Raw genomic sequence first — 47,363 nt, 5'->3', positions numbered from 1 at the left:
GTTTTGCTCCTCGTTTCCCCATAATATATCAATTATGTAGTTCTAATATATAATATCAACTGAATATAATTGGAGCACCATAAATTAAAAAGTAACTAAAATGCAACCGCAAGATTACCAGAGAACAAATAAATTACAAAATATTTTATATAGAAATAAATTATTGAGAAAATCAGTATATAAAAAAGATCATAAAGATCATAAAGATCTCGTGCCGAAGATAGAAAAAGATTACCTGAATTTATACAAAGAGATTACCAGAATTTATACAAAGCAAAAAAATAGGAAAACAGAATTCTCATAAAGTGATCAGTTGATGAGAATTCCTGCACAAGGTTTTTGTTCGCTATGCTTCAGTATGTAGACATTACCTAAAAACGATATATAATTAACGGGAATTAAATTTTAAACTCGGTGAGATATTGGTTGACGTTGAAATGTTTAATGAGAAAGATAATTTTAACAGCGTTACCAATTTTTTACTGGAATAAGTAATTTTGAAGGAATATTTAAAAATGGAAAACATGGAAAAGAAAAAACCTATCTGTACTTCATTATTGTCTTTAAATAGTATCTAGTTTTAGATAAATTAACTGTGAAACTAACTGTTTAAAGTAGTCAGATAAAACAAGGATTACGTTGTTGGAAGTGCTTTCGATGGCAATCGTTCTAAGGACTTCAGGGGTGGTTTCGGTCCATCTTCTTGCCTTATAGCGGGTCTTTTCTATTTTAACGGTAACTTTTCGATCCCTTTTAAAATGCTCAAGTTCGACTATGCGACCCATATTCGCTTCTCAGACAGGAAAGCAATCTGCTGCAAATGCTGTAATGGCTGAAATAATAAAAGAAATAAAAAATTGGGGATTTAATTGTATTTTTCCCCGGTTCGATTACCAAAAAGATTACTTTAATTTATTTAAAAGAAAAATTAACTGGAGAAAGGCATTTTTTTCCAGGTTTAGCTAAAAAGGTACAAGCCTGAAATCCGGTCAGTTTTTTAAAGTAGATAAACAAAACCTGCAGTGAATCCGAAAGTATTTATTCTTTAGCTGAAGTATAAAAGAAGAAATATTAAAGATAAACAAGTTTACTTGATTTTCATTCTCAGGAGAAAAATAACAACCAATTTATGCGAATTATAAAAGTAAGTTTTAAAAAATAAGTGTTCGAGCAGAAGGTGTGGTAAAAATGGAAAAGAAAAGCGTCTTGATCCTGGGAACTGCCTCCCATGTTGGGAAAAGTTCAGTCGTGACTGCCATATGCAGAATCCTGTCGAGGGAATACAGGGTTGCCCCCTTCAAGGCTCAAAACATGAGCCTGAATTCCTGGATAACAAAGGATGGAAAGGAAATTGGAATTGCCCAGGCAATCCAGGCAAAAGCCGCAGGCACCGAGCCCACTGCCGATATGAATCCTGTCCTTCTAAAACCCAAAGGAGACTGTGTTTCCCAGATAATCCTGCTGGGAGAACCTTACGCTGACAGGAGCGCAGGTCAGTACTACGAGTCCATTGCAGAAATGAATGAAGTCCTTGAAGGAGCTCTCGAAAGGCTTTGCAAGAAACACGATGTTATTGTTATGGAAGGAGCTGGAGGAGCTGCCGAAATTAACCTCTACGAAAGGGATATTGTAAATATCGGCACTGCAAGACTTACACAGGCTCCCATAATCCTTGTTGGAGACATCGAGAGAGGAGGCGTTTTTGCAAGTCTCTACGGTACAGTTGCACTTCTTCCAGAAGATGTACGGAAAAATGTAAAAGGATTTATTATAAACAAATTCAGAGGCGATCTGGAAATCCTGAAGCCAGGCCTGAAGCAGCTTGAAGAAAAAACCGGCATTCCAGTACTTGGAGTCCTTCCTTATTTCAAACTTAATATTCCCTCGGAGGACTCGGTCTCACTTGAGGATAAAGAAGCCGAAAGAAACGAAAAAGAAATTGAGATCGCAGTTATTCGCCTGCCAAGGATCTCAAACTTTACGGACTTCGAACCCCTGGAAGAATCTGCTAAAATCCGCTACGTAGAGCTTGACGAAGATCTTGGAAATCCGGATGCGATTATGATCCCAGGCACAAAAAATACGGTTAACGACCTGCTCGACCTTAAGGCAAGTGGCATGGCCGGGAAAATCCAGGCCTTCAAGGGAAAAGTCCCTATTTTCGGGATCTGTGGCGGTTACCAGATGCTCGGGAAGACAATTTATGATTCCGGAGTTGAAAATGGAGTCGAAGCCGAATTCGAAGGCCTGGGGCTTCTGGATATAGGGACAAAGTTTGGAGAATATAAAAAGAGAACAATCCAGGTCACTAAAAAAGTGAATGCTTATGGCCCCATATTGGCTCCAATAGACGGAGAGGAAATAAAAGGATATGAAATCCATATGGGCATAACCGACTCTTACCGTAACATCTTCGGGAATGACGGTGCAATCGATGAGGCTGGCCTAGTAATTGGTACTTACCTCCATGGGCTCTTTGATAATAAAAACATAAGAGATGCCCTCATGCGATACCTCTACGAGAAAAAAGGACTTACTTACACGCCTGAAAATGCCATGACCGAAAGCGATGCCTACGAAGAACTTGCAAATGTAGTTGAGCAGAACCTTGATATGGGAAAAGTCTACGAAATAATAGGAATCTGAAAACAGGTATCTGAAAACTGCAGGTACCAGAATATTCAGGTGCTGCCAGGCAGAGCACCTGATTAAACTTTTTAGAAAAGGCACTTGGCGTAAAAAAATATTGAGCGCAAAAAAAGGTATTGAGCGGTTTTCAGGAGAGCATTGAGAATAGTCGGAACTAAAAACTTGGAATATTTGGGGATAAAATACAGTATTCGCGGAGGGGATAAACGGCCTCCAGAAACCACTCAATAATAAATGGTTTACTGCTAGTTATTTATGTATTGTGAATTTGTTCTATTATAGTTTCGAATTTAAAGATTTATGTTAAACTTCCCTCACCTCTAAACAAGAAAGAATACCTGTGACCTATTTGTTTTCTTTTTTAGCTTTCAATTATTCTAACTGACTATGCTACAGACCATCGTGTAAGGAATTTCCCATTAGGGTTATATAACCACGAAAAAGGAAGTAAAGTGCGGGAAAAAATAGATCCGTCTTTCCTATGTTCACCACTTCTGACCGGCGCCAGCTCTGGCTTTAACCCGCTACAATCTCTGTAGCGACCAGAGACATCAGAGACTCGAACAGCCTTAACTCTAAAACTTAATCCGCTTGCCGGCGGAAAGCAATGTTTTACCTAAAATTGCCTCTTTGGCGCAACCGTTGATCCGCAACCGTTGCGCCGGTTGATCACGCCGATAGGGTTTTGGGGATAAGATCCTCAAATATTTCTCGGGTTTTCGGTCAAGCCTTTTTTCAAAAGGGTTGTGACCATTCCCGCCGCGTTACCAGAAAGTAAGCTCGGGTAAATTAACCCTCCTGATCAGTTAAAAATCGACGTCTCTAAACCATAAATCAGCTCTCTTGGCTCAGCTCAGTATCTTCATTATAATTCAGCCCTCTTGAGTGAGCAAAGCGAGCGAAAAAGACTTCGTGCTGTTGCGATTACATTGCAACTCCCAGAAAATCTCCGATTTTCTGTGATCCCGAAACGGAATTCGGGTTTCAGAACATAGTGACTTGCCTGCCAAGCCCTTTACTGACAGCCCTCTCATAAACCAAGTGCGCGCTTGCGACATCCTGAATAGCAAGGCCTGTTGAATCGAAGATCGTAATTTCTTCATCACTTGTCCTGCCGGGTTTCAGGCCGACAATTACTTCCCCGAGCTCGGCATGAATATCGTTTTCCGAAATGTAGTGTTTTGAGAGAGGAACGTTTACCTCTCCGGAATGAAGGGCCTGAACAACATCGTCCACAATTATCTTGGACCGGATTAAAAGTTCGGGATCAAGTTCTTCTTTTCCTACTGCATCAGCCCCTATTGCATTTATGTGAGTACCTTCCTTGATCCACTGGGCCTTTACGATAGGTTTTCTGGAAGGAGTGGTAGTAACAAGGATATCGCAGTCGCAGACTTTCTCAATGTTTTCTTCGTAACGGATTTCACAGGGGGTAATATCTTCCATTTTGCGGATAAATTGTTCAGAGCTCTCCTTTGTCCTGGAAGTGACCCTTACAAGTTCGGGTTCAAAAACTTCGCAGAGAGCTTCGAGCTGGGTCTTTGCCTGGTTTCCTGCCCCAACAAGGCCTATAACTTTTGAATCCTTTCTTGCAAGGTATTTTGCGGCAATCCCTCCTGCAGCTCCGGTCCGGACATCAGTAAGGTAGGTTCCATCCATAATTGCTACAGGAGCGCCTGTTTCCGGAGAAATAAGGACAATAAGCGCCATTACCGTAGGAAGCCCACGATCCGGGTTTCCAGGATGGACATTTACAATTTTCACGCCAGTAATATCCTCCTCTTCAAGATATGCAGGCATTGTCCGCAAGTCCCCGTTATACGCCGTATAGTAAAGGTAGGATTTGGGAGGCATCTGGACCCTGCCAAGCCCATGCTGCCTGAAAGCCCTTTCTACAACCTGCATATCAGAACTCATATCTATAACACTTGTTACTTCTTCCTGAGTCAGCCATAGTATTTCCATAATAAACCCTCCAGCCGGAACCCTGAGCTGGCCCACAGCTGAACACCAAGATAAAATTGAACAGAACCGAAATAAAAACCAAAGAGGCAAACCGACGGCCTGAGATCACATTATCATTTTTATTTCCGCAAATATGTATATATAACATATATCTTCACTCATTTAAAGAACTCCCTTCCCAAAAGGAGAAAACCATTGATGAGAGATACGCATGTAAGTTCAGCCGGTTTTTCCGGTCCCTGTCTGAAAGAGGAATTGTTCAAAGAAAAATTACTCAAACCTGCGCGGGATATACGGAGCATACTCCGATGGGGCTATCCGAAGTTTGCGACCATCCGCTTCGTGGCTGACCACTTCCAGCTCAGCCTGGAAGAACGGCACATTCTAACAAGGGTGATTATGCCCCCGGATAGGATAGTTTCCAGGATAAATAAAAAAGCGGCCTGCACAGGCATAAAAGATAGGGATATTCTCCTTGATGGGTACAATGTCCTGCTTAGTGTGGATAGCCTGCTAAAAAAAGAACCTATGTGGCTCTGTGATGACGGATATATAAGAGATACTCGCTATCATTTCAGCAAAGCAAAACAGGCCGAAGATATCGAGGAAGCCCTCAATGTAGTCCTCAAGTTTCTTTCCGAAACTGGTCCAAAATCAGTCGTTTTTCTCCTTGACGCCCAGATCAGCCGGAGCGGGGAGCTTGCAGGTTTCATCCGCCATAAAATGAAAGAATACGGAATTTCAGGCGAGGCAAGAACTTCAAAAATCGCGGATTTTGAGCTGAAAACGGAAGGAGGAAATTCGGAAAAGAAGATATTTTTGGCAACTTCCGATGGAATTGTTATAGATTCTGCCCATGAGGTACTCGATATCCCTGCCTGCCTGATGGAAAAAATGGGAATTGAACCGATCAGGCTATATTAATCGGTTATCAGGCATTCCGTTTAAAGAACTCGGCCTGCCTGTAAATTTCTTCGGCGGCTACATACTGCCCTTTTTCTTTTAGCAAATCCGCGTACCCTTTCAGGGTTCCAAAATGCCCGGGGTCAAGCTCAAGGGCTTTTTTATACTGGACTTCAGCTTCGTGCCTATGTCCAAACCTGGCGAGCAACCTGGCATACTCACAATGAGCTTCAACATCCTCAGGGTTCAGTTTAAGAGCACACCTGAAGTGAACCCTTGCCCCGTGAATAAACCCATGTTCTGCAAGCAACCTGGCATAGAAAAGGTGAGGGCGTGGATCATCAAGATCGGCTTTGAGGGCTACTATGTAATGCTTCTCAGCATCAAGGGGTTCTCCCTTTTCTTCAAGGAAGCGAGCATAGCGAAAATTGGACTCCACATGGTCCGGATCAAGTTCAAGAGCTCGAGTATAGTGGTAACTTGCTTCGGTCTTTTGCCCGCGTTTGGAAAGTAGAATTCCATACCCGCAGTGGGCGCTCACGCTCTTCCGATCAAGAATCAAAGCTCGGCTATATACTTCTTCGGCCTCATCAAGTTTTTTGAGCCTTAAAAGCAGGCAACCGTAATTGTAAAGCGTATCTACGTGGGAAGGATTGAATTCCAGGGCTTTTTCGTATTGAACCCGTGCAGCATTATTTTTTCCTTCCCTCACCAGAACTGTTCCATACCCACAAAGCGCTTCAACACTTTGGGGATTCTGCTCGATTACTTCTTTGAATTCCCGTACAGCAAGTTTATCAAGTCCCAGTAGAAAAGCTGTTTTTCCTGCATCCATAAGGGCATCTTCCCGAGCTTTTCCTGAGAATAATGAAGCACAGGCTCTGGAAATGACATATTTCTCCCTGTGCATCGAATATTTGTCAAAAATAGAAGAAAGTTTCAGCAGGATTTCCTGGGAAAGCGAATGCTCATCTGAGAAGGAAACGACAAACTCAATGACCTTATCGAAGTCACAGTTATCAGCTGCAACCTGTTCGATTACATGAAAAACTAGCTTGTCTATAGCATCAATCTCCATGTCTAAAAACCTCCTGAAATTCACCTATAAAGAGATTTTATTCGGCTGGATATAAATAGTTGGCTGTCTCACTGTATAAATAAAAGGAGGAAGACGGGCTTTAAAAATAAGATTTTATAAAACATTGAAAAAGTAATCAATACTCGAAATTCAGAAAATTGAGAAACCGAAAAGAGAGAATGAAAAAGATTACTCTTCCAGGAGTTTTTACATGATGGATTTTCTAATTCATTCAAATATTACGATGTCGTTTATTCAGGCTCTTTTTACATGTAAACTGTACCGCGTTTCTACATCATATGTACCCTGAAGTTCTTCTTCAGTCAGTATTCCTCTTTCAATCAGTTTGCTGAGATTCTTCCTGTCAACTGACTCGACTATATCCCAGAGATCTTTCTTCATAAGATAGGGTTTTAACCTGTTGATACGCCAGAGTTTCCATTCAACCTTGTGCCGCCTGATTTCCACATCCCCGACTCTCAACACATCGATCTCTTTTTCCGTCAGGGTACTGAGGATATGAGTTCTCAATTCCTCTCTGCGCTTTTCCAGAACTGAGATTGCAGAGACAATATCATCGTATTCAAGCACAACATCTGTAAGATCCATCTCTTCAGGATCCTGCTCGTTGATATCAAGTTCCATATATTTGCCTCCTGTCTATATGCTGGATAAAAATTTTTATAAATAGCTGTAATTTATGGATTTTTAATTGTCTGGACTTTTAGCTGTCTGAATTTTTACTGTTTGAGATTTTAGTTGTCTGAACCTTTTATTGCTTGAATTTTTAGTTGCCTAAACTTTTCATTGCCTGAACTTTTAGTTGCCTGAACATCTAATTGCTTAAACTATTAAGTTTATCATACTTGATTTTAGATTTTGATACTATTAAGCCTGCCTTCACGAACAAAAATAAAGACTCTGACGGCATACACGGTTGCTGGAAGGATTTCTCTTTGAGGTCTGGAAACGTTTATCGTATAAAAATTCCCTGTATACAAAGAATATTTTCGGATTAGTTTCCCTATAAAAGCCATATAGATAATTTGAGATTGGCTTCCTAAGAGGACCTTGAACAGAGGTGAGCCCGTGGTATCAGGAAAGGTCTCCAGGAAAATTGTCGCAAAAGAAGAACTGCTTCTTCTTCTCCCTAGAATAGAACGCGTTTTGGAGGCGGAACCTGCCGTGCTTCGAATTGACGCCGAGCCGATAATGGTTATCGGGGATATTCACGGGGACCTTCAGGCTCTTGAATTCGTAATTGAAAAAAGGCAAGAAATGAATTGTAAGAACATTCTTTTTCTTGGGGATTATGTGGATAGAGGGCCGCAGGGTACCGAAGTCCTAATAAGGCTTTTCCGGTTGAAGCTCGAAGATCCAGAACATATATTCCTGCTCAGGGGAAATCACGAAACTGTGGATATGAACCTTTACTACGGTTTTTTTGAGGAAATAAGCTGGGATCAGGAATTTCTCATGAGGGTCAGCCGGACATATGATAAAATGCCGATAGCAGCCGTACTTTCGGGGCATACATTCTGCGTACATGGCGGGATTAACGGAACCGGCAGCATTGAGGGCATAAGAAAGGAAGAAGCCCTTGCTTTTCCCTATCTCTGGAATGATCCTTCGAAACATCCAGGACTCACAGCTTCAACCAGAGGTTCGACTGTAAAAGAGTTCGGGCCAGACATTGTAGACGACTTTTTACAGACAAATAACCTGAAAAGAATTATAAGAGGCCATACAGCCCTTGAAAATGGATACAGGTGGTGGTTTGATGGAAAACTGCTCTCCCTTTTTTCCTGTCCCGATTATGTAGGACTCGGGAATGCGGCGGCTTTTGCATTATTTGAAAAAGAAGAGATTCAACTGTTCGTTTTCGGGAGCCAGCAAGAATAAGAAAAAATTTACTCCTGTTGAACCATTACTTCTCCTAAGAACTCTACTGTAGTATATTGCGAACATGCCGACCTATATAGAGAGGAATTATATAGAGGATTAATCAAAAGTAAAAAAGAAAATGCCGGGTTGGATGTTATTTTGATTAGAAAACAAGTTAGGGAAAGATTAGATAAAGTTCCGGACTTTTCTTTTAGTCCAGAATAATCCAGGTTTCGGTCATTTTGCTTCCTATATCCGGATCGAGCTGCATGGCCTTCGTATATTCCTTTTTGGCTTCGTTAAAGAGCCCCATCTTTCTCATAAGAAGGCCGTAACTGTAGTGAATGGGGGGGTAATAGGGATTCAGGACAAGAGCCTTCTCATACTGGTCCTGAGCTTCGGAAAAGCGCCCGATCTCCGAAAGAAGGTTTCCGTAACTATAATGTCCTTCGGCACTCTCGGGGTCCAAACTGAGCGCTTTCTTGTATTCCATTTCAGCTTCATACCTCCTTCCAAAGCGAGCAAGAAGATTTGCATAATTGGAATGGACTTTTGCATCGTTCTGATCAAGGGCAAGAGCTTCCATGTAGTGCACTTCGGCTTCTGAAACCCTGCCTTCTCTTGCAAGGAGATTTCCGTAGTTAAAAAGAGTCCGCCTGTGTCTCGGATTAAGAGAAAGAGCTTTTCTATACTCAACTTCGGCTTCTGAGCAACGCCCCAGGAAAGAAAGCAAAACTCCTAAGTTGTGGTGGAGGCTTGGGTCTTCAGGATCTAATTCTATTGCAAGCCTGTATTCCTTTTCAGCGTCCCTGAGCCTTCCCAGCTCATAGAGCAGGTTTGCGTACCCGCCTCTGGCAGGAACATAATCAGGATCTGCCGTAAGTGCCCTTGAATAGCACTCTTCGGCTTCCCTTACGTACCCGTACTCAGTTAGGAGGTAAGCGTATCCTGTATTCGCTTTTGCATGTTCTGGAGAGGCTTCAAGTATCGTTCTATATTCCTCCTGAGCCTCCTTGGTCCTTCCGAGCTCTAAAAGAAGTTCGGCATAGGTACACCTTACATCTCCATTCTCTGGATTTTCTTTTAGAACCTCCAGATATCTTGCCTCAGCTTCAAGGAAAAAGCCCAGAATATGCGCTGCAGTGCCCAGCGCAAAGCAGGCTTCTTCACGGAGCTTTCTGGAAGCGCATACGAAACAGGCTTTTGAGAAAACATACTCTTCCATAACCATTTTCTGCTGCTTGCAAGCATTAGAAAGGACAAGCAAGTCGTTGGGGGAAAATGATTTTTTTTCCGCAAGATCCAGGGCAAAATCAACTGCAGAACACAGATTCTTTTGATCGGATCCTATAGTTTCAATAACTTTATATACAAAGTCACCAATTGCATCAAAGTCCATATATCCGGCACCTCAGAAAAGTAAATACTTTTTTTAGGGGATAAGTGAAACTATCTGTGTAACATCCGGAGTATATTTTGCGTTTTATAGAATATATTAGTGTGCTAGTATTGCGCACAATCCTTGGTATAATATTATTTCATTCAATAGTACGTTATATCACGAGCATAATATTATAGCAATCATATAACAGACTATCCCTCTTTATCGCTAAATAAAACAGTTACCTGCTTAAAGCAACAGCATTTTCCTGACAAAGCGAACTTTGCAGGATAGGAATAGATTTGTTAAGGCAGGGAAAGCATGAAAAAATAAATTGGTATTTATAAAAGTATAATAATTATAGTTTGGAATGAAAAGAAAGTTCCAGCAGAAAAATTGAGATGGAATCGGAATAAATCGGCTTCAGAGGAGAATAATTACCGAATTAAGAAAATATAGTTCCAAGAAAATGAAATTATGAAAATTCGATCTTAATAAGGCAGATCAAAATTTAAAAGCATACTTTAACTATTACTAACGTGTATTAAACTGTTAATAAGTATTTATCAGTACTAATAAAGATATAGAGATCTAAAATTCTGAAAATGATCAGCATGTTTTTAAAAATCTTCTTGATTTTCCTCATCATCCCAGTTATTGAGCTTTATCTGCTCATCAAGATCGGGGGAATGATCGGAGCCTTAAACACCGTACTTATTATCCTGATAACCGCAAGTCTGGGCGCTTACCTTGCAAAATCTCAGGGTTTCCGCGTGCTTCGCGAGATTCAGGATGCAACAAGCAGGGGATACATGCCCGGAAATGAACTCCTACATGGGTTCTTTGTGTTAGTTGGAAGCTTTGCCCTTTTAACCCCTGGATTCCTATCCGATGTAATAGGGCTCTCCATGCTCATACCGCAGATAAGGAAGATCTATGTGGAAATGGCAAAAGGGGTTATAAGAAAAAAAATACAGAACGGTCAGTGGCAGATGAGAATGTACACGAATTTCTGATTACTCGGAAAAAGCCCATTAAAAACATCGGTTAAGGTGTAATATTTGTAGTGTAACATTTTGCCCCGAAACCAAAATTTCTACTTAATATTTGCATCCTAAACCGGAATTTTGCCTGTTTGAAATCCGCCATTTAAGTTATAAGTCCGAAGGCATAAAGCAGCAGGGGAACTAGAAAAACTGTAATCAAGCCTGCAATCCCTATTGCAAGTCCACTCATTGCCCCTTCGGTTTCTCCAAGTTCTATTGCCCTTGTTGTTCCAAGCGCATGAGATGCGGTGCCGATTGCGACGCCGACAGCAACTTTATCTTTTATCCGGAAGCAGCGGCAGATAAACGGACCCAAAATAGCACCTATAATTCCGGTAAATACGATTGCAGCTACTGTTATTGCAGGCAGGCCGCCTATCTGTTTTGAAATTTCAATACCGATGGGAGTGGTTACGGATTTGGGAGCAAGAGATTTGCTTATGGCCCCATCAAGTCCTAAAAGACTGGAAAGGGCAAGAATACTTGAAATTCCGGCTACGCAGCCTGCAATTATCCCTACAAGGATAGGAAGAGCATTACTTTTCAATAGCCGGATCTTTTTATAAAGAGGTACTGCGAGAACCACAGTTGCAGGCCCAAGGAAGAAAGAAATATAATCTCCTCCAAGATTGTAAGTCTCATAATTGATTCCAAAGTAGAGGAGGAAAACCATTACAAGTACAGAAGCGACAAGTAGGGGGTTAAGAATCGAAAGCTGGGTCTTCTTATACAATAGCGTGCCTATCTGGAAAGCTATTAAAGAGAGTAAGATCCCAAATATGGGCATATTGACAAACCCATTCAAAAAATCGGTCTGCAACTTCAGCTCACCTCTTTTGTTCTGTTCTCGTAGGCATGTACTCTTTTTGTATTTGTTCCAGACCCACTTTTATTACCTTCATTTTCTATGCAGTGGGCTTCCTTTGACGACTTTTTCCCTAAGAACCTTTGAACAAGTTCTACAGTAAGCCCTGTCACAGCCAATATTATAAAGGTAGAAATAAGGGAAACTGCAAGAATAGCAGTCAATTTTCCTTCAAGCAGAGTAAAACAGGTTATAAGGCTAGCGCCTGCGGGAAGAAAGAAAAAAGCCATGTTTCCTAGCAAAAAATCACTTATTTTGTCTATCATATTGAGTTTAATTACACCTGTATACAGGCTAAAGAAAAGAATGAGCATTCCCAGGACATTGCCCGGGATTGGCAGCCCTAAAGCTTTCTGTATTAGTTCGCCCAAGAAATAAATGCTCAGGATAATTGAGAATTGTTTTAGCAAAGTTGTTTTTCCCTCCCTGATTGAAATTGGACTACAAAATTTTTATATATATAATTTTTGGTTCATAAAATAATCTCATGTTTCCTAGCTTTGGCGAAAATGAGTTCACCTATCATTCAAAAAGTGGAAGAAGTCTGGTGAAAGCAGGAATGCTCACCAGTCCGTTGACTGCAGTTATTTTACTCACAACTACTACTGGTTTGACCTGTTCTTAATCGCGTTATTGAAAACTGAGGCTTCGTGGGAAGGAATGAAGTTGTTTTAAAAGTATCGTGATGAAAAAATCCAGAAACCGGAATATGCAATAAATTCATATTACGCAAACTCCTATTTTCATAGGGGGTTCTGATGGGAGAAAAGCGCTTTGTCTATATGGACCATGCAGCCACCACTTTTACAAAACCTGAAGTTGTTGAAGCTATGCTGCCTTTTTTGAAAGAACATTTTGGAAACCCTTCTTCTTTGTATTCAATAGGGAGAGAAGGTAAGGAGGCAGTAGAAACCGCCCGTGAGCAGCTTGCAAAGGCTCTGGGAGCTAATCCTGAGGAGATATATTTCACCTCAGGAGGAACCGAGTCCGATAACTGGGCTATCAAGGGAACGGCTTTTGCCAGGAGAAAAAAAGGAAAACACATCATTACCACGCCAATTGAACATCACGCCGTGCTCTATCCCTGTAAGTACCTGGAGACTCAGGGTTTTGATGTGACTTACCTGCCTGTAGACAGTTATGGGCTTGTAGACCCTGCAGAGGTTGAGAGTGCAATTAGAGATAATACTATCCTGATCTCAGTAATGTATGCGAATAATGAAATTGGGACAATAGAGCCAATTCATGAGATAGGTGGAATCGCAAAAGAATATGAGATTCCCTTCCATACCGACGCTGTTCAGGTAATTGGTAAAATCCTCCTTGAGATGGAAAAGAAAGAAAGAAATGTTGACATGCTTTCCCTTTCCTCTCATAAGTTCTATGGACCCAAAGGAATAGGAGCGCTCTATCTGCGGGAAGGGACAGAAATAGACAATTACATGCACGGAGGCGGCCAGGAACGCAAAAAGCGAGCAGGAACCGAGAATGTTGCAGGTATTGTAGGATTGGGAAAGGCAATAGAACTTGCAACAGGAAATCTTGAGAAGCATAATGAGAAAATGAAGAGAATGAGGGATCGTTTCCTTGCAGGAGTCATGAAAATTCCTGACTGCAGGCTTAACGGACACCCTGAAAAACGCCTTCCAGACAATCTGAATTTCAGTTTTGAGTACATTGAAGGCGAATCCCTGCTTCTCATGCTTGACGAGATGGGAATCTGCAGTTCCACAGGGAGTGCCTGTTCCTCAGGTTCTCTTGATCCCTCACATGTGCTCAGGGCAATAGGGCTGCCTCCGGAAATAGCTCAGGGTTCCCTTCGCCTGACCCTCGGGGATGATAATTCCGAAGAAGATATTGATTATGTACTTGAGGTCTTGCCTGAGACCGTCGAAAAGCTCAGGGTTATGTCTCCTTTCTATAAACCTGAAAATGCATGTAAGAAATAAACCGAAAGCGTAGATGAATATGAGAATAGGGGGAGTTTTGTGTATAATAAAAAAGTCATGGATCACTTCATGAATCCTAGAAATGTAGGGGAAATTGAAGACGCTGACGGTGTTGGAGAAGCAGGAAACCCCCATGGGGACCACATGAAGATATTCCTGAAAATCCGGGACGATCGAGTTACAGATGCGAAATTCAAGACTTTCGGTTGTGCGGCAGCAATAGCATCCAGCAGCATGGCAACTGAACTGATAAAAGGCAAAACCCTAAAAGAAGCCTGGGAGCTTACAAACGAGGCAGTCGCTGAGGCTCTCGAAGGCCTGCCTCCAGGCAAGCTAGAATGTTCGGTTCTTTCTAGGGAAGCAATCCACAGCGCAATAAATGAATACCGGAGAAAACAGGGGCTTGAGGCTCTTCCTGAGCAGACCTAATTGAGAGAAAATGAAAAACAAGACCTGATTGAGAGGAAATGAAAAATATCTAACCTACAGGTTGAAAAACCAGCCACCTTATCAGGGTCCGCACAATGAGCCATAAATCGATATAACTTCTAAAAACTAAAAAGTCTTCAAGATCTGTTGCATTCTAGATCTTATATATTTTAGGTCTCAGATATTTCAGATCTAATGTATTAAGCCTAAGATGTTTCAGATCTAATGTATTAAGCCTAAGATGTTTCAGATCTAATGTAATCCATATCGTAAACTTGATCTTATATTCTCCCGATGATGATCTATGAAAAAAATAGGGATTGTCATCACTGACCCGGAAGACTGGACAGCCAGGGCACTTACGGACGCAGCGAGAAAAAAAGATTTTTCTCCTTTTGTTCTGGATCTCAGGGCTGCAGAGGTCAGCATGAATTCGGCAACTAGGGAATCGGAAGTTGAGAAATCAACCGTAGTCTTCAAAGTGGGAGATACAAAACTCTCTGACCTTGACGCAATAATTGTAAGGGATGCGGGCGCAGGAGCTTTCGAAGGCGTATCTTTCAGGTTTGATATCCTACGTGAACTGGAAGACGAAGGGATCCCTGTTGTCAATTCCCCTGAAGCTATCCGGAATGCCGCGAATAAATACCATGCATCCTATCTTCTGGCAAAAGCTGGACTGCCTGTACCCAGAACCGTAGCCGTACAGGATATGGAAGCAGCCCTGAAGGTAATATCAAGATTCGGAGATGCCGTCATTAAGCCTGTTTTTGGGTATAAAGGAAAGGATATTGCAAGAGTAAGGAACGGCGAAGTCCGGTTTTCGGATAGAAAAGTAGAGCCCTCATCTCTGGAGTCAATTCTCAATCAGCTGCTTGAAGAGAGAGGTATGCTGTATATCCAGGAGTTTATAGAGAATCCAGGAAGAGATATCAGAGCTTTTGTCGTTGGTGGTACTGCTATTGGAGCAATTTACCGCAAGGCAGCATCCGGCTCCTGGGTTAATAACCTGAGCCAGGGAGGAAATGCAGACCGGTGTGTGCTCACGGAAGAACAAAAAGAAATTGCTGAGAAGGCTGCCCTGGCAGTGAGTACGACTTTTGCAGGTGTTGATATTATAGAAGGGCTGACTGACGATCTTAGCAAAGAAATTGAAACTAACTCCAGCCAAACTGAGGGGAGCCCTAAAATTCTTGAAGTCAATGGAACACCATCAGGAAAAGGTATTTTTGATGCATGTGGGATAAATCCGGCAGAGTATATTATAGAATACATCGAAAATACTTTATGAAATAATTATAAATGATGTCGATCATAATATTAGCAATATATCTATTCAATTTCGTAGATTTCTAGAAATTGTTTGATTTAGTACTTCGGGCCCGGATCAGTCACAATGCGGAGGATCAAAGAATAAATATAAAAGCCAGGATATAAAGCCGATCCGGATACCCTCATCGAAAACATTTAAGAAACAGGCGGACCTTCAATAAGCCCGAGGCAAAAGATGAGTGAATATAAACAGTGTATAGTTACCCGGGAGGATTTGAAGCTTTCCAAAGGCAAGTTTGCAGTACAGGTAGCTCATGCTGCCATTTCTGCTTCCGAGTGGGCAAGTAAAAGTGATCTTGAAAAATGGAAGGAAGGCGGGCAGAAAAAAATTGTCCTTAAAGTTCCTACTCTTAAAGACCTTTATGAACTTAAGGAAAAAGCAAGAAGAGAAGGTCTGCCTACTGCTCTGATACAGGACGCAGGACTTACGGAAATTCCGCCGGGAACGGTTACAGTCCTCGGAATCGGACCGGCAAAGGAAGAGCTTATAGATAAAGTTACGCGGGACCTTAAACTTGTTTAAGTGCCAGGAACCTGAAAGCCAGGTTTGGGAAAACTGCACTAAAATCAAACCGAGCCGAGGCTATCGATACGATAGCTCCTCCGATCAGGGAAGAGGTTCCGCCTATGTTCGATTCAGGAGGAGATCATGAGGGATTCAGGGGTTTCAGGAGAAAGAAAGGCAGCCTCAATAATTACTATTTTATGTTTATGCCTCGTACTCGCCGCACTCACAGGGGTGCTGTCTTCGGATTCGGTTGAGAATTTCAGAGAAGAGGTAACAGATTATATCACTTCCGGACTGGATCCCGGAAGCCAAGAGAGTACTTTTACACCTCAACCGGCTTTATTTACTTTTCCGGCAATACCCACATACTCCCCCAGAGAAAGCGAACTCACTCCTATCCTGAGAACTCCGTTGCAGCCTGGTTTCTCCCTGAACAGCAACTACCAGACCTCAGATTTATTCCAGGGAGGAATGGGCTATGTTAGAATCAGCATCAAAAACGAAGGTCGAAACCCAATTTTTATAGATAGGTACGGGGTTTCGGTTAATGCCTCCACAAGCCAGATTTATTCCGAGGACTGCGGAGTCTTGCTCGATCCCGGCCAAGAAAAGAATCTCGGGGTAATTACAGTTAAGATCCCTGAAGAAGAAAAAGCCAGTTTCAGTATTGTCCTCTGGCTGCTTGCCTCGACCTCGGAAGGAAAATGGCACGACTACGGACCCTATTCCCTGAAAAGCTTTACTGTAAACCTAAAGCCAATGCCAGAAAAATCGAATCCAGCATACCGATACAATCCCTCACCTTACTTTGAAACCATAAACCAACTTGTGGAGCCAGCCGAACCTGATGTAAGGGGCAAGGCAGCCCAGGTGGCTCGCTCATATCCAGGAGCTTATAATATATATCAGGTCTGTGCCCTCTTTGACATGGTAAAAGAGAATGTCGAATACGTAAGTGATCCAAGGTGTAACGACATGTGGGAGTCAGCCAACGTTACCCTGAAAATAGGAGCCGGAGATTGTGAAGACCAGGCAATTCTCCTTTCATCCATGCTAGAGGCTGTAGGAGGCACAACTCGGGTCTACCTGACCAATACTCATGCCTTTGCAGCAGTTTATATAGGCAATGGAACCGATGCGACAAATGCTGCAGTCGAAGGGGTAAGGGCTTATTACGGAAACGTTGATGTGAATTATCTGACTGACGAATACGGTTCCTGGCTGATGCTTGACCCAACTTCAAGCCTTTATGCAGGTGGGCTTCCCGGAAAAACGGCCCAGGCAAGAGTTAAAGCTGCTGAAGGAAACGAAACATATAGAAGTTGGACCTTTGTAAACACGAGCGAAGTAAAAGCTATTGATATCAACCCCAGGTGGTCTTTATAATTTTCACAAAACATATAGTAGAGGAGTGTTTTTAACTCATGCAAGTGCCGGAAATTGAAAAACAGATCGGAATAAATCTTTACTCCACGGATACCAACGGCCTCGGAGGGCAGCTTCGGCAAGAAGTGGAGGATTTTATTGTGAGAGAGATTACAAACCGAGAGGAAGGAGAGGAAGGGAAATACCTTATTCTTGAGCTCGTAAAACGTGACTGGGACACACATCACCTGATCAGGACTCTCGCAAAAATCCTCCAGATAAGCCAGAAGCGAATCAGCGTCGCAGGCACAAAGGACAAGCGTGCACTTACCACTCAGAAAATCAGCATTTTCGATATTGACGCCGCGGAAATTGAGAAGATCCACTTAAAAGACGTAGAGCTGAAAGTCCTTGGTCGCTCCCGAAAATCTGTTGAACTCGGAGACCTGTGGGGAAACAATTTTAGAATTACCATCCGGAATATAACCCACTCGCGTGAGGAGACAGACAAACTGCTCGGAAAGACCACAAACGATATCCTGGCTCTGGGCGGCGTTCCTAATTTCTTCGGGATCCAGCGCTTTGGCTCGGTACGTCCTGTCACGCATCTGGTAGGAAAAGCCATTGTTGAGGGAGATTTCGAAAAAGCTGCCCTGCTCTATATTGCCGAACCCTTCCCTGATGAACCTGAAGAAACAAAGGAAGCCCGCCAATTCGTTAAAAAGACCCGCGATTTCAAAGAAGGCCTGAAAACCTACCCTCTTCACCTTGGGCATGAAAGAGCAATGATGAACCATCTTATAGCAAATCCCGACGATTTTGCAGGCGCTTTTCTTGTTCTCCCGAAAAACCTTTACAGGATGTTTGTGCATGGCTACCAGTCCTACATATATAATACAATCCTGTGCAGACGGATCGAAAAGGGCCTTTCCTTAAATGAGGCTGTCGAAGGCGATATTGTCTGTTTCAAAAATGAGCATGGTCTGCCAGATTCTTCAAAAACAGAAGAAGTAAAGGCCGAAACCGTAGCTGCCATGAACCGCCTGATTAAAAGAAACCGGGCCTTCATAACCGCTCCCCTTCCTGGCTATAGTACGGAGTTTGCTTCGGGTATTCCGGGAGAGATCGAACAGACGGTTCTCGAGGAACTCAAGGTCCCTCTGCAGGGTTTCAATATAGAAAAAGTTTCTGAGATGAGTTCGAAAGGCACTCGCAGGGAAGTTATTCTGCAGGTTGGACCGAAGTTTGAGGTTGGAGAGGATGAACTAAACGTGGGGAAATCGAAAGCCATGCTTGAGTTCATGCTGCCAAAGGGAAGTTATGCTACAACCGTGCTCAGGGAATACATGAAAGTAGATCCTTTGAAGATGAGTTAAGAGCCAGTAACCCAAAAAATCCGGGTTGCAGAATAATATTCTGCAGGAAAAACGGGCTGCTGAAGGCAGCTATCTACTCTTATTAGTCCGGGAAGCCGTCGGTTTCCCAAAAAATGTCCTCCACACTCGACGTGATCGAGAAGCTTTTGCCCCCCTTGATGCCTGAGTTCTTGAATTCCTTATGCAGGGAGTTCTGACAGTAGTGTTCGCAGGGAGCAGGGACTCATTTTAGTTGTTAGGAGTTAATGCAATCTCAGAAGCAGAGAAGTGACCTTCCTCACTTACAGTTTTTCCATTCTTGAGAAAACCGAACTCTTTCCAGAGCAAGCCCAGCACGACCAGGAACATCAGAAATTCCGCAGCCGGGGTTGCGAGCCAGACCCCATCAAGGTCAAGTAAGGAGGGTAAAATCCAGAGCAGTGGGGAAAAGAAAAGAAAAACTTTTCCGAGCTGTATGAAAAGAGCTGCCCTGCTCCGGTTTGTGGATTGGAAATACACAGAACTCAGCATAACAGTCCCCTGGGCAAGGGGGGTAAACATGAAAATCCCCATGCCGTTTAGGGTAATTGCCAAGAGTTCGGGACTGTCGTGGTTGAAGATACGGATAATCTGTTCCGGAAATATAGAAAGAAGTAGGAAACCAATCACTCCGGTTCCGAGGCAGGAGATGACAGCTATCTTCAAGACCCCTGCAACTCGGGAGTAATAGCGAGCCCCATAATTAAAACCGATGATTGGCTGGGTACCGAGTGCAATTCCTTCAAAGATAAAGGAGAAAACCGCGAAGACATAACCTATGATTCCGTAACCTGAAACCGCAAGTTCCGAGCCGTACTTGAGCAGCATGTAATTGTTCGCAAAAAGCAGGAAGAAGGTTGAAAACTGCAATGCAAAGGAGGGTAGACCTGTCTCTATGATCCTGAGAACAATTCTTGGTTTCAAAAAGAGAGACTTGGGTTTTAGCCTCAGCCCTGCCCATCTGCTGAAAAAATAGAGAGACAACAGGGTTCCAGAAAAGGCGAAAGCAGTTACCATGGATGTAGCAGCCCCTGTGACCCCCATTCCCATGCGCATGACAAAGAGATAGTCAAGACCGATGTTTATGAGACTACTCGTAGCCAGACATATCATGGCAAGTCTTGGTTTCCCATCGTTTCGAACCAGAGGGTCGAGAGCAAGGGCCAGGAGCACGAATACCGAACCTGCAAATATGATTTTGAGATAAGTGTTTGCCATGTGAAAGACCGGGCCGGAAGCTCCCAACAAGCGGAGATAAGAGCCAGAGAAAGCCAGCCCGAAGGCGGTAAGACCTATTCCCGCAAGCAGGAGCAGAGAGAAAGCATTATGTACGAGCCTGAGGGCTTCCTGCCTATCAGCTCTGCCAAGGGTCAGGGCCACAAGGCTTGAAGTCCCGACCCCGATCATCTGTGCTATTGCAAACATGGCTACAAGTGCAGGATACGCAAGAGTCGCCGCTGCAAGCCCCTCGCTGCCCACTGCATTCCCGACAAATAAACCGGTGATGATCCCCTGGACTCCAGCAGCAACCAACCCGATGGTTGCCGGGAAAGTAAACTTCAGGAAAAGCTTTCTGATACTTGCAGATCCCATATTCAATTTATCAGTCATGCTTTTTCCTCTTCAAGCTTGGAAGCAATTTTCTCAAAGATTCTTTTTAGAGCCTCAAATTCTTCTTCATCCAGAATTTCCCGAATCTTTTCAAAAAACTTCATATCTGCCCTATTTTCGATCTCAATGACCCTTTTTCCTTTATCAGTAAGCTCGAGCAGACAAACCCTTCCGTCCTTCTGGGAAGCTTTTGTTTTTAACAGACCTTTTTCCGCCATTTTAGAAACCATGTTACTGGTAGAGGGTTTACTGACCTCCATGGCCTTTGCTAATTCAGAAATTGTGGGATTGCCCAGGGAATTAATTTTCCTGAGGTAGAGAAAGATATTGGAAGTGATATCACTGTATTCCTCTGAGAATTGGTATTCTTTTAAATTTTTTTGATAATAGTGATCCATTTTTTCAAGAAGCTTGGAAATTTCCATTTTTGCTCTCCATAAATCAAATTTGTGAGATTTAGTTAGTCAAACTAACTAGTTAGTTAGCCTAACTAACATATAATGTTTTCTTCGACTAAAAAATATAATTGATAAATCCGCTCTGGTTTTCGAACTGCCTTCAAGTGAGGTCTACAAATCCTTTCAACATATAGGTCGGAAATGGAGAGATTGCAGCCTCAAAGAACATCGAAAGCCCGGTAGTCTGATTCAAGGTTGAAAAGTCTTGGATACAGGGCAAAATCCAGTTGTTTTTGGAAAACAACTGGATTTTTTAGTTTGACACAAGGAGAGATTGCTGCAAGAAATTCTGCTACAAAAAAGTCCCTGAAAATTCCGTATGTAATGAGTTCTGACGGCAGTTTTCACAAGAGGCATGGAAGGAGGCCCAGTTTAATCTTCGTTGGGAGTTAATATAATCTCAGGAGCAGGGAAAAGTGGCCTTACTTACAGTTTTTCCATTCTTGAGAAAACCAAACTCTTTCCAGAGCAAGCTCAGCACGACCAGAAACATCAGGAATTCCGCAGTCGAGGTTGCAAGCCAGACCCCATTAAGGCCAAGTAAAGGAAGTAAAATCCAGAGCAGAGGATGGAGGAAGAGAAAAACTTTATCGCAGATACATACACCTCCTCCATACCAGAAGATTTGAATCACATTCAAGTCAGTGCCTGTTTACAACACAAGCTGAAATCAATACTCCTAAAACAAATATAATCCTTAAACCTGGAGTACTCACGGGCATCCGTACATTTTCCCTCGATCCTTCAGTTTTGTTAGTCTCTTCAGCTTCTACTGGTTCTTCGATCTTTTCTATGTCTTCTGCTAGCTTCGGTAAGATTTCCTCATCTACAGGAAATTCTGTATAGCTGAATATGACAGGCACATCATTAACTCCGATCTCTTTTCCCGCCCGGTCAAATACATTATAAATATTATCAAGAGTAGAATTATTAACTTCCGATCCTTCCAGAATTCCTACTCCTATGCGATTTTCAATTCTCCAGCCGTAACTAATAACTGGCCCTCCTTTAGAATACATGTAAGGTTCCATGGAATCTTTCGCAAGATCGCATATTTTGTTGAGTTGATCGAACCATAATCGTCTCTGATCTTCTATATAAAATTCGCGTTCTTTTCCATAAGTTGCAATTAACGGATTTTCGTGTTGAGCTTCGATATTTTCAAGTCCCAGTTTTGCAAATGTCCGGACCATCTCATCTTTGTCATCCAGAGCATCTGTAAGCGGTCCAACTGCACGCTTGTCTCCAATTCTACCGAGAGCTTCAGCTGCACGCGCCCTAACTTTGGGGTCTTCATCATCAAGAGCCTGGATCAAAGGCTCTACAGCTGATTCACCCATCAGACTAAGGTTATAACCCAGATCTGCATCAAGTTCTGGTTCTTCTTTCAATGCCTGAATCATAGGCTGAATTGCCCTTTCATCTTTTATTCCAGCAAGGACTGCAATAGCCTTCACCTGAAGAAAAGAATCTTCGTTTTCATCTTGTAAGATCTTAATTAGGGGCTCTACAGCAGGTTTTCCTATTTCAACAAGAGCATTGGTTGCAGCACTTTCAACTTCCCACTCTTCATCCGTCAACAATTTGATGAGTGGGTCTATAGCTCTTTCATCTTTGATCTTACCAAGGGTAATAGCCGCATTTTCACGGATTTCCGGGTCTTTGGAGCTCAGTGCCTGGATTAAAGGTTTTACTGCGGGCTCTCCAGCTTCAACCAGCGCTTTTACGGAGTCTGCTTTGACATTTACATCCTGCGCATTGAAATTTTCAATTAAGATCTCGATATCCTGATCATCTGAAGCGGCGCTGGCTACATTAACACCAGAAAATATAGATAACTGGAAAATGACTAATGCAAAAAATATAAAAGGAATTTTGAACTTTTCAGTCCCCATTTGACCACTTAATCCATGTTAATCTTAGCGCTACCTGGTTGTACATTCATAGCAAGTAATTGATATTCAGCAATATATGCAGTAGTTATAAGCGCGATTGAAGCGTGATTGTCTTTGCTTTATTTATAACACAGTCAGTAGAATTTATGAAAACGTTTCTGAGTTAGCTTTAAATGATCTTTTGGTCTTTGAACATATAAATTTTTTAGAAATGAGTGGAAGATAAAATTAGTTTAATGGTGAAGGCGAACGAAATAAAAAATATAAGTAAGTAGGGAAAATCTGGCCTGCAACTAGAATCTATTCGAATTAGATAATACGATCATGGAATCGTCAGACTGGTCTTTTAAGGCAGGGGTATGCCTCTATTCAGCAAGTTTTTCGTAAAGGTTCGGAATGAATATCGAATTTGTAGTGAAAATAATTGGTATTCTCATGAGTATAATTGAGAGGACAGCAATTTTCACTCTTTATCGGGGCTTTTAATTGATGTAATTAATAATCCTATAGGTTAATGCCAAGTTTTGATGCTCCAGAAAATTTTTGTCATGAGCTATTGGTTGATGTTATTCCCAAAACCTTCTTAATGCTGCATCACGTCTTTTTGCAATTCAGTGAGGTTAACGGACGATCACTGAACTGGAAATATAAATATTCATTATACTCTTGAATCCCATTTTCCCCTGAAACCTCGTTTCAAATTATTAATCAGTAGAATTATAATATTTTTATTATGATACTAGAAGTTTTTTATTTGAAAAAGTATATTATAATGCGTTTTGTATGTTAAAATTTTAAGATAGTTACTCATGTCAAGGCTAGTTGAAAGTTTTTCAATTCCTTTTTAATATATACAACTTTAAATAGTATGAGTACATTATTAATTGTTGGAGATGAATAACCTTCTAATTATATACCTATACAGGTTTAATTGATCAATCTGTAAGGCCCTTCCCATCAATCTCATAAAACGGGGCTCTAGTAATCGGTTATAACATGTGATATTTGTTTTTAATGATCGGTTATTGGACTTAAAATGGAAACAATCCGCTACATCATGTAAAAACGTTTTTTATTGCCTTTAAAATTTTAAAACGAGATAGGTTACCTTATAAATATATTTACATTGTGCATATTTAGCAGTTGTTGTCAGTTTTAAAAGGTGATTATAAAAGCATTCTTTGAAGGTACAAACATAATTATCTTAATATTATTTTAACTGACGAACTTATCTATAAAAATGCAAGAAAGAAGGGGTTATCATGAAAGACTACGAAGTAAAAGTGCTGGATGAAAACGACCACATTTTTATTGAAACGTTAAGGAACCTTGGGATGTCCAGAAATGTCGCTACAACTATGGCATATCTTATGAATGTTGACGAGGCTTCATCCCGTGAAATAGAAATCAGTACAGGATTAAGACAACCTGAAGTAAGTCTTGCAATGAGGCTGATGCGCAACCAGTCCTGGGTTAGCGTTCGTTCGGAAAAGAAACCTGGTAAAGGGCGCCCAATAAAAATCTATGCTCTTGCAGCTCCGGTTGACGAGATCATCAGTTATTACGAAGATAAAATCTACAAAGAATCTCAGGCGACCATTTCAGCAATTAAGAAGCTGAAGGTTATGAGTAAAAAGGTGCCTCTTACTCCCTCAAAGTAAAGACCTTCAAACCGAATTTGCTCCATAATGGCTGACAATCCTTATCTGGATTCTACCATTATGGAAATAAAAATCTTCTCATCATTTTTCGTTCTTGCTCTTTACTCCACTGGATTGTCTTCTGCGCATTCAATTGGCGTTCGCACTGGGAATTAACCTCTTACCGGGAGTCTTTTATCTAATTTGTACATTTTTCCTACTCTTTTGACCGACTGAATTTATTTTTTACTTCGAACCCCTCTTTCTTCACGATTTTCCTTTAACTCCATTTTATCCCCTTTAATTCTACCTTAGATCGGTCAACTTGAGAAAATGAAGTGAACAAAATGGAAACCGTGCTTATAAAGCTTAATCAAGGTAAACTAATCCTTTTGAGCAAAGATTACTTCATTCCCTGAATCAGCCCTCTTGAGCGCAACCGTTGCGCCGGTTGATTACGCCGCTGCTAGGATTTTCAATCAAACCTTTTTTGAAAGGTTTTCGGTCAAGCCTTTTTTCAAAAGGGTTGTACTACAACCGTTTAGCCGGTTGATCATGCCTTCTACGTGACCAGAAAAGAAATCGAGCGAATCAGTTCCTGAACGAGTTGAAAATCAGTTACTCTAGCCCATAATTCAGCCCTCTTGAGCGAATAAAGTGAGCGAAAAGGGTACCGCCCTTCCGAGATAGAACTCGGTCAGCGAAAAGGGCATTATCTTCCTGAGAGGAACTCGGGCGATAAAAAGCTAGACAGAGACTTTAAAAAAGGTGGAAAAAAGAATTGTAATAAAGGAGAGGTGGCTGCCTTTTACTGGCAGATCAGCCCCCTGTGACAACTCGGAGGATTGTAAGTCTATCGGAACTGACTGCCCCGTCAAGGGGAACGGCATTCCCTCCATTTAATACAAGTACTGTTTCCTGATTTATATCCAAAGTATTAAGCAGGTCTTCGTAGGTAGCACTCTCAGCTATTTCTACGGTCTGCTCAGAAATCTTTCCAGCCTGGATTGTTATGTGTACTTTTTTACTCACTCTATTGCTCCACCGCCGCTTACCTGAATTTCGCCTACGATTTCCTTTATTAACTTCTGCTCCAGTTCATATTCTTTTCTGATGCCTTTCCTTTCTGCATTTCTCTTCTGGAACTTTCCTGTCATTTTAGATCTCCTCACGATTTTTCAGGTTTGCAACATAGTTGGTATAGATCTCTTTAAGCAGACTTGTCTCTCTGTCTTCTCGAGATGTATATCCAATATTATAATGATTTGATGTTTTAATTAATTTTTTGGTTGACAATATGATGGTTAACATATTTAGTTTTCAAACCTCACAGCTACTATCCGATTTAAATCAAAGCTTTAACCATCGGTTAACATTGAATCGGATGTTGTTCAAAAACTTGACAATACAAGACTTGAAACTGAAATATTAAGACTAAAATAAGGATTATTATTTAGAAGCTGAAGTTTTATTGGAGACCTTGTTAATACAATAACTTTTTCAAACTCAAAGCAAAGATTTTAATATAAGGTCGGTTCGGAAAATGTCGCTAATAAATGTAGGTAAAGAAAAGAAGTAGATAAAGAAAAGTGGGAAAAACTTACCTGATTACTAAACTTAATACGATTCGGAAATTGACCCGAAGAATTAAATATACACCAGCCGGGATTCGAACCCGGGTTCGAGCGTTGGCAACGCCCGGTGATGACCGCTACACTACTGATGTCCTATGATGGTGCCCAGACCCGGATTCGAACCGGGGACAACTGCCTCTTCAGGGCAGCGCTCTCCCACTGAGCTACCTGGGCAGGCAGATTAATTTAAAGTACACTTAGAGTGACAGCTGCTTTTCATTTTCGTTTTTCATTCTCCGAAAAAATCTCCGGAACATTTTTGAGTGGGCCCGCTGAGATTCGAACTCAGGACCTCCGCCATGTCAAGGCGACGTCATAACCGTCTAGACCACGAGCCCATGTTGTTTTTTGCATCAGGAAAAGTTTATCCTGAACATTATTTTTAAAAAAGTTATACACCAGCCGGGATTCGAACCCGGGTTCGAGCGTTGGCAACGCCCGGTGATGACCGCTACACTACTGATGTCCTATGATGGTGCCCAGACCCGGATTCGAACCGGGGACAACTGCCTCTTCAGGGCAGCGCTCTCCCACTGAGCTACCTGGGCAGGCAGATTAATTTAAAGTACACTTAGAGTGACAGCTGCTTTTCATTTTCGTTTTTCATTCTCCGAAAAAATCTCCGGAACATTTTTGAGTGGGCCCGCTGAGATTCGAACTCAGGACCTCCGCCATGTCAAGGCGACGTCATAACCGTCTAGACCACGAGCCCATGTTGCTTGTTGTTTCCGTTTTTCGCACCAAAGTGCAACTCCATAGTGAGCATCATCATTTATATAAGTTTTGGGTGGTCTGGACTTATCCTATTTAAATCAGCCCTGAAAAATGCAAAAATATTACACCGTGAGTATCCGATTTTACCTTCTGGGTTCTAATGAGAATCTTTTTTTAGAGATTATGTTTTCCAACCAGCATTGCAAAATCCCTTATTTTCAATTCTTCAAATTCAATCATTGGATTCATTTTTCGTGAAATATATTATTTCTTGATAAGTCAATAGATACCATATATTGGTCTCTGGAAAGCATAAAACCATTAAAGAGAAAAATAAAAAAGCAGTTCAACGTAAAAGCAGCTCAAGGTAAAAGGCAGTACAATAAAAACAGGCAAAGGGTAACGAAGCTATTTTTTCCAGATTTTAAGGAGAAACCTGAATGACTTCCAGCGAAGACGACCAGCTAAATCGTGAGAGCTTGAAAAGTAAAAGACCAGAATGCAAAAAGTCTTACACTGTAATTAGCATCCCGATGGAGCACTCAAACTCCTATTAAACAGTTTCAGCTGGTAGGGAATTCTTGTGGATGCAGGATGTCCGGGCAAAATCAAAAATATTCAAACTGCCCTCGAACAAAACAACCTTATGTTTCAGAATATAGTTCTGATCATTCTCACCCATACTCATTATGATCATACAGGCTGGCCTTGCCGAAATAAAAAAACGAAGCGGAGCAAAAGTTATGGTTCATGCATCAGAAAAAGGATGCCTGGAAAAGGGCATAACGCCCTTTCTAAGAGGTAACATGTGGTTCTCAAAAATAATTTGGAATTGGGAACTCCTTGATGGTTTCTAAATCAAAATATCAGCCTGTCAATCCTGATGTAGTGGGTAAGGAACGAATATGACCTTGGAAAATACATCCCGTATAAAAGCCATTTCCACACCTGGACAAAGTCATTTCCACACTTGGACATACGGCAGGCTCGATAAGCCTCGTGATCAAAAATGAGACTGCATTCGTATGAGACACTCTTTTCAGTGTCTGGAGTGTCTTCCTCCTTTTGCAATGACATTCCTGAACTTCTAAAAAGCTGGCAAAGGTTGATTGACGAAGGCTGCAGGACATACTTCCCAGGTCACGGCAAACCCATATCCTTCCAGAAATTAAAAGTCTCATACGAAAAAGGACTAAAAGAAATAAAGAAGAACTTTGAGTTTATTCCACTTATAAAACGGCCAGTTCCAAGCTTATTCTTTCCTCTAAAGTAACTGATTTTCAGGCAATCCTTACTCCTAAAATAGGATGAACTCAATATCCCAGTTGAGTGAAACATGAACGGAGCATTCGATGACACAGGGACGTCCCGGACAATCCCGGAAATCCAGGATAAGATTGATGCCGGAGAAGCAGTCGTTCTTACGGCTACGGAAGTTAGCGCGAGAATTCGGGCAGGGGAGGAGATTAATCTCGAAGACGTGGATGTTGTAACAACTGCAACGCGCGGCATTATGAGCGGAACCTACGCCGTACTTTCATTCAAAGTGTCAGAACCTGACTCGTTTGTTAAGGCGTCTGAAGTCCTGCTGAATGGCGTTCCGGCAGTTGTCGGTCCCTGCCCTAACGAAAGGCTTGGAATTTTGGACCTGATTGTACTCGGAACCGCTCACAGTAAGTTTAACCCCAATTACGGAGGTGGACACCTTTTCAGAGAGATGGTAGAAGGAAAAACCGTTAAAGTTGATGTGACTACTAGTGAAGGAAGCCATTTCTCGGTAGAAACGCGGCTATCTGAGATTCCCTATGCAAAACTCAATGCAACAAGACACGCCTTTAAGAATTATCGGGCGTTTGTAAATCCTGGAAAAGAGCCTATCAAAACGATCTTTCACGCCCTGCCGTTTGAAGGTGAGTTTAAGGAAATGACTTTTTGCGGTTGCGGCGAGTTAAATCCAATTGAAAACGATCCCAAGCTCGAGACTATAGGAATCGGGACAAGGGTACTTCTCAACGGAGCAGACGGCTTTGTTACTGGGTCTGGCACTCGAAGCGCTCCAGATAATCCTAATCTGACTGGCTTTGCAGACATGCATGATATGATCCCCGAATATATGGGAGGCTTCATAACCTCTGCTGGCCCTGAAATCATTAATACATGGGCGGTTCCGATCCCGATTCTTCACGAAGGAATGCTGGAAAATATCCTGAAACTGGATAAGAAAATCCCGCTCAAGCTGGTAGACCTTGCAGGGCGAATCCCACTCTGTGAAATCACCTACGGGGAAGTATGGGATAATGTGGACCTGAATGTTAAGTACGAGCCCGGAAAATGCCTAAATTGCAAGGATTGCCTTGTAATCGAAGCGTGTCCCATGGGCGCGGTAAGCCGAGGAGAAAACGGAACCGTACACAATCCGGAATTTTGCTTTAACTGCGGGCTCTGCATCTCAAGGTGCAGAGGAGAAGCATTCAGTGCAAACCTGGGTTCTGTCAGGTGTGCAACCGGGGGCTGCCTCAGGGATATTAAGGTAACCCTGCGCCAGTCCGATCGTGCAAGGGCAATTCTAGCGGCCGAGGAACTTAAAGAGAAAATTCTCACCGGAAGATTCAGGCTTAATGAGCCTGTGGAAAAAATAAGCTGGAGAGAATAAGACAACCTCCTTCTCTCCTTTGATACCCCTGTAACCTGTGGTTTTTACTTATTAAAAACTTAATTTTTAGTTCCTATTTTTGGAGATTTAACTTCTATTTTTTACTTTTTGGGGACGTAGCTTCTAATATCTTACATTTTGGAAACCTGTTTTCAGAATCTCTTTGCTTTAAAGCCCTTAAATATTTAGGCTTTTAAAGCCTCTATAAAGCGTTTTGTAACCTCTTCAGGGCTCAGAGGGATGTTGGGAGCTTTTGTGTTTCCAGGTTTTAGGATTACATGGATAAAGGAAAGCTCCTGCATTGCCCGAAATTTCCTGAAAGCTTCTATTAACCCCTCTGGACTGTTTACTTTGGCCGTATTCTGAATTCCACAGGCAGTTGCAAAAATTTCTAAGTCAATATAGCGGAGAGCACAGGTTTCCTGCGAGCCTGTGGAGCCGTAGGCACCATTGTCAAGGCCGATAATTATCAGGTTCTTCGGGGCCTCTTTGGCAATTTCGAGCAGTGTATTAGGATTCATAAGCAGGCTACCATCACCGTCAAAGGTCACAACCGTCTTCTCGGTTCGAAGAGCAAGGCCAAGCCCTATAGAAGAGACGAGCCCCATTGAACCGAACATATAGAAATTGAGCTCTCTATCCCTGCAAGCATAAAGTTCCTTACAGGGAACTCCCAGATTTGTTATCGTAATTTCGCCATCAAGTTGAGAAGTAATTGCGCAAATCGCATCATTCCTGAGCATTAATGGTTTGAGAGTTTCCTGTGTAATATTAAAACTGCACGTCCTTTCCATAAACTCCGGCTTTTTGGGCAATCCAGCAGCTTCCCAGGCACAGCAATCCGAATTTTCCCAAACTTTAGGGGAGATTAAGGCTATATGCGGCCTTAAGTTCTCAAAAGCGTCTTTTATCACGTTTTCAAGGAAAGGAAGCTTTCCAGCTTCATCAATTATTGTGTATTTCAGGCCTGCCCCTTCTAGGATTGACGGGAGATGAGTACCAAGCGGAACCTGGGCCTCTATGCCTTCACCGTAAACCCCTCGCCAGCTTGCCAGGATCGGTAAAGGGATCTTGCATATTACATTCAGGGACTCCAGAGCATTAATCATATTTCCAAGTCCTGTGCTCTGGATAAGCATCATGGGTTTTCCCCCTGCAAGGTAAACCCCGGCACAAATGCCCACACCATTTTCTTCTCTTGTTAACCGGATTTCAGGAAAATTCTCCGAAACCAGAGGAAGCAGGTTCTTGATTCTGTCGCAGGGCAGAGTTGCGGCAAGATCGATACCTGTCTTTTTCATAATTGCTACTACTTCTTCTTCCGGACTTACCATGCATATGCCTCTTTAGCTGCCTCTTTAGCTTTCTTTTTCTTTCATAGATTTCGGAATTTGGAGTTTTTAGGACTCAGATCTTCAGTTCTTCTAAAGGAATATCAGGATTTTTGGCAATAGCTACCGGTTCGATCTGGTAAAGTGTGTAGTCCTCTTTCAGGCGTTTATATCCTCCGCCCGCAAGGTTCAGGAGAATAGTTTCGTCCTTTCCAACATTTCCTGCTTCCACAGCTTTTAACAGGGAGGCTGTCGCAACTGCCGATGGGGGCAGGATATCAATTCCTTCTAGGGATTCGAGAAGGGCCTTAGCTTCAAGGGCTTCTTCTCTGGTAATCGCATACATTATTCCACCAGTATCGACAAGTGCATCATATAGCCCACCAGTAACTCCATATGGGGGAGCCCGATTGGTAAGCACAGTCGCATAAGTTTCCTCTATCTGTTTCTTTGCATACTTCATATCAAGTTCGGGAATAATTTCTCTTCTTTTTCCCTGCCAGGCGTTGTACATGGGAACAAATGGAAGGTTCTGGGCAAGCTGAAGTTTCGGGAGTTTTTGCCCAAATCGCCCATCTGCCCTGAGACGTATTGCAGCTTCCCATGCCGAAATTCCTCCTGTACCGCTTCCGACTGCCTGGAAATAATGATCAGGCATTTTCCCTATAGTTATTGCTGCATCCAGCATTACAGTGCCCATTCCATCTCTTCTTGCAACATTTCTCGCCCCGCCTTCGGGAACCATGCCAGGCAGCTTTGAAATCCTGCCTGCGAGATTGATGGCATCAGTATAGTCATTTCCTGGACTCATACTGATTAGATGAATTGATTTAGTGGGTTCTTCAGGCAGCCACAGATTTGAAACCCCGGAATCCGGCACCACAATATAAACATCGATTCCCGTCAAAGCTGACACGTGCGCAAAGGCCCGACCTGTATTTCCGGCAGAGGCAAGAACCAGAGCTTTTCCCCCGGTTTCTTTAAGGAACTGCATGGTCGGGTGGGCTTCGAGTTCTTTAAAACTGCAGGTTTTAGTGAAAGCCTTCCTTTCGGGCCAGTACCCACTGAATCCTATATAAAGGTTCGAAAGCCCGAGTTCTCTAGCAAAGGCTTCACTTTTGTAAGTTATAGGCCCTGCGTCCGTAGTAATTTCTTCCTGGACTGGGAGCCATGAGTGGAACCTTCCAATACCTGGCTGGTTTCTTAGTTCCAGCCTTTTTTCAAAGTAGTCCGCCCGCAAAAAGGAGTCATCATTCTCACATGTAAGCCTGTATTCCTGTCCGTATTCTCTTCCGCACTTTAGACATTTCAGTTTGAATCTTCCCATCGCAATCAAAGAAAATTAGGTTTCTTATTAAATATATATTCCTAATATGTGAATAAAATTATCTTTTTGTGATATGTTTTTAAATTAATTGCCAGATTGGGATACTTACATATATTAAAGAGAAGAGAACCGTTTTATCTGAATAACAAATGAGTAAAATAAAATAAGGCAGTTGGGAGAAGAAAAGGTTGGGGAAGCAGAAGAAAAAGGAATAAATGGGTAATTAAAGTTAAGAAGATAATTTTTATCACGTCTTTTCATTTAGTACATAAAAAACTGGAGGAGTGACTTTTACATTTTCGTAACTTTTTTTCGTGCCTTTAGGGGGATAAACAAAGGTGACGACGTCAGACTGCACCCCTAATTCATAGGGATCACACAGGTAGTTTCCGTCCTCTTCCCTAGAAACGTTTAGTATCTGAAGCGAAGCACTTGATCTTCCTATATTTTGAATCTGTACTTCATGAAATTCTGAAAAGATTTCCTTAATCTTGGGCTCCAGGTTTTTGCTGCCAAAAAGTGATATATATGCCTGAGCAAAGGGACTGAGATGGTAGTCTATATTGACGGTCGCATCAGTCTTATCAAACTGAATCACTATATTGTCAACGTGAATATATTTTCCTTCTTTGAACTGATCTGCACTGGTTCCGGGAACCACTCTAGCAGCTAGTAGGACGGCTGAGATGAGAAGGGCAATTGCAATTATCGGTTTTGTTTTCATAGTTCTTATTCAGTAATAATCTTCTTTTTTAATATCTCTTTCCTGCAAACATTTTTTTCGGTCAGGTTTGCTTTCCTTCAAAGCTAAAAACAGGTTTTTTTCTTACAATGATGACTGTTTTTAGACCTTTTGCAACACAATTAAATATCGCAAAAATAAAGGTATTCCACCTTTTAGATTATCTAAAACAGAATAAGGAGGCCATAAAATGAGTAAAGATATTCATTTCATCTGCCCCAAATGCGGAAACACTACCTACGAAACAGGCGAGATCCGCACTACAGGCGGCTTTCTCAGCAAACTCTTCGATGTCCAGAACAAGAGATTCACCCACGTCACTTGCAAGCGCTGCAAATACACCGAATTCTATCAGGCCGACAGCAGCATGCTGGGAAATATTTTCGATCTATTCACATCAAGATGAGCCAATACAGAAGTTATTTGGCGAAAATTAGTTTTTACTCCCTTTTTTCGTTTTTTTGATTGCTTATTAGCCAGTGCTGGAGAGTAGCGTCTTTATGGGAGCTTTTCACACTCGACGAAGGAGAGCGGCCTGTGCAAGATAATATACTGAAAAAAGAAATAATTTCAAACATTTTTCTGTTGTTTTAACGATTTAATGGGCAGTGTATCGAAAATTCTGTAAAATATGATTGCCTCTGTATTCTTTTTCTTCACCACAAAAAACAGGATGTAGAGTCAATAGTTAATTTATTTTCACTCATAGAGAATCTTGTCGATCAGGAATTTAAGGTATGCTTTACCGAACTCGAAGATTTCATAACATATAGGAATATATATTACGACCGATTACTGCCTCATTCAATACAAAAAAAGATATTAGACAATTACCTTAGACAATTACCTCGGACCAGAAACGCTGATTATAAAAGAGACAAATTATAAAAGAGACAAAATACTAAAAATCTCTGCATACGATGAGAACATATGATAGAAGACAATGTGAAAGAACTTTTAAAAAATATCCCCTCTGATGTAACACTTGTCGCCGCAGTAAAATATGCATCAAAAATACAAATCGATGAAGCCATAAAAGTAGGTATTACAGACATCGGCTTCAACCATTACCAGCAGATGAAAGAGTTAGCCCCATATATTCCACCTGAGATAAAAACCCACTTTATCGGCACACTTCAATTAAACAAGGCAAAAAAAGTAGTAAACCTAAATCCCTACTTGATAGAAAGTGTTGATTCATACGAACTTGCAGAAAAGATAAATGATGCAGCAAAAGAAAAAAAAGCAATCCAGAAAATCCTTATACAAGTGAAGACCGACGAAAAAAAACACACCGGATTAGAGCCAAATGACCTCTTGAAGTTTCTGGATCAAATATCAACCCTCAAATTCTTAAGTTTAGAAGGCCTGATGACAATCCCGCCAAAAAGCGAAGACCCCGAAGATTCAAGAAAATATTTCAAAGAATTGAAAGACTTAAAAGATAAATCAGAGAAGCATTTAAATAAACGTCTTCAATATCTCTCAATGGGAATGACAGACGATTATCAAATAGCAATAGAAGAAGGCGCAAGCATAGTCCGCATCGGTAGAAAGATTTTCAATGTATTATGACAAAGATAGCTAAAAATATATTAAATATGATGGATTACGGCAGTGTCACGAATTTGCTGTAAATTCGAAGTCAAATTTTTGTATACTCTGGTAAAAATTGAGCTTCTGATATGAAATATTTCTTTGAATTAAGGGAAAAAACGCGCAGACGGCGCGTGGACAAATTCGAGCTCAGAGGGCTGATTACAGTTATCGCGGATTTAGTTTTAGACCGTTTTCTTTCCCGTTTGAAACGGAGCTTTTTTAATAATTTGATGTTTATTGATATCTAAAAAGAGTATTTGGGAAAAGATAAATAATGTGAATAGAGAAATGAAGTAAGAATAAGATCGAGATTCGGGGGAAGGGTAGAATCGAGATTCCTGAAATTCGAAAACGAGAAAAAATATACCACCTGCTTGTGAGTATCTTTCTCACAGCTATCCTCTTTTATACATTCTATATCGGCCAGCTTTTCTGGGGCATAGTTATTGATGTTCTCATTCTGAGGCTTTATTTCCTCATGAAAAGGGAAAGAAATTACTTCAGGGAATGTTACCTGGATGAAAAAGAAGCCGGAACTCCGCAGGATCCCCAAATAAAGAGGAGAGTCCGACTTGTAAACATTATTATTACCCTCTTTGTGCTTGGGCTGGTTGTTTATTCATACTTTACTTTTCAGTTTATCCTAGGAGTCGTTGCAGGCCTGTTTATTTTGCTTTATGTTCACATGATGCTGTTTTTGGGAGATAACCTCTAGCTTAACAATCTATAACTTAAACAACCTATAACTCAAAGCCTTTCAAGCTTTTCAAGCCTTTCCAGGATAAAAGCAATTGATTCTTTCATATCCCTATTCTCAGGCTGCTGGGCGAGAAGATATTCCTGCATGGCAAGAGCTTTATCAAGGCTCAGCCTTGCAGTTTCGTAATTCTCTGGGCCCTTCTGGATGAGGCAGTTTCCGAGCTGGGCGAGCGCCACTGAGAGTGCGACTTGATAGTCCAAGTTTTCTGGTTTTTCTTCGAGGAGCTTTTCATAAAGCTCAATCGCTGGCCTGAGAACTTCGCATGCTTCCTCAAAAGAGTCCATCTCCGTAAGGAGAGCAGCATAGTTGTTCATGTTCTCGCCGGCAGCAGATCGGAAAACTGTATTTTCAGGCTCTTTTGCCAGGAGGTTTGCATAGGTCTCGCGAGCACGGACATAATATTCGGCAGCTCGCGGATTTTCACCTTTACTTTTGAGAAGATTTCCAGTATTGCTCAGGGTTGTGCCTATGTAATGCTGGTAATTGATATTTTCAGGATCGTTTTTAAGGAGTTCTGAACCTGCCTCGAGCGCCTTTTCGTAGGTTTCGAGGGCTTCATCGTATTTTGACTCAGTATAAAAGATGCCTCCGCGCATAAAAAGAATATAATATACAGTGTCAGTGGACTTTGCTTTCCTTGCTGAGTCTTCGGCTTTATCTAGGGTTTCAAGGGCTTTATTCAGCTTGCCTTTTCGAATCTGAGCTACAGCAGTGTGAATTTGCTTCAGAAGGATAAGATTGTTTACCTTGCTTCTGGACATAAGAGAAAAATGCCTCTTGTTTTATTAAATAGCTATCGACACCGGTTTATGGACAGCCAGCAAGATATAGCTTAAAGTTAACTCCTAATTACCTCTAAGTTACTTATTAACTGGCTTGAACTGGCCTGAACTGGTCTGGACCGGTCTGAATTGATCTGAGATTTTCTGTACTGACCTTGAACTGATCTGAACTAGCTCTTAAGCAGCTCTGGCCTGAATTAGCAACTAATGCTCAATGTATATATAGGGGAGATAGCATAAAAGAGTTGAAATTATCTAAAAATTAAATTGAGAATAAATTTGAGAAATTTTCTATTGTATTTTAGAGCCAAATATGTAAATCTAGTAAATAGTATAATGACAAAAAGTTTTGTATCATATATAACAAAATATTTCTAGAAATTATATATACACTGGCAGGTTAATTATATATACAGTAAGTTAATATAATTAGTAGAAGTATGGACGGGGTCACAGTAACTTGAGGAATTCGTTATTGTGGCATCCTCTTTTTGCCAATCATTTTATCACTAATGTATTATTTTTTCGAAAACGTCAAGTATATATATCGATCAGTAACGTCTATTCAATAACGTTCTAATATGTGAGCTAACCATGGTGTATAATAATAATCAGAACATAGACGAGTCTTCGGGGAAGATGGACGAACCCGCTCAAAATGTTGGCGAGCCCGTTCAGGATGTAGACAAGTCTGCGGCCGATCAGAAGAAGGAGGAGTCCGGTAAGGGTATGACTGGACCTGAATCCAATCAAATTAAGGCCGAGTCTGAGTCCAATCAAGATACGTATGAAGATGTTGACATCGGCTTTTCGTTTGAAAATACTTCTAATATAGATGTACCCAAACTTCTTATCGACCAGGTGCTGGGTCAGGAACATGCCGTAGAAGTCGTAAAAAAAGCGGCCGGCCAGAGACGGCATATCATGATGATAGGAACCCCAGGAACAGGGAAATCTCTGCTTGCAAAAGCAATGGCAGAACTTCTTCCAAAAGAAGAGCTCAAGGATATCCTTGTATATCCTAATATGGAAGACCTGAACAACCCTAAAATAAGGGAGGTTCCCGCCGGGAAGGGCAGAGAAATCGTCATGGCTCACAAAATGGAGGCTAGGAAAAAAGCCCAGGCCAGAAATATGCTCATGATGCTTTTTGTTGTGGGCATTATCATCTATTCTTATTTTGTTGGTCAATTACTCTGGGGCATTATCGCAGGCATTATGATTCTCATGTTAACCCGCCAGTTCTTGCCTAAAGAAGAAATGATGATTCCGAAATTGGCGGTTTCAAATTATGACAAAGAGCACGCACCCTATATCGATGCAACCGGAGCTCACGCAGGAGCTCTGCTTGGAGATGTAAGGCACGACCCATTCCAGTCCGGCGGGCTTGAAACTCCTGCTCACGACAGAGTAGAGGCTGGAGATATCCACAAGGCCCACAAAGGTGTGCTCTTTATTGATGAAATCAACACTCTCAGGCTGGAATCCCAGCAGAGTCTCCTGACTGCGCTCCAGGAAAAGGAATACCCGATTACCGGGCAGTCCGAGAGAAGTTCAGGGGCTCTTGTCAAGACTGAGCCTGTACCCTGCGATTTTATTATGGTGTCTGCAGGAAACCTCGACGCCGTGCAGAAGATGCATCCTGCGCTCAGGTCAAGAATAAAAGGTTACGGTTACGAAGTATACATGCAGGATTCCATGGAAGACACTCCTGAGAACCGGAAGAAAATGGTCCGTTTTGTTGCCCAGGAAGTCGTTAGGGATGGGCATATTCCTCACTTCGATGAAGGTGCAGTAGAAGAAGTGATCCGGGAAGCCAGAAGACGGGCAGGTAGGAAAGGACACCTTACCCTGAAGCTCCGTGACCTTGGTGGACTTGTACGCGTGGCAGGAGACATTGCTCATTCTGAAGGCGCTCAAGTAACAACCGCAGATCATGTGCTTGCGGCAAAGAAGATTGCAAGGTCTATCGAACAGCAGCTTGCAGACAGTTACCTAGATCATCGTAAGGAATACGAATCCTTCATCAAAAATGGTTCTGCTGTGGGCAGGGTCAATGGGCTTGCAGTCATGGGTGGAGATTCCGGAATTGTACTTCCCATAGTATCCGAAGTCACTCCGGCACTTTCCGGAGCCGAAGGGCGTATTATAGCAACAGGTAAGCTTAAGACGATTGCAAAGGAAGCAGTGTTAAATGTCTCTGCCGTTATTAAGAACATGACAGGTACGGACATATCCAGACATGACGTCCATATCCAGTTTGTAGGGACCTACGAAGGTGTTGAAGGAGATAGTGCATCGGTTTCCATTGCAACAGCCGTCATATCTGCCATTGAGAAGATTCCTGTGGATCAGACCGTGGCAATGACAGGTTCCCTTTCAGTCAGGGGAGATGTCCTGCCTGTAGGTGGAGTTACATATAAGATTGAGGCTGCAGCCCGGGCCGGCATTAAGAAAGTAATTATCCCGAAGGCAAACGAGGCAGATGTCCTTATCGAAAAGGCATACAAGGAAAAAATCCAGATTATCCCTGTCTCCTCTATTGCGGAGGTAATGGAACACAGCCTTGTAGGTCCGAAAAAGAACTCAATTATCGAAAAACTGCGAAATATTACAAGGCTCAGCTTCGATATTCCTGAGGTATCACCCGCTTCTGTACAAGCTAAAAATCTGTTTGGGTGCAGGAACTGATCATGACCATTATGCAGGATATTAAATTTTATGACTGCAGGGTAATTGAGGGCAGTTCCACCTCAATTATTCTGGATAACGGAAAGATCGAGGAAATATCCAGAAACTTTACACGGGGGGCTGGCGTAAGGGCTCTCTGTGGTGGTTCCTGGGGCTATACGTCTGTGGAAGGGGATATCGACCTCAAACAGGGTGTTGAGGCGGCCTCAAAACTTGCTTTTTCTATGAATGCCAGTACCCCCAAGGAAGACGTAGAACTTGCAGCCATAAATTCTCCGGAAGTGAAGAATCTCCCAGAAGTCAGAATAGACCCAAGGGATGTCTCTATTGAGGAAAAAGTCGATCTTTTAAAAAGCATAGAAAACAATGCAAAAGTAAAGGGCATCAACAGTACCAAGGTAATGTACTTGGAATCCGAATTTAAAGTCGAATACAGGAGTTCCGATGGTATTGAATGTGCTTATGAGCTTATGAATGTCGGTTTTGCGGTTTCGGCAGTTGCTTCGGAAAACGGAGTATATCAGGCAGGCAGGGAAAGCCGCTTTGGATACGGATATGAACTTTTTGAGAAAGAAAACGTGCTGGAGCTCGCCGGCAAAGCAGGGAATACCGCAGTCGAACTCCTCAGTGCGAAAACTCCTAAAGGCGGAGAAATGCCCGTGATTCTTGACCAGGAACTGGCTGGCGTCTTTGCCCATGAAGCCGTTGGGCACGCGTCTGAGGCTGATCTTGTCCTTGAGGGTGATTCTATCCTTGAAAACCGGATAGGAGAACAGATTGCATCTCCTCTTATTACAATCATCGATGACCCTACGCTGCACGAGTTCGGATACTATCCTTTTGATGCAGAGGGAGCAAAATCAAAAAGGACAGAAATAATCAAGAATGGAGTTTTTAATTCCTATCTCCATTCCCGTGAAACTGCAGCGAAACTTGGGGGAACTCCAGGGAACTGCAGGGCTCAGGGCTATTCAATGCCCGTTGTCAGAATGAGCAACACCTTCATAGATAACGGGGATGCCAGGTTTGAAGAAATGCTTGAAGAGATAAAAGACGGGATGTATCTCATAGGTTCAAGAGGAGGACAGGTAAATACCGGAGAAGGAATTTTCCAGTTTAATGCCGAAAAAGGATATCTGATAAGGAATGGAGAACTCACTGAACTCTTACGGGACGTTTCTCTCTCAGGCAAAACTCTTGAGATTCTCAACCACGTTGCCCTTGTGGGCAACGACCTGAAAATGACTGCAGGCAGATGCGGAAAAGCCGGGCAGCTTGTATCCGTATCAGATGGTTCTCCTCATCTGGCTATCTCAAAAGCCCTTGTGGGAGGTGCCTGAAGATGTACGAGCTTGCAAAAAAAGCCCTCAAACTTGCAGAAAAAGCAGGGGCTGAAGAAGCTGAAATCTATTACGCTACTAATCACTCAACAGGTGTGAATTTTAGAAAAGACTCCCTTGAGAATGCTAAAGACCGTTTTTCGGAAGGCGTAGGAATCCGGGCAATAGTAAACGGAGCCGTGGGCTTTGCCAGCACGAATTCAGCAGCACAAATTGAAAATGCTGTTGAGGTGGCGGTTGCCGAGGCCAGAGTCAGGGAAAGCGACCCTGATTGGGTAAGTCTACCTTCTAACGGGAAATATCCCTCGGTCTCGGGTATCTTCGATAAAAAAGTCGAGACTCTAGAACTAGAAGCCTGTATTGAGTATGCCCTGGCACTTATTGAAGGCACAAAAGAGATTCCAGGCACACTTCCGACATCTGGAGGTTTTACCCGGGCAAAGGGCAAGCAACTTATTCTGAATACCAATGGCATAGAAATTGAAGAGGAATCAACAGCTGTTTCCGGTTTTGTGGATGTCATTACAGTAAACGGGCAGACCTCTACGGCCTATGATTTTGGGATTTCCCGTTCTCTGGATATTGATTTCTTTGCTCTCGGAAAGAACGCAGCCGATCTTGCGCTGAAGTCCAACGACGGAATAAAGATCGAGCCTCAAAAGACTAATGTGATTTTCCATCCGTTTGCCTTTTCAGACATCATTGAGGAAGCGTTTGCCCCTTCGCTTGATGCGGATAATGTGCAGAAGGGAAGATCAGGCCTGATAAACAAAGTAGGGGAAGAACTTGCAGTGCCGGAACTCAGCATCTACGATGACGGGCTGATTGAAGCAGGAATCGAGACCTCGGCTTCGGATGACGAGGGGGTTCCTTCACAGCGCACCCCCGTAATTGAGAAAGGTGTGCTTGAAACTTACCTCTATGACAGTTATACCGCAGGAAAAGCAGGTTTAAAGAGTACAGGAAACAGCTCAAGGCCTTCTTATACAAGCCCCCCTTCAGTAGGACTCAGGAACGTTATCGTCGATTATCCTCAGACGGATGTTATTGCTGATACGCAATCCGGGATCTTCGTAAATACAGTAATTGGCGCCCATACGGCAAACTCAATTTCAGGAGACTTCTCCGTAGAAGCCAGAAATGCCTTCACAATTAAAGACGGAGCACTTGATAAACCTATAAAATCTCTCATGATTTCGGGCAATGCTTTTGATCTCTTAAAACAGATCACAGGGGCAGGCTTTGATGTCAGGAAAGTCGGAGGAATAATTACACCTTCTATTCGGGTTTCGAATATGAGTGTTATTGGTTAAAAGGGCTCTTAAAAGGGCCTTTCTTTTTAATAATTAACATTTTTACTGGTTAGTAATTTTGGTATTCCTTTATTACAATAGAATTTGGCATTCCCTTATTATAATACATAATAATTTTCAAGGATTAAGACTTCTGTTTTTAGGAAAAGGTTCATTTTAAAAAGTTACTGATCTTCATTTCGTGGTTTTGCCTTTTACTACCATCACCGGTATTTTTGAATGCCTTACTACCTTTTCAGCTATGCTCCCCAGAAGGAACCTGTCAAGCCCGGTTCTTCCAAGTGTGCCCATAACTATAAGATCCATGCCTTCCTGTTCTGCAAATTCCATAATTCTGTCTGCAGGGTGCCCATCAAGAATTACAGATTCTACTTTAACATCTGAGGCTCTTCCCGCATCTTCAACAAAAGTAACGGCTTTTTTCGCTTCAGCTTCGAGAATTTTTCTCAGTGACTCCTCCCACCCGAAATTTCTCGGAGTATAGCCCGCTGAGGCAATTACGTATACGGCATAGAGTCTTGCTCCAGTAAGCTTAGCAAGCTCAATTGCTGCCTCAACTGCCTTTTCTACCTGTCTCGAACCATCGGTTGCAATCATTATCTTTTCGTAATTTTTGCCTTCCAAATTTAAATCCCCCAATTTTAACACCGCAAGACTTATAGATTATATTTTTTGCATTACAATTTTGGTATTACAATTTTTACGTTACTATTTTTACATTATAATTCTTGCATTATAACTTTTATATGAGTTGATCCCAAAACTCAAAATTGCTTCTCTAACTCTCGTATTTGAAATAATCAATCGAGTTTCGGATTATGAAAAATAGTTCTGAAACTCTCACTGATTTTGAGACTAAAATTGGTTTTGGGATGAGCTCTATCACAATTTCACATTACATTGTACAATCTTACGTAGAGACTTTTTTATATCTCCGAAAACTTTCCCTTCTTCAGGCATTTTCTATATTTGTCCACAATTACCGGGAAATGCATGTTATCCCAATATCGATACATAACCGTATATAAATTACTTTTTCGCTAATTGTTAGTTTTTAAGTTTTATTATTACTGATTAAGATTACCTCAACCCTGATATACAACAGGTTAAATAATATTATTAAATATTATTTTATTGTTTTGATATAGTTTATTAGCCATATATGGACAAAAAGTCCGTGAAGTAGAATATATGCCCTGCAATTCTGGCACAAAAAAGTATTATCTTTTTGCGCACCAGAACACTTATATATTGCTTAATCGTCAGAGGGGGTTGGTGAACGGGTAAGCTCAAATCAAATATTATTGACAATAATTATATCCAACATATTTTAACCTCCTCCAAAAAACCCCGTTCACGAATGTATTTTTTATATCTTTCTTAAGTTAATACAAGTAATTTTTAGTTATTTGTTTATAATTTCTTTTCTGTCAGAATATCCTTTTCAATTTTTTTGAACACGCGTTTTTAAAGAAATTTCCTCCTGACAATTCTTTCATCACCATTTCCTGTACCGTTGCTCTTACACCGATAGCTTACATAATGCTGTGCTCTTACACCGAAAGCTCCTACTGATAGACCCTCCTGTATTATGGAGCGATACTTAATAGGGGACGTGAACATACTGCTAAGCATGAGCACAATCATTGCCTGGATGTTTTTAATTTCCCCCGAGTGAATCATCGGGCCAAGAAGCAAGATTCCCAGAGTCGGGCTAGCTACATAGCTTGTCAGCGGGACAATTGATCCTGTGGGGATTTTAAAAAATTCAGCAAGGGGGAGCACACTGAAAATTCCGAAAACTCCCTGTTCCGGAAGTAAAAAAATAATCGTGGTTGCAATAACGTAAACTCCTGCAATCTTTAAAAAAAGCCCTGAACTCTTTCCTGAAAGCCCGCTAACCGCAATTTTCAAGGAAACTTCTCCCTGGTTTGGGATTCAGGGACTCTGCAGGAATTGCCTTTAAGAAACAGTTTGCTTGCAATTGCAATTACCAAGGTTTTGAATACTGCAGTGACTACGAATACAATTGAATAAAATCTCCCTACCACGAGGCCAAGTGCAGGCAGGAATACTGGAATATAGTAAGTGAAAAGTTCCCAAAAAATAAGCAGGTGTAGCATTCATAATCACACAGAGTAAGACCTCCCGATTCTCCAGGCAATTTTCTTTTTTGCCTGGAAAAAATGCTGTTTGCAGTTACCGTAGACCCTATTGACGCCAGGAAAGCTGAAGCACAGGTTACCGGGCAGGTTGGTGTTAGGCAAAAATTGGGCTTATAGGCCGGAAAATCTCTGCATCAGGCTGAGTTCTACAAGTACGCTTGTTACCCACAAGCCCCACAAAATCATTGCAAGTACGGGAAGCGCAAAATCAAGTACTTTGATTAAAAAGCCTATCATTGGTAGTTATTTGTATAGAAAAGTAATCAATCTCTCCAGAAAAGATCTAGGACTCCGTCCCCGATAAATTTTAAGTTTATATATTTATCTGCCTTTTTTATGTTTATCTGCCCATTTAGACAGTTTCCCCCCTTACGACAAGTACAGGTTTTTTTGAATGTCTTACCACATTTTCAGCCACGCTTCCAAGCAGGAACCTCTCAATTCCAGTTCTTCCAAGTGTGCCCATGACGATAAGATCAATATCATTTTTTTCTGCAAAATCGACAATCTCATTCGCAGGACTCCCTTCCAGAATTACGGATTCGACCTCAACATGTGCAGCTTCTCCGGAGTTTTCTACATAAGCCGTTGCCTCTTTGCCTTCAGTCCTGAAGTATTCGAGAGCGGCCCTTTCCCATCCTACATCCATGGGATAGGAAGGTATCGAAAACCCTCCTGAGGCAATCACATACACAGCATACAGTTTTGCTCCACTTATTTTTGCAATCTCAACTGCTGTTTCGACTGCTCTTCTGGCAGGTTCCGAACCGTCGGTTGCAACCATTATCTTTATGAAAAAACTATTAATCATACCTACTCCCCAATTTTCTTTTTAATTCATATACACTAATATGACAATAATCCTTTATAAAGTATCATCCAGGAAGGAAGCGATGGCGTATATAGGCTAATTGCTTGAAATTGGATGCGCCATCACGATTCTGCTGATCCTGCGAATTCCAAAGAAAGTTAAGTCTGATTTTTCCTTAAATTTCATTCTCCTCAGTAAAGATGAGGGCATGTGTCGGGCAGGCTTCGACACAGGCAGGCACACCCCTACCCTCACAGAGATCACATTTTATCCCGGCCTCAGCTTGCCTGTTGATTATCCCACGGTTGTGATTCATAGAACTGGTCCAGCAGCCCATAACAAGAATTAATTGATATAGAGAACTGAAACGAGAACATACCGTAGAACAGGTCCAGCAGTCTACGCAACGGTCCTGGTCATAACTTACAATGCTTGCGTTTTTATCCTGGTAGAGAGCTTTTGTAGGGCAAACCGAAACACAGGGTGCATCCTTACAATGACGACAGGTGATGGGAAGAGAAACCCCAAGGTCAGGGACCTGCTCCAGATAGATGCGTTTTTTCGGAGCTGGTTTTTCTCCTATAGCCGAAAAGAGGTTTTTGCTCTCGGAATGTGCAACGGCACATGCAATTTCACAGGAGCGACAGCCCATGCAGCGTTCGGACCGAATCATTACGTCTTTCATAATAAATCATCTCTCAGAGTCCAGGCCCAGTGCCTTTCTTTTTGCGTCAATGTGCTCAAGCATCAGGTCTGCGGCTTTAAGGGGATCAGGCTCAACCGCAAAACTTGCTCCAACCACGCTGTTCAAGCCTCCTGTAAGAAGGGACGTGACAGCCTGACTTCCAAGAACAGCCGGAACAGTCCCGAGCACGGTAAATACGCCGGACGAAACCACATAAGCCCCGATACTAACCGCCTTTTCGCTCATCCATTCAGGCGCTGCTCCTGCTGCTGGAAGATCACTTATGTCCACACCCAAACGATTTGCAAGCGCGGATGAAAGCACAAGGATACGGCTGATATCAACACAGGAGCCCATGTGCAGGACTGGGGGTATTCCAAGAGCTTTACAGACGGCTTTCAGCCCATCGCCCGCAAGTTCGGAAGCTTCCGGCAAAAGTAGCCCTGCTTCTGCACAGGCAATTGCATTGCAGCCAGTTGTGACCACAAGCACATTGTTTTTGATCAGTTCTTTAACGAGGTTGACATGCCCGTAGTTGTGAGTTACTTTCACGTTATTGCAGCCAACAACAGCCCCAATTCCCCGAACTGCCCCGCCTTTTATCGCCTCAATAAGAGGATCAGGGCTTCCTCCAAGGGCATTGAGGATAGCCTCGGCACTGAAGCCAACCATGCATTCCTGCTTCTCTTCAGGTATGGTAACTTTTTCCGGAACCCTGTTTGGGAAATTTTCGACGGCGGTCCTTACGATTTCTTTTGCGGTTTCATAAGCCCTGTCTTCATGGAATTCCATTCTTAAGGTATTGGGAAAATCGGCCTTTGGGGATGTAGATATGAACTTTGTGTGATAGCAGCCTGTAAGCTCTCCAAGCGAGGGCATCACACACTGGACATCCACAACCATAGCCTCCACAGCGCCTGTAATCACTGCCAGTTCCTGCTGAAGGAAGGTCCCTGCTATGGGAGTTCCATGCCGCATCAGGGTCTCATTGCCAGTACAGCAGATCCCGGCAACGTTGATGCCTGCTGCGCCCTTTTCCTTTGCAAGTTTAAGAAGCTCGGGATCTTCTGCAGCTTCCACAATCATTTCTGAGAGAATAGGTTCGTGCCCGTGGACGATTACATTTACTTTATCTCTGGATAGCACACCCAGATTAACGGTACTTCTTCTAGGCTGGGGGGTCCCAAAGAGTATATCCTGGACATCGGTGGCGATCATTGAACCTCCCCAACCGTCCGAAAGCCCTGTGCGCAGTCCTTGCAGCAGGATATGAACCGCATTATTGTCCACACCCATATGGGTCCTGTGCATGCATTCCACGATTTCCCGGTCAATTCCCCTGGGCTCTATTCCAAGCTCGGCCCAGAGTTTGAGCCTTGATTCAGGAACTCTTCTGGTACATAGGAGGTGTCCGTCTTGTTTCCCAAATTCTTGAAGTAGTGTGTCGGCGAGTCTGGCTGCGACTTCCTCTAGGCTTTTCCCCTCGGAGGAAATCCCATATTCCGAAGCAAGAGACAACAGTTTCGCTTCATCTTTTATTCTGTAGCTTCCAGCTCCTCCTTCACTCATTTTCTTAAAGGTCAACACAGCATCTCTTGCATGATCGGAATGAGCTGCTGCACCTGCGGCAATCGTTCTCAGGAGATTCCTTGCAACTATAACATCTGCGGTAGCGCCGCAAATTCCCTTTTCAGCTCCTTCTCCGAAAGGATCTATCCTGCATGGACCCATGTTACAATTCCGGCAGCAAACTCCTAGCTGCCCGAAACTGCATTGAGGCAGTTGTTTCTCATACCTGTCCCAAGCGGTTTCAATGCCTTCTTCTTCGGCTTTATGGAGCATTTTCTGGCTTGCAAGGTCGATGCTTTTCTCATATATTTCCGGTTTCATCTCATATCCCACAATTTTTCAATTTCTTCCGGAATCATCTGATTCGGTTCAAGCTCCCTGATTTAAAGAATGAATCCCGAAATCCGTGATCCTAAAGTAATTTTACCTAACTGATTTTTTAGTTCTTGATTTATAGCTCTGCCTGATCTTAAGACTGGTGAATCTGGAAAAACTGTTAAGAATTATCAATTTTTATTGTTTTAAATACTTTATTAAAAAGCCGCGATTAGATTCAGATAGAGCTCATTCCAAAACTCAAAATTGATTTCCTGAATCTTGAATTTTGAACGACAAATCGAGTTTTGAAAATGAGTTAAAACAGTTATTTAACTCTTTGATTATTTAGCTTTTTGAAAATCTTTAAAGGCTAGTGAATATGTTTGTGGACTACTTAGAGGCTAGTTCACTCATTCTGTGTTTGTTCTTCTCTTATTTCCTTTCTAAACCCAATGTAATTTCTCTTGATTTCATAGAGTTTGTATTCCATTTTTATATCTTCGTTTCGTGGTTTCTTTATTTTCGAGTTGTGCTTCTACTAAGTTGCGTTTCTATTATAGCTTTGAACGCAAACATT

Annotated in this window: 45 protein-coding genes, 6 tRNA genes and 1 pseudogene; 22 read left to right on the top strand and 30 right to left on the bottom strand. The window is 42.1% G+C overall.

The genetic code is table 11. The annotated features are described in order from the left end of the window. Window positions 1–563: 563 nt before the first annotated feature. The gene (locus tag BP621_RS09995; protein ID WP_292389510.1) at window positions 564–785 is read right to left on the bottom strand and encodes a hypothetical protein; all 222 of its coding nucleotides are present in this window, start codon (window positions 783–785) and stop codon (window positions 564–566) included. Between the two features lie 403 nt (window positions 786–1,188). Here BP621_RS09995 and BP621_RS09990 point away from each other — a divergent pair, with 403 nt between their 5' ends. Beyond that, window positions 1,189–2,646, top strand: a complete 1,458-nt coding sequence (locus tag BP621_RS09990; protein WP_292389508.1) for a cobyric acid synthase — start codon at window positions 1,189–1,191, stop codon at window positions 2,644–2,646. A gap of 987 nt (window positions 2,647–3,633) precedes the next feature. Here the strand turns inward: BP621_RS09990 and ala are convergent. After that, a complete protein-coding gene (gene ala, locus BP621_RS09985) occupies window positions 3,634–4,614 on the bottom strand; it encodes an alanine dehydrogenase (RefSeq protein WP_292389507.1) in 981 nt (326 codons plus the stop codon). A gap of 198 nt (window positions 4,615–4,812) precedes the next feature. On the opposite strand from ala, the gene BP621_RS09980 reads away from it, so the two are divergent. Continuing rightward, window positions 4,813–5,538: a DUF434 domain-containing protein gene (locus BP621_RS09980; RefSeq protein ID WP_292389505.1), complete on the top strand. Its 726-nt coding sequence runs from the start codon at window positions 4,813–4,815 to the stop codon at window positions 5,536–5,538. Between the two features lie 7 nt (window positions 5,539–5,545). Here BP621_RS09980 and BP621_RS09975 read toward each other — a convergent pair whose 3' ends face one another. Further along, window positions 5,546–6,595, bottom strand: coding sequence for a tetratricopeptide repeat protein (locus BP621_RS09975; protein WP_292389503.1), 1,050 nt, complete (start codon window positions 6,593–6,595; stop codon window positions 5,546–5,548). A 255-nt stretch (window positions 6,596–6,850) separates the two neighbouring features. After that, window positions 6,851–7,240, bottom strand: coding sequence for a hypothetical protein (locus tag BP621_RS09970; protein ID WP_292389502.1), 390 nt, complete (start codon window positions 7,238–7,240; stop codon window positions 6,851–6,853). Between the two features lie 444 nt (window positions 7,241–7,684). Here BP621_RS09970 and BP621_RS09965 point away from each other — a divergent pair, with 444 nt between their 5' ends. Further along, window positions 7,685–8,497, top strand: a complete 813-nt coding sequence (locus tag BP621_RS09965; protein WP_292389500.1) for a serine/threonine protein phosphatase — start codon at window positions 7,685–7,687, stop codon at window positions 8,495–8,497. Window positions 8,498–8,690: 193 nt separating this feature from the next. Here BP621_RS09965 and BP621_RS09960 read toward each other — a convergent pair whose 3' ends face one another. Then, window positions 8,691–9,878 carry a tetratricopeptide repeat protein gene (locus tag BP621_RS09960; protein WP_292389498.1) on the bottom strand — a complete coding sequence of 396 codons (1,188 nt, stop codon included), beginning with the start codon at window positions 9,876–9,878 and terminating at the stop codon, window positions 8,691–8,693. 587 nt (window positions 9,879–10,465) lie between these two features. Between BP621_RS09960 and BP621_RS09955 the strand changes: the two genes are divergently transcribed. Next, entirely contained in the window at window positions 10,466–10,876 is a 411-nt protein-coding gene (locus BP621_RS09955; RefSeq protein WP_292389496.1) for an FxsA family protein, read from the top strand. Window positions 10,877–11,009: 133 nt separating this feature from the next. Here BP621_RS09955 and BP621_RS09950 read toward each other — a convergent pair whose 3' ends face one another. Both BP621_RS09950 and BP621_RS09945 read right to left on the bottom strand, forming a co-directional pair. Further along, window positions 11,010–11,726: an LrgB family protein gene (locus tag BP621_RS09950; protein WP_292389495.1), complete on the bottom strand. Its 717-nt coding sequence runs from the start codon at window positions 11,724–11,726 to the stop codon at window positions 11,010–11,012. A gap of 2 nt (window positions 11,727–11,728) precedes the next feature. After that, on the bottom strand, window positions 11,729–12,181 hold the full coding sequence (locus BP621_RS09945; protein ID WP_292389493.1) for a CidA/LrgA family protein: 453 nt from the start codon (window positions 12,179–12,181) through the stop codon (window positions 11,729–11,731). A gap of 348 nt (window positions 12,182–12,529) precedes the next feature. Here BP621_RS09945 and nifS point away from each other — a divergent pair, with 348 nt between their 5' ends. The 7 genes from nifS (at window position 12,530) to BP621_RS09910 (ending at window position 18,896) form a co-directional block, all read left to right on the top strand. Beyond that, window positions 12,530–13,720, top strand: a complete 1,191-nt coding sequence (nifS, locus tag BP621_RS09940; protein WP_292389491.1) for a cysteine desulfurase NifS — start codon at window positions 12,530–12,532, stop codon at window positions 13,718–13,720. A gap of 39 nt (window positions 13,721–13,759) precedes the next feature. Next, window positions 13,760–14,149, top strand: a complete 390-nt coding sequence (gene nifU / locus BP621_RS09935; RefSeq protein ID WP_292389489.1) for a Fe-S cluster assembly scaffold protein NifU — start codon at window positions 13,760–13,762, stop codon at window positions 14,147–14,149. A gap of 304 nt (window positions 14,150–14,453) precedes the next feature. After that, complete coding sequence (gene mptN, locus BP621_RS09930; protein WP_292389488.1) at window positions 14,454–15,440, top strand: tetrahydromethanopterin:alpha-L-glutamate ligase; 987 nt, start codon at window positions 14,454–14,456, stop codon at window positions 15,438–15,440. 216 nt (window positions 15,441–15,656) lie between these two features. Beyond that, complete coding sequence (pth2, locus tag BP621_RS09925; protein WP_292389487.1) at window positions 15,657–16,004, top strand: peptidyl-tRNA hydrolase Pth2; 348 nt, start codon at window positions 15,657–15,659, stop codon at window positions 16,002–16,004. Window positions 16,005–16,130: 126 nt separating this feature from the next. After that, window positions 16,131–17,375 (top strand): transglutaminase-like domain-containing protein, encoded by a 1,245-nt coding sequence (locus BP621_RS09920; RefSeq protein WP_292389485.1) that lies wholly within the window; start codon window positions 16,131–16,133, stop codon window positions 17,373–17,375. A 38-nt stretch (window positions 17,376–17,413) separates the two neighbouring features. After that, on the top strand, window positions 17,414–18,730 hold the full coding sequence (truD, locus tag BP621_RS09915; protein WP_292389484.1) for a tRNA pseudouridine(13) synthase TruD: 1,317 nt from the start codon (window positions 17,414–17,416) through the stop codon (window positions 18,728–18,730). 25 nt (window positions 18,731–18,755) lie between these two features. Next, on the top strand, window positions 18,756–18,896 hold the full coding sequence (locus BP621_RS09910; protein ID WP_292389483.1) for a hypothetical protein: 141 nt from the start codon (window positions 18,756–18,758) through the stop codon (window positions 18,894–18,896). Between the two features lie 62 nt (window positions 18,897–18,958). On the opposite strand, the gene BP621_RS09905 is transcribed toward BP621_RS09910, so the two are convergent. The 4 genes from BP621_RS09905 to BP621_RS09890 all read right to left on the bottom strand — a co-directional run bounded on the left by BP621_RS09905 (window position 18,959) and on the right by BP621_RS09890 (window position 22,712). After that, window positions 18,959–20,359: an MATE family efflux transporter gene (locus BP621_RS09905; RefSeq protein WP_292389482.1), complete on the bottom strand. Its 1,401-nt coding sequence runs from the start codon at window positions 20,357–20,359 to the stop codon at window positions 18,959–18,961. Continuing rightward, on the bottom strand, window positions 20,356–20,784 hold the full coding sequence (locus tag BP621_RS09900) for a MarR family winged helix-turn-helix transcriptional regulator (protein ID WP_292389481.1): 429 nt from the start codon (window positions 20,782–20,784) through the stop codon (window positions 20,356–20,358). Before BP621_RS09900 ends, BP621_RS09905 begins: the two co-directional genes overlap by 4 nt. A 433-nt stretch (window positions 20,785–21,217) precedes the next feature. Next, window positions 21,218–21,457 carry a hypothetical protein gene (locus BP621_RS09895; RefSeq protein ID WP_292389479.1) on the bottom strand — a complete coding sequence of 80 codons (240 nt, stop codon included), beginning with the start codon at window positions 21,455–21,457 and terminating at the stop codon, window positions 21,218–21,220. A 1-nt stretch (window position 21,458) separates the two neighbouring features. Continuing rightward, window positions 21,459–22,712 carry a HEAT repeat domain-containing protein gene (locus BP621_RS09890; protein ID WP_292389478.1) on the bottom strand — a complete coding sequence of 418 codons (1,254 nt, stop codon included), beginning with the start codon at window positions 22,710–22,712 and terminating at the stop codon, window positions 21,459–21,461. A gap of 1,262 nt (window positions 22,713–23,974) precedes the next feature. On the opposite strand from BP621_RS09890, the gene BP621_RS09885 reads away from it, so the two are divergent. Beyond that, complete coding sequence (locus tag BP621_RS09885) at window positions 23,975–24,373, top strand: hypothetical protein (protein ID WP_011308457.1); 399 nt, start codon at window positions 23,975–23,977, stop codon at window positions 24,371–24,373. A 798-nt stretch (window positions 24,374–25,171) separates the two neighbouring features. On the opposite strand, the gene BP621_RS09880 is transcribed toward BP621_RS09885, so the two are convergent. The 8 genes from BP621_RS09880 to BP621_RS09845 all read right to left on the bottom strand — a co-directional run bounded on the left by BP621_RS09880 (window position 25,172) and on the right by BP621_RS09845 (window position 26,698). Then, the gene (locus BP621_RS09880; protein ID WP_292389474.1) at window positions 25,172–25,384 is read right to left on the bottom strand and encodes a MoaD/ThiS family protein; all 213 of its coding nucleotides are present in this window, start codon (window positions 25,382–25,384) and stop codon (window positions 25,172–25,174) included. Continuing rightward, entirely contained in the window at window positions 25,381–25,509 is a 129-nt protein-coding gene (locus tag BP621_RS09875; RefSeq protein WP_292389473.1) for a hypothetical protein, read from the bottom strand. The genes BP621_RS09880 and BP621_RS09875 overlap by 4 nt, the downstream gene beginning before the upstream one ends. A 497-nt stretch (window positions 25,510–26,006) precedes the next feature. Next, a tRNA-Gly gene (locus BP621_RS09870) sits at window positions 26,007–26,078 on the bottom strand. A gap of 7 nt (window positions 26,079–26,085) precedes the next feature. Beyond that, window positions 26,086–26,160 (bottom strand) — tRNA-Phe (locus BP621_RS09865). A 90-nt stretch (window positions 26,161–26,250) separates the two neighbouring features. Further along, window positions 26,251–26,324: transfer RNA gene (locus tag BP621_RS09860), tRNA-Val, on the bottom strand. Window positions 26,325–26,380: 56 nt separating this feature from the next. Continuing rightward, window positions 26,381–26,452 (bottom strand) — tRNA-Gly (locus BP621_RS09855). 7 nt (window positions 26,453–26,459) lie between these two features. Further along, a tRNA-Phe gene (locus tag BP621_RS09850) sits at window positions 26,460–26,534 on the bottom strand. Window positions 26,535–26,624: 90 nt separating this feature from the next. Next, window positions 26,625–26,698 (bottom strand) — tRNA-Val (locus BP621_RS09845). Between the two features lie 585 nt (window positions 26,699–27,283). On the opposite strand from BP621_RS09845, the pseudogene BP621_RS09840 reads away from it, so the two are divergent. Next, window positions 27,284–27,346: pseudogene (locus tag BP621_RS09840) on the top strand (MBL fold metallo-hydrolase); the annotation flags it as partial. Between the two features lie 43 nt (window positions 27,347–27,389). Continuing rightward, on the top strand, window positions 27,390–27,557 hold the full coding sequence (locus BP621_RS09835; protein WP_292389514.1) for a hypothetical protein: 168 nt from the start codon (window positions 27,390–27,392) through the stop codon (window positions 27,555–27,557). 1 nt (window position 27,558) lies between these two features. Here BP621_RS09835 and BP621_RS09830 read toward each other — a convergent pair whose 3' ends face one another. Then, complete coding sequence (locus tag BP621_RS09830) at window positions 27,559–27,777, bottom strand: hypothetical protein (RefSeq protein ID WP_292389472.1); 219 nt, start codon at window positions 27,775–27,777, stop codon at window positions 27,559–27,561. A gap of 28 nt (window positions 27,778–27,805) precedes the next feature. Between BP621_RS09830 and BP621_RS09825 the strand changes: the two genes are divergently transcribed. After that, the gene (locus tag BP621_RS09825) at window positions 27,806–27,973 is read left to right on the top strand and encodes a hypothetical protein (RefSeq protein ID WP_292389471.1); all 168 of its coding nucleotides are present in this window, start codon (window positions 27,806–27,808) and stop codon (window positions 27,971–27,973) included. Window positions 27,974–28,036: 63 nt separating this feature from the next. Further along, window positions 28,037–29,353, top strand: a complete 1,317-nt coding sequence (locus BP621_RS09820; RefSeq protein ID WP_292389470.1) for a methanogenesis marker 16 metalloprotein — start codon at window positions 28,037–28,039, stop codon at window positions 29,351–29,353. Between the two features lie 185 nt (window positions 29,354–29,538). On the opposite strand, the gene comE is transcribed toward BP621_RS09820, so the two are convergent. From comE to BP621_RS09805, 3 genes are all read right to left on the bottom strand, one after another. After that, the gene (gene comE / locus BP621_RS09815; RefSeq protein ID WP_292389469.1) at window positions 29,539–30,687 is read right to left on the bottom strand and encodes a sulfopyruvate decarboxylase subunit beta; all 1,149 of its coding nucleotides are present in this window, start codon (window positions 30,685–30,687) and stop codon (window positions 29,539–29,541) included. A gap of 73 nt (window positions 30,688–30,760) precedes the next feature. Next, complete coding sequence (locus BP621_RS09810; protein WP_292389468.1) at window positions 30,761–32,011, bottom strand: cysteate synthase; 1,251 nt, start codon at window positions 32,009–32,011, stop codon at window positions 30,761–30,763. A gap of 247 nt (window positions 32,012–32,258) precedes the next feature. Beyond that, window positions 32,259–32,735 (bottom strand): hypothetical protein, encoded by a 477-nt coding sequence (locus BP621_RS09805; protein ID WP_292389467.1) that lies wholly within the window; start codon window positions 32,733–32,735, stop codon window positions 32,259–32,261. Between the two features lie 208 nt (window positions 32,736–32,943). Here BP621_RS09805 and BP621_RS09800 point away from each other — a divergent pair, with 208 nt between their 5' ends. From BP621_RS09800 to BP621_RS09790, 3 genes are all read left to right on the top strand, one after another. Then, window positions 32,944–33,159 (top strand): zinc ribbon domain-containing protein, encoded by a 216-nt coding sequence (locus BP621_RS09800; protein ID WP_292389466.1) that lies wholly within the window; start codon window positions 32,944–32,946, stop codon window positions 33,157–33,159. A gap of 524 nt (window positions 33,160–33,683) precedes the next feature. After that, entirely contained in the window at window positions 33,684–34,328 is a 645-nt protein-coding gene (locus BP621_RS09795; RefSeq protein ID WP_292389464.1) for a YggS family pyridoxal phosphate-dependent enzyme, read from the top strand. A gap of 400 nt (window positions 34,329–34,728) precedes the next feature. Then, entirely contained in the window at window positions 34,729–35,067 is a 339-nt protein-coding gene (locus tag BP621_RS09790; RefSeq protein WP_292389462.1) for a hypothetical protein, read from the top strand. A gap of 32 nt (window positions 35,068–35,099) precedes the next feature. On the opposite strand, the gene BP621_RS09785 is transcribed toward BP621_RS09790, so the two are convergent. Beyond that, window positions 35,100–35,873 carry a tetratricopeptide repeat protein gene (locus BP621_RS09785; protein WP_292389461.1) on the bottom strand — a complete coding sequence of 258 codons (774 nt, stop codon included), beginning with the start codon at window positions 35,871–35,873 and terminating at the stop codon, window positions 35,100–35,102. Between the two features lie 615 nt (window positions 35,874–36,488). Between BP621_RS09785 and lonB the strand changes: the two genes are divergently transcribed. Genes lonB through BP621_RS09770 form a run of 3 tightly spaced genes read left to right on the top strand, consistent with a single transcriptional unit; the run spans window position 36,489 to window position 41,238 of the window. Next, window positions 36,489–38,585, top strand: coding sequence for an ATP-dependent protease LonB (lonB, locus tag BP621_RS09780; RefSeq protein ID WP_292389460.1), 2,097 nt, complete (start codon window positions 36,489–36,491; stop codon window positions 38,583–38,585). A 2-nt stretch (window positions 38,586–38,587) separates the two neighbouring features. After that, window positions 38,588–39,925, top strand: a complete 1,338-nt coding sequence (locus BP621_RS09775; protein ID WP_394339301.1) for a TldD/PmbA family protein — start codon at window positions 38,588–38,590, stop codon at window positions 39,923–39,925. Window positions 39,926–39,927: 2 nt separating this feature from the next. Continuing rightward, window positions 39,928–41,238, top strand: coding sequence for a TldD/PmbA family protein (locus BP621_RS09770; RefSeq protein WP_292389459.1), 1,311 nt, complete (start codon window positions 39,928–39,930; stop codon window positions 41,236–41,238). A 174-nt stretch (window positions 41,239–41,412) separates the two neighbouring features. Here BP621_RS09770 and BP621_RS09765 read toward each other — a convergent pair whose 3' ends face one another. The 6 genes from BP621_RS09765 to cooS all read right to left on the bottom strand — a co-directional run bounded on the left by BP621_RS09765 (window position 41,413) and on the right by cooS (window position 46,789). Continuing rightward, window positions 41,413–41,862: a universal stress protein gene (locus tag BP621_RS09765; protein ID WP_292389458.1), complete on the bottom strand. Its 450-nt coding sequence runs from the start codon at window positions 41,860–41,862 to the stop codon at window positions 41,413–41,415. 843 nt (window positions 41,863–42,705) lie between these two features. Next, window positions 42,706–43,152: a hypothetical protein gene (locus tag BP621_RS09760; RefSeq protein WP_292389457.1), complete on the bottom strand. Its 447-nt coding sequence runs from the start codon at window positions 43,150–43,152 to the stop codon at window positions 42,706–42,708. A gap of 362 nt (window positions 43,153–43,514) precedes the next feature. Then, window positions 43,515–43,640 (bottom strand): hypothetical protein, encoded by a 126-nt coding sequence (locus BP621_RS09755; RefSeq protein WP_292389455.1) that lies wholly within the window; start codon window positions 43,638–43,640, stop codon window positions 43,515–43,517. A 115-nt stretch (window positions 43,641–43,755) separates the two neighbouring features. Further along, window positions 43,756–44,214: a universal stress protein gene (locus tag BP621_RS09750; RefSeq protein ID WP_292389454.1), complete on the bottom strand. Its 459-nt coding sequence runs from the start codon at window positions 44,212–44,214 to the stop codon at window positions 43,756–43,758. Between the two features lie 175 nt (window positions 44,215–44,389). Continuing rightward, window positions 44,390–44,899, bottom strand: coding sequence for a 4Fe-4S dicluster domain-containing protein (locus tag BP621_RS09745; protein WP_292389452.1), 510 nt, complete (start codon window positions 44,897–44,899; stop codon window positions 44,390–44,392). Window positions 44,900–44,905: 6 nt separating this feature from the next. Next, window positions 44,906–46,789: an anaerobic carbon-monoxide dehydrogenase catalytic subunit gene (cooS, locus tag BP621_RS09740; protein ID WP_292389451.1), complete on the bottom strand. Its 1,884-nt coding sequence runs from the start codon at window positions 46,787–46,789 to the stop codon at window positions 44,906–44,908. Window positions 46,790–47,363: the final 574 nt, after the last annotated feature.

It is taken from the genome of Methanosarcina sp. UBA5, from assembly GCF_002505485.1.
Classification (GTDB): Archaea; Halobacteriota; Methanosarcinia; order Methanosarcinales; family Methanosarcinaceae; genus Methanosarcina.
The sequence above is the reverse complement of the archived record's forward strand: the minus strand, read 5'-3'. Positions and strand labels throughout refer to the sequence as shown.

Coding starts and splice junctions, on each gene's coding strand:
- BP621_RS09995 (WP_292389510.1), bottom strand. CDS start 785: ATGGGTCGCATAGTCGAACTTGAGCATTTTAAAAGGGATCGAAAAGTT.
- BP621_RS09900 (WP_292389481.1), bottom strand. CDS start 20,784: ATGGAAATTTCCAAGCTTCTTGAAAAAATGGATCACTATTATCAAAAA.
- comE (WP_292389469.1), bottom strand. CDS start 30,687: ATGGTAAGTCCGGAAGAAGAAGTAGTAGCAATTATGAAAAAGACAGGT.
- BP621_RS09770 (WP_292389459.1), top strand. CDS start 39,928: ATGTACGAGCTTGCAAAAAAAGCCCTCAAACTTGCAGAAAAAGCAGGG.
- truD (WP_292389484.1), top strand. CDS start 17,414: ATGCAAGTGCCGGAAATTGAAAAACAGATCGGAATAAATCTTTACTCC.
- BP621_RS09955 (WP_292389496.1), top strand. CDS start 10,466: ATGATCAGCATGTTTTTAAAAATCTTCTTGATTTTCCTCATCATCCCA.
- BP621_RS09990 (WP_292389508.1), top strand. CDS start 1,189: ATGGAAAAGAAAAGCGTCTTGATCCTGGGAACTGCCTCCCATGTTGGG.
- BP621_RS09975 (WP_292389503.1), bottom strand. CDS start 6,595: ATGGAGATTGATGCTATAGACAAGCTAGTTTTTCATGTAATCGAACAG.
- BP621_RS09810 (WP_292389468.1), bottom strand. CDS start 32,011: ATGGGAAGATTCAAACTGAAATGTCTAAAGTGCGGAAGAGAATACGGA.
- BP621_RS09785 (WP_292389461.1), bottom strand. CDS start 35,873: ATGTCCAGAAGCAAGGTAAACAATCTTATCCTTCTGAAGCAAATTCAC.
- BP621_RS09970 (WP_292389502.1), bottom strand. CDS start 7,240: ATGGAACTTGATATCAACGAGCAGGATCCTGAAGAGATGGATCTTACA.
- BP621_RS09905 (WP_292389482.1), bottom strand. CDS start 20,359: ATGACTGATAAATTGAATATGGGATCTGCAAGTATCAGAAAGCTTTTC.
- BP621_RS09830 (WP_292389472.1), bottom strand. CDS start 27,777: ATGTCATTGCAAAAGGAGGAAGACACTCCAGACACTGAAAAGAGTGTC.
- cooS (WP_292389451.1), bottom strand. CDS start 46,789: ATGAAACCGGAAATATATGAGAAAAGCATCGACCTTGCAAGCCAGAAA.
- BP621_RS09960 (WP_292389498.1), bottom strand. CDS start 9,878: ATGGACTTTGATGCAATTGGTGACTTTGTATATAAAGTTATTGAAACT.
- BP621_RS09775 (WP_394339301.1), top strand. CDS start 38,588: ATGACCATTATGCAGGATATTAAATTTTATGACTGCAGGGTAATTGAG.
- lonB (WP_292389460.1), top strand. CDS start 36,489: ATGGTGTATAATAATAATCAGAACATAGACGAGTCTTCGGGGAAGATG.
- BP621_RS09755 (WP_292389455.1), bottom strand. CDS start 43,640: ATGATAGGCTTTTTAATCAAAGTACTTGATTTTGCGCTTCCCGTACTT.
- BP621_RS09750 (WP_292389454.1), bottom strand. CDS start 44,214: ATGATTAATAGTTTTTTCATAAAGATAATGGTTGCAACCGACGGTTCG.
- BP621_RS09835 (WP_292389514.1), top strand. CDS start 27,390: ATGATCATACAGGCTGGCCTTGCCGAAATAAAAAAACGAAGCGGAGCA.
- nifS (WP_292389491.1), top strand. CDS start 12,530: ATGGGAGAAAAGCGCTTTGTCTATATGGACCATGCAGCCACCACTTTT.
- BP621_RS09885 (WP_011308457.1), top strand. CDS start 23,975: ATGAAAGACTACGAAGTAAAAGTGCTGGATGAAAACGACCACATTTTT.
- BP621_RS09890 (WP_292389478.1), bottom strand. CDS start 22,712: ATGGGGACTGAAAAGTTCAAAATTCCTTTTATATTTTTTGCATTAGTC.
- BP621_RS09980 (WP_292389505.1), top strand. CDS start 4,813: ATGAGAGATACGCATGTAAGTTCAGCCGGTTTTTCCGGTCCCTGTCTG.
- BP621_RS09745 (WP_292389452.1), bottom strand. CDS start 44,899: ATGAAAGACGTAATGATTCGGTCCGAACGCTGCATGGGCTGTCGCTCC.
- BP621_RS09875 (WP_292389473.1), bottom strand. CDS start 25,509: ATGACAGGAAAGTTCCAGAAGAGAAATGCAGAAAGGAAAGGCATCAGA.
- pth2 (WP_292389487.1), top strand. CDS start 15,657: ATGAGTGAATATAAACAGTGTATAGTTACCCGGGAGGATTTGAAGCTT.
- BP621_RS09795 (WP_292389464.1), top strand. CDS start 33,684: ATGATAGAAGACAATGTGAAAGAACTTTTAAAAAATATCCCCTCTGAT.
- mptN (WP_292389488.1), top strand. CDS start 14,454: ATGAAAAAAATAGGGATTGTCATCACTGACCCGGAAGACTGGACAGCC.
- ala (WP_292389507.1), bottom strand. CDS start 4,614: ATGGAAATACTATGGCTGACTCAGGAAGAAGTAACAAGTGTTATAGAT.
- BP621_RS09800 (WP_292389466.1), top strand. CDS start 32,944: ATGAGTAAAGATATTCATTTCATCTGCCCCAAATGCGGAAACACTACC.
- BP621_RS09920 (WP_292389485.1), top strand. CDS start 16,131: ATGAGGGATTCAGGGGTTTCAGGAGAAAGAAAGGCAGCCTCAATAATT.
- BP621_RS09805 (WP_292389467.1), bottom strand. CDS start 32,735: ATGAAAACAAAACCGATAATTGCAATTGCCCTTCTCATCTCAGCCGTC.
- BP621_RS09820 (WP_292389470.1), top strand. CDS start 28,037: ATGAACGGAGCATTCGATGACACAGGGACGTCCCGGACAATCCCGGAA.